This is a genomic window from Levilactobacillus yonginensis (genome assembly GCF_003946265.1).
GTDB lineage: Bacteria > Bacillota > Bacilli > Lactobacillales > Lactobacillaceae > Levilactobacillus > Levilactobacillus yonginensis.
The window spans coordinates 1-46,276 of record NZ_RHNO01000019.1 but is presented as its reverse complement, the minus strand read 5'-3'; the positions used below and the strand labels follow the sequence as shown (position 1 = coordinate 46,276).

45 protein-coding genes and 1 tRNA gene are annotated in these 46,276 nt (G+C 48.6%); 41 read left to right on the top strand and 5 right to left on the bottom strand.

Annotated elements, in window-relative coordinates; genetic code table 11:
• Positions 1–155: 155 nt before the first annotated feature.
• From EKM87_RS09755 to EKM87_RS09710, 9 genes are all read left to right on the top strand, one after another.
• Positions 156–228 (top strand) — tRNA-Thr (locus EKM87_RS09755).
• A 306-nt stretch (positions 229–534) separates the two neighbouring features.
• Positions 535–1,089 carry a hypothetical protein gene (locus EKM87_RS09750; RefSeq protein ID WP_125684247.1) on the top strand — a complete coding sequence of 185 codons (555 nt, stop codon included), beginning with the start codon at positions 535–537 and terminating at the stop codon, positions 1,087–1,089.
• Positions 1,090–1,310: 221 nt separating this feature from the next.
• A complete protein-coding gene (locus tag EKM87_RS09745) occupies positions 1,311–2,150 on the top strand; it encodes a CAP domain-containing protein (protein ID WP_125684245.1) in 840 nt (279 codons plus the stop codon).
• Positions 2,151–2,169: 19 nt separating this feature from the next.
• On the top strand, positions 2,170–2,964 hold the full coding sequence (locus tag EKM87_RS09740; RefSeq protein ID WP_125684243.1) for a hypothetical protein: 795 nt from the start codon (positions 2,170–2,172) through the stop codon (positions 2,962–2,964).
• 15 nt (positions 2,965–2,979) lie between these two features.
• Positions 2,980–3,879, top strand: coding sequence for a C39 family peptidase (locus EKM87_RS09735; RefSeq protein WP_125684241.1), 900 nt, complete (start codon positions 2,980–2,982; stop codon positions 3,877–3,879).
• Positions 3,880–3,892: 13 nt separating this feature from the next.
• A complete protein-coding gene (locus EKM87_RS09730; protein ID WP_164506476.1) occupies positions 3,893–4,738 on the top strand; it encodes a C39 family peptidase in 846 nt (281 codons plus the stop codon).
• A gap of 142 nt (positions 4,739–4,880) precedes the next feature.
• Positions 4,881–7,721, top strand: coding sequence for a beta strand repeat-containing protein (locus tag EKM87_RS12675; RefSeq protein ID WP_318530977.1), 2,841 nt, complete (start codon positions 4,881–4,883; stop codon positions 7,719–7,721).
• Positions 7,722–8,354: 633 nt separating this feature from the next.
• On the top strand, positions 8,355–8,744 hold the full coding sequence (locus EKM87_RS09715; RefSeq protein ID WP_125684237.1) for a hypothetical protein: 390 nt from the start codon (positions 8,355–8,357) through the stop codon (positions 8,742–8,744).
• A gap of 179 nt (positions 8,745–8,923) precedes the next feature.
• Entirely contained in the window at positions 8,924–9,808 is an 885-nt protein-coding gene (locus EKM87_RS09710; RefSeq protein WP_125684234.1) for a MucBP domain-containing protein, read from the top strand.
• An 81-nt stretch (positions 9,809–9,889) separates the two neighbouring features.
• On the opposite strand, the gene EKM87_RS09705 is transcribed toward EKM87_RS09710, so the two are convergent.
• Genes EKM87_RS09705 through EKM87_RS09695 form a run of 3 tightly spaced genes read right to left on the bottom strand, consistent with a single transcriptional unit; the run spans position 9,890 to position 11,516 of the window.
• Entirely contained in the window at positions 9,890–10,411 is a 522-nt protein-coding gene (locus EKM87_RS09705) for an NUDIX hydrolase (protein ID WP_125684232.1), read from the bottom strand.
• 16 nt (positions 10,412–10,427) lie between these two features.
• Positions 10,428–11,066, bottom strand: a complete 639-nt coding sequence (locus tag EKM87_RS09700) for a DUF421 domain-containing protein (protein ID WP_125684230.1) — start codon at positions 11,064–11,066, stop codon at positions 10,428–10,430.
• Positions 11,067–11,069: 3 nt separating this feature from the next.
• Positions 11,070–11,516, bottom strand: coding sequence for a DUF3290 domain-containing protein (locus EKM87_RS09695; protein WP_125684229.1), 447 nt, complete (start codon positions 11,514–11,516; stop codon positions 11,070–11,072).
• A 162-nt stretch (positions 11,517–11,678) separates the two neighbouring features.
• On the opposite strand from EKM87_RS09695, the gene EKM87_RS09690 reads away from it, so the two are divergent.
• The 8 genes from EKM87_RS09690 (at position 11,679) to EKM87_RS09655 (ending at position 19,526) form a co-directional block, all read left to right on the top strand.
• Positions 11,679–13,013 (top strand): dihydrolipoyl dehydrogenase family protein, encoded by a 1,335-nt coding sequence (locus EKM87_RS09690; protein WP_125684227.1) that lies wholly within the window; start codon positions 11,679–11,681, stop codon positions 13,011–13,013.
• Positions 13,014–13,316: 303 nt separating this feature from the next.
• The gene (locus tag EKM87_RS09685; protein ID WP_125684225.1) at positions 13,317–14,108 is read left to right on the top strand and encodes a hypothetical protein; all 792 of its coding nucleotides are present in this window, start codon (positions 13,317–13,319) and stop codon (positions 14,106–14,108) included.
• A 319-nt stretch (positions 14,109–14,427) separates the two neighbouring features.
• Positions 14,428–14,757 (top strand): hypothetical protein, encoded by a 330-nt coding sequence (locus EKM87_RS09680; protein WP_125684223.1) that lies wholly within the window; start codon positions 14,428–14,430, stop codon positions 14,755–14,757.
• A 20-nt stretch (positions 14,758–14,777) separates the two neighbouring features.
• The gene (locus tag EKM87_RS09675) at positions 14,778–15,410 is read left to right on the top strand and encodes an ATP-binding cassette domain-containing protein (protein ID WP_125684221.1); all 633 of its coding nucleotides are present in this window, start codon (positions 14,778–14,780) and stop codon (positions 15,408–15,410) included.
• Positions 15,400–15,921 carry a hypothetical protein gene (locus tag EKM87_RS09670; protein WP_125684219.1) on the top strand — a complete coding sequence of 174 codons (522 nt, stop codon included), beginning with the start codon at positions 15,400–15,402 and terminating at the stop codon, positions 15,919–15,921. Before EKM87_RS09675 ends, EKM87_RS09670 begins: the two co-directional genes overlap by 11 nt.
• A 133-nt stretch (positions 15,922–16,054) precedes the next feature.
• Positions 16,055–17,242 (top strand): cation:proton antiporter, encoded by a 1,188-nt coding sequence (locus EKM87_RS09665; protein WP_125684217.1) that lies wholly within the window; start codon positions 16,055–16,057, stop codon positions 17,240–17,242.
• A gap of 302 nt (positions 17,243–17,544) precedes the next feature.
• The gene (locus EKM87_RS09660; protein WP_164506475.1) at positions 17,545–18,864 is read left to right on the top strand and encodes a tyrosine-protein phosphatase; all 1,320 of its coding nucleotides are present in this window, start codon (positions 17,545–17,547) and stop codon (positions 18,862–18,864) included.
• 200 nt (positions 18,865–19,064) lie between these two features.
• The gene (locus EKM87_RS09655; protein ID WP_225428430.1) at positions 19,065–19,526 is read left to right on the top strand and encodes a hypothetical protein; all 462 of its coding nucleotides are present in this window, start codon (positions 19,065–19,067) and stop codon (positions 19,524–19,526) included.
• A gap of 227 nt (positions 19,527–19,753) precedes the next feature.
• Here EKM87_RS09655 and EKM87_RS09650 read toward each other — a convergent pair whose 3' ends face one another.
• Together EKM87_RS09650 and helD are read right to left on the bottom strand one after the other, a co-directional pair.
• A complete protein-coding gene (locus EKM87_RS09650) occupies positions 19,754–20,077 on the bottom strand; it encodes a hypothetical protein (protein ID WP_125684213.1) in 324 nt (107 codons plus the stop codon).
• A 151-nt stretch (positions 20,078–20,228) separates the two neighbouring features.
• Positions 20,229–22,535, bottom strand: coding sequence for an RNA polymerase recycling motor HelD (gene helD / locus EKM87_RS09645; RefSeq protein ID WP_125684211.1), 2,307 nt, complete (start codon positions 22,533–22,535; stop codon positions 20,229–20,231).
• 655 nt (positions 22,536–23,190) lie between these two features.
• Here helD and trpS point away from each other — a divergent pair.
• The 24 genes from trpS (at position 23,191) to EKM87_RS09530 (ending at position 46,160) form a co-directional block, all read left to right on the top strand.
• A complete protein-coding gene (gene trpS / locus EKM87_RS09640; RefSeq protein WP_125684209.1) occupies positions 23,191–24,210 on the top strand; it encodes a tryptophan--tRNA ligase in 1,020 nt (339 codons plus the stop codon).
• A 20-nt stretch (positions 24,211–24,230) separates the two neighbouring features.
• Entirely contained in the window at positions 24,231–25,151 is a 921-nt protein-coding gene (locus EKM87_RS09635; protein WP_125684207.1) for a Ppx/GppA family phosphatase, read from the top strand.
• A gap of 12 nt (positions 25,152–25,163) precedes the next feature.
• On the top strand, positions 25,164–26,426 hold the full coding sequence (locus EKM87_RS09630; RefSeq protein WP_125684205.1) for a hydroxymethylglutaryl-CoA reductase, degradative: 1,263 nt from the start codon (positions 25,164–25,166) through the stop codon (positions 26,424–26,426).
• Between the two features lie 14 nt (positions 26,427–26,440).
• Positions 26,441–27,406: an IpaB/EvcA family protein gene (locus EKM87_RS09625; RefSeq protein ID WP_125684203.1), complete on the top strand. Its 966-nt coding sequence runs from the start codon at positions 26,441–26,443 to the stop codon at positions 27,404–27,406.
• A gap of 25 nt (positions 27,407–27,431) precedes the next feature.
• Positions 27,432–28,130: an NAD-dependent protein deacylase gene (locus EKM87_RS09620; protein ID WP_125684202.1), complete on the top strand. Its 699-nt coding sequence runs from the start codon at positions 27,432–27,434 to the stop codon at positions 28,128–28,130.
• 10 nt (positions 28,131–28,140) lie between these two features.
• Positions 28,141–28,467: a hypothetical protein gene (locus EKM87_RS09615; protein ID WP_125684200.1), complete on the top strand. Its 327-nt coding sequence runs from the start codon at positions 28,141–28,143 to the stop codon at positions 28,465–28,467.
• Between the two features lie 12 nt (positions 28,468–28,479).
• Positions 28,480–29,328 carry a DUF72 domain-containing protein gene (locus tag EKM87_RS09610; RefSeq protein WP_125684197.1) on the top strand — a complete coding sequence of 283 codons (849 nt, stop codon included), beginning with the start codon at positions 28,480–28,482 and terminating at the stop codon, positions 29,326–29,328.
• A 217-nt stretch (positions 29,329–29,545) separates the two neighbouring features.
• A complete protein-coding gene (gene metG, locus EKM87_RS09605; RefSeq protein ID WP_125684195.1) occupies positions 29,546–31,585 on the top strand; it encodes a methionine--tRNA ligase in 2,040 nt (679 codons plus the stop codon).
• A gap of 742 nt (positions 31,586–32,327) precedes the next feature.
• Positions 32,328–33,107, top strand: a complete 780-nt coding sequence (locus EKM87_RS09600) for a TatD family hydrolase (protein ID WP_125684193.1) — start codon at positions 32,328–32,330, stop codon at positions 33,105–33,107.
• Positions 33,094–33,666, top strand: a complete 573-nt coding sequence (gene rnmV, locus EKM87_RS09595) for a ribonuclease M5 (protein ID WP_125684191.1) — start codon at positions 33,094–33,096, stop codon at positions 33,664–33,666. Before EKM87_RS09600 ends, rnmV begins: the two co-directional genes overlap by 14 nt.
• A complete protein-coding gene (gene rsmA, locus EKM87_RS09590) occupies positions 33,656–34,546 on the top strand; it encodes a 16S rRNA (adenine(1518)-N(6)/adenine(1519)-N(6))-dimethyltransferase RsmA (protein ID WP_125684189.1) in 891 nt (296 codons plus the stop codon). Before rnmV ends, rsmA begins: the two co-directional genes overlap by 11 nt.
• A 99-nt stretch (positions 34,547–34,645) precedes the next feature.
• Entirely contained in the window at positions 34,646–34,882 is a 237-nt protein-coding gene (locus tag EKM87_RS09585) for a Veg family protein (RefSeq protein ID WP_061777444.1), read from the top strand.
• A 294-nt stretch (positions 34,883–35,176) separates the two neighbouring features.
• Positions 35,177–36,031, top strand: a complete 855-nt coding sequence (gene ispE, locus EKM87_RS09580) for a 4-(cytidine 5'-diphospho)-2-C-methyl-D-erythritol kinase (RefSeq protein WP_125684188.1) — start codon at positions 35,177–35,179, stop codon at positions 36,029–36,031.
• Between the two features lie 17 nt (positions 36,032–36,048).
• Positions 36,049–36,630: a uracil-DNA glycosylase family protein gene (locus EKM87_RS09575; RefSeq protein WP_125684250.1), complete on the top strand. Its 582-nt coding sequence runs from the start codon at positions 36,049–36,051 to the stop codon at positions 36,628–36,630.
• A 175-nt stretch (positions 36,631–36,805) separates the two neighbouring features.
• Positions 36,806–36,955 carry a hypothetical protein gene (locus EKM87_RS12400; protein WP_164506474.1) on the top strand — a complete coding sequence of 50 codons (150 nt, stop codon included), beginning with the start codon at positions 36,806–36,808 and terminating at the stop codon, positions 36,953–36,955.
• A 303-nt stretch (positions 36,956–37,258) separates the two neighbouring features.
• Positions 37,259–38,194, top strand: coding sequence for an alpha/beta hydrolase (locus EKM87_RS09570; RefSeq protein ID WP_225428429.1), 936 nt, complete (start codon positions 37,259–37,261; stop codon positions 38,192–38,194).
• A 115-nt stretch (positions 38,195–38,309) separates the two neighbouring features.
• Positions 38,310–39,209: a metal ABC transporter solute-binding protein, Zn/Mn family gene (locus EKM87_RS09565; RefSeq protein WP_125684186.1), complete on the top strand. Its 900-nt coding sequence runs from the start codon at positions 38,310–38,312 to the stop codon at positions 39,207–39,209.
• Entirely contained in the window at positions 39,206–39,904 is a 699-nt protein-coding gene (locus EKM87_RS09560) for a metal ABC transporter ATP-binding protein (RefSeq protein ID WP_125684183.1), read from the top strand. The genes EKM87_RS09565 and EKM87_RS09560 overlap by 4 nt, the downstream gene beginning before the upstream one ends.
• Complete coding sequence (locus EKM87_RS09555) at positions 39,897–40,694, top strand: metal ABC transporter permease (RefSeq protein ID WP_125684181.1); 798 nt, start codon at positions 39,897–39,899, stop codon at positions 40,692–40,694. Before EKM87_RS09560 ends, EKM87_RS09555 begins: the two co-directional genes overlap by 8 nt.
• Positions 40,695–41,211: 517 nt before the next feature.
• Positions 41,212–42,051 (top strand): pur operon repressor, encoded by an 840-nt coding sequence (gene purR / locus EKM87_RS09550; protein ID WP_125684179.1) that lies wholly within the window; start codon positions 41,212–41,214, stop codon positions 42,049–42,051.
• An 11-nt stretch (positions 42,052–42,062) separates the two neighbouring features.
• On the top strand, positions 42,063–43,442 hold the full coding sequence (gene glmU / locus EKM87_RS09545; RefSeq protein WP_125684177.1) for a bifunctional UDP-N-acetylglucosamine diphosphorylase/glucosamine-1-phosphate N-acetyltransferase GlmU: 1,380 nt from the start codon (positions 42,063–42,065) through the stop codon (positions 43,440–43,442).
• 83 nt (positions 43,443–43,525) lie between these two features.
• Complete coding sequence (locus EKM87_RS09540; RefSeq protein ID WP_125684175.1) at positions 43,526–44,506, top strand: ribose-phosphate diphosphokinase; 981 nt, start codon at positions 43,526–43,528, stop codon at positions 44,504–44,506.
• 241 nt (positions 44,507–44,747) lie between these two features.
• Positions 44,748–45,095: a DUF3899 domain-containing protein gene (locus EKM87_RS09535; RefSeq protein ID WP_125684173.1), complete on the top strand. Its 348-nt coding sequence runs from the start codon at positions 44,748–44,750 to the stop codon at positions 45,093–45,095.
• 195 nt (positions 45,096–45,290) lie between these two features.
• Positions 45,291–46,160, top strand: coding sequence for a hypothetical protein (locus EKM87_RS09530; protein WP_125684171.1), 870 nt, complete (start codon positions 45,291–45,293; stop codon positions 46,158–46,160).
• Positions 46,161–46,276 lie beyond the last annotated feature (116 nt).

Here is a 46,276-nt window from a genome sequence, read left to right as displayed (position 1 = left end):
CGAACACGGAAGTTAAGCTTCAGCACGCTGATAGTAGTTGGGGGATCGCCCCCTGCGAGGATAGGACGTCGCTACGCAAACAGTAAGGAACCCAGAAATGGGTTCCTTTTTTTATTGCTATTATGCTAAATTTCGTCCATAATAGAAGATGTTATGCCGCTTTAGCTCAGTAGGTAGAGCGTTTCCATGGTAAGGAAGAGGTCGTTGGTTCAAATCCAATAAGCGGCTTAAATTAAATCGACAATATTTCTAGGCTACTGACTTGTACAGTGCTGGGAGTAGACCCGTAAGGTTGGACTAATCCGTCCATCTTATGGGTCTTTATTTGTGTAAACACATAGATGATCGTTCAAAGCTGGAAATGATTAGCAATCAGCTGCGGGAATTTTTCCACCTAAGGGCAGTTTGAAATCAGCAGGTACAGTAAGGGATTAAATGCATTGCGAAAAATTTGCCAATAATTTATATTGATAAATAAATTATTTAAAGTTAAAATCAAGATGTACCTTAACTAATGGAAAGAAGTTGTTCTTAATGAAGGCAAAACAAAAATTGATTATGTCTGCCGCCTTGTTGGTTGGTTTGACCGTCGGCGGTGTCACTGTTTCAACTAGTACAACTGCTTCAGCATCTTCGGGTTATCCAACTTGGCCGAAGGTTCATAAGGTTCCGAGTGCGTTGAAAGGTAACTGGTACGCGTATAACAAAACTGCTAAAAAGTATCAACACGTTAAAATTTCAAAATCAACTTATCAATTTTCCGCTGACAAGGTCGGTAAATTAGAATACTATGGTTTTCCATACCTACATAAAGGATTCAAGCAGACCCAAGTCTTTAAGATCAAGGGCAACTACGAAAAAGCTTTCAGTATGTCTAAGATGAAGAATGGTTGGACGTCATTTGTTACGGCAAGATACTTGACCGCATCCGACTACAAGGTTAAAACCATGAAGTTTAATGGCAAGAAGCAGAAGGTTCTCCTACAATACACGAAGGTACCAACTAGTAGCAAGACGGCCTTGGTTTACAGTCATCACAAGACTCACGTTCGTAAGACCATCAAGGTTAAACCATCAAGTATCTATTAATGTTGAAATATGAAGCATTTAGTTGTCGGTAAACCCAACCGTAAACTAAATGCTTTTTTGATTATCACCAGTCCTCAAAGTCCCATTGTCTCACGACCATGACTAGCGGTATACTTAAGTTATTGACTTAATAGAACATATGCTGGATTCATTTTAGACAGCATCAGCTCGATTGAAGTGAGTCATATAACGCCCTATATCAGGAAAGCAGGGGACAATTGATGAATCAGTTTCACAAGCTTATGACCATCATCGCGGTGTTTAGCGGTGGCGTGATTGGTCTAAGCAGTTTAGCTTCAGCACAAGCCAGTACATACAGTGCAAAACGTAATCGAAGTGTGCAGGTAGTTTGGCGCAAATCAATGAAGCGACACGCTTATCATGGCACTGCCGGATACTTGTATAGTCAGCACCTTGGCAAACGTTACCAGGCACTCAAGAAGGTTCCGCACACGACGTGGTATACCACGAAACATGAAAAGCTACTCGTCAAGAAAACGCGTAAAACGCGGATCTATTACCAAGTGAAAAGTGCTAACGGTAAACACACAGGATGGGTCCTACGCCGAGACTTGAAGAAGGGACCTGCTAAACGTACTAGTCAGGGCAGTTCTCAAGTCGATGGCAAGCAATCATTTAATGCGGCGACCGTGAATCAAGATTTCATTGCCCAGTTAAATCGTGCGCGGACTGCTAAGGGGCTTACTGCTTTACAAGTGAATCAGCAGATTCAAACGCAAGTCTCAAATGTCCGGATTACGCAAATTACGACCAATTTCAGCCACTTTGACGGTGCGGGTCACGTGATTCAACAAGGTTTGTTTAAGACTGCCGGGTTAGAACACGCTTCTCACGGTGAGGTGCTGGACATGAATGGCGTGGGGAATACGAATGCCGCCACTGCCAAGAGCATTGCCTACGATTATCAACATGGCAATGACCAGGGCGCTCACTGGCAATTGTTGCTGGAATCCCAATTTGTCTATTACGGGATTGCCACCAAGGTTACGACCAATGGTACAGTCTACAACGTTATGAATGTGATGAGTCAGCCATTTTAAAATTGAAAGGAATCTAATTATGAAAATAACATCTAAATGGACACTATTACTCTTACCCCTAGTGGGATTGGGCTTTCCAGTCGTTGCGAACGCTGCGACGACACAACAACCCGCTAAGCAGATGGTTGTCCACTATCAATCGACCACTGGCCAAAAATTGAAAGCTAACAAAACTTTTACCAGCACTGGTGCCAGTGTTAAGGGTTATGGGAGTCAGTTTAGCCCACAAGGAAATGGCGATGCTTGGAGTACCAGCAAGGGGTATGTCACCAAGATTAAGGGGTACGTGCCATTTTCCCTCAAAAAAACGTACAGTTATAGCAAATTGCCGGCCAAAGTTACCGTTAAATACGTTAAGGAATCAGTCCTGAATAAAAAAGTTGGGACGAGTTATCTGAAACAGTTCAATGCCTACCGGAAGCAACAGGGACGCAGCACCTTGAAGCATCGGAAGAGCTTATTGAAGAAGGTCAACGTCCGGGCGCATGAATTGTGGATTCGTGACGATCACATTCGCCCAAATGGCCAGTCCTATAATGCCAAGATGAGTGGCTATGCCGAAACGATGGCGGAACTCCCCGCTTACTACTTACCAGCCGGTTACATGGCGAGCGGTCTGGGTGCTACGCTGGTATATAATGTGAACGGCAATATCACTTATAAGGGAACGGCGAAGACCGCGGTCAATGAGTTAATGACCTGTGATAAATTACACCGTGATACCGAGCTGAATACTTGGGCCCACTACAGTGAAGTTGGGTTTAGCTTTGCTGCTGACGGATCTGGTATGATGGCCCAACTTTTTCAATATTAGAAAAGAGTCGCGCATATGAAAAGATTATTAATGGTGGGAATCGTCCTGCTAACAACCTGGTTGGGCGTTACGACTGCTCAGGCCGCAACGACTTCACAAATTTTGTCACAGAAGAATGTGACACCGTTTGGCAAAGTTACTGGTAATACTAAGGGAAAGTTGGTGGCGTTTAAAAATGATGGCACCGGCCTCACCTTGGTGCCTACCCATCAGCTGAAGAGTTTTCCCAAAACAGCTTGGATCGTCAGCAAGTCGTCCCTGATCCAAAAGGCCAATAGTAAGAATTACCGGTATTACTACGTGACCTCTACCAGCGCCAAGTCTAAGAAAATGTATGCCGGTTGGGTCTGGCGTGGCGATTTGAAGACACCGACAACGGTGAATTTAGGTGCTCCCTACGTAAGTCAGCAGGCGGTTAAGGCCTGGATGGGGTGTGAATCTGCTAGTTTGCTAGAAGGACTGCACTACAAAGGTGTTTTAAAGTCGACTGGTTTAGTAGCCTTCATGAAGAAATTGCCTCGTAGTAAGACCAATAATCCGAACACTGGTTTTGCTGGCAGTCCTTACAAGGTCACACCGGGCGTCTTCCAGTCGATTTTCCCTAAGCCACTGGCTAAATGGGGGAATCGGTATCACAAAGTTAAAAACATTAGCGGTGCTAACTTGAGTAAGCTGCGGTCGCAGTTACGCCTGCATAATCCGGTAGTAGTGTACGTGACGTTACACTTTGCCAAGGCCCAGTATGGTCACTATTTCTGGGGTACGGGAATTAATAATAGTCACGTCATGCTCCTAGACGGGTATAAGCAGGGTGCGTACCATGTGGCTGATCCGAACCAGGGGAAGTACTGGGTCAGTGCGAAGAAATTTGCACGGAGCTATCAATACAAGCATTATGCCGTGGCAATTCAATAGAGGAGGATTTACTGTGAAAAAATGGACGAAGTTATTTATTGGGGCAGCAGTTGCCTTAGGAATATTTAGCGTAAACTCGGTTGCTAGCGCAAGTTCAGTGACAACGCGGTCAGCGCGAACTTACAATTCACGGGTGGTGAAGAGTAAGGGATGGCGGCTTTGGAGTAGTCCCGCAACTACAAAAGCGCTCAGAAAGACGGGCAGCTTGAGTGGAAAATTGGTTCAGCTAGACCGTGTGGCCAAGACAGGGAAGACAACCTATTTCCAGATTAGTCGGCGGGGTCACAACTATGGTTGGCTTAACGCCCAGGCGCTGAAGACGACCACGACGTACCGGTTACCATATACGTATACCAGTCAGCTTTACCCACTGTATGCGCCTAACGCATGTGAAGCGGCTAGTCTTAAAATGGCCCTGTCTGTTAAAGGGGTAGCGACCAAGACCAGTCTGAAGACGGTAATCAATCGGATGCCTAAGGCTAAGATGCCGAATAAAGGGTTTACTGGGAATCCTTACACGGAGAGTCGTCCTGGTGAAACACGGACAATATATCCTGCACCACTGACTGCCTACGCCCAGACTTATGATAAGCAAGCGGCTAATATTTCCGGGGCCTCCAAAACGCAGCTGATGCGTGAGGTTAAACGGGGAAATGCAATCGTCTTTTCTGGTGGTTGGCACATGGAAAAGTCACGACCATATCATGTGTTAGCTTTAGTTGGCTATAAGCACGGTAAATTTTTAATTGCAGATCCATATATGCAAAAGGGCTGGCCCAACAAGGTATTTTGGACCAGTACCAATAACTTCATGAAAGTCTATCACAGCCGGAATTCACGGGCAGTTGTGATTCGCTGATCGTTAAAATGGAATCATGGCCAGAAGGCTGTGGTTCCATTTTTGATTAGGGGTAGTGGTTCTTGTTTTCTTCTCGTTGTGAACCTGATAACATGTTGTTTACTGAGAAACAGACTAAGGTCAATTGAGAAGGAGAAAATACATGTCACAAAATTTAAGAACGAGTTTATGGCTCACAGCAGCTGCCGCTTTGGTTGGTACGGGAATGATGGCTACTGATGACCAGCGTAAGGCCCGTGCAGCGACGGTGACAATTTCCCAACAGGCACTTCAGTCGAATGCCACCCCTGCTGAGGGGGCTAGTCAAGCTGGCCTTAGTCAAACGGAAAATTCTGCTGAGGCAGTTCAGACACCGGCGGCAACACCAGCGCCAGCGACGCCATCACCTAATGATGGCAACGAAACGGCAGCTGGGAACACTACAGGAAGTACCGTAACGACTGATCCAACTGAGGGGACGTCTGGTGCCACGGATACTGGCCAGACTGAAGCGCCTGATGTGAGTGTAAATCAGGGGGAAGAATCGAATGCTACTGGTAATGAATCAAGTGATTCTAATGCTGGTAATAGCGGGAACGAAAATAATACTAGTAATGAAATTTCGAATGGCACCGAGGCAACTGTACCAAGTGATAGCGGCAACGGTGATGCCACGACGACTGGTGTGACGGACCCTGGGTCAGAATCTGGGAATACTGCAGATAATTCTGACAATTCAACGCAAGGAACAGACGGCGACACCAGTGACCAGAATACCGGGGATGAAACGGCAGATGGTAATGAAAATACGTCTGATGGTGGTACTGGTACAGACGTCGATGCAGGTACAGATACTGATGATACGAACGGTAGTGCAAATGCAGGTGACACCTCGGACACAGACGGTGATGGCTCATCTGAACCAGGAGACAATGCTGATTCAGGCAATGATGCGGGTACTGGGAATGGGTCAAATACTGACAACAATTCTGAAGGCAATACTGGGGATGAAAACACCAATCAGGGAAATGAGTCTGATTCAGACGCAGGTGTAGATGGAAATGACTCGGAGGCTGGAGGCAATTCAGGCCAAGACAGTGATTCAGAAGGTAGTTCGCAACCAGGGAGTGACTCGGATTCAGACAGTAATTCGGACTCAGAGAGCGATGCGACGCCTGGCAATGGGTTAGATTCAGACTCTGATAGCGACTCAGATTCCGACAGCGACTCAGATTCGGACAGCGACTCAGACTCCGACAGTGACTCAGACTCTGATAGCGATTCAGATTCGGACAGCGACTCAGACTCGGATAGCGATTCAGATTCGGATAGCGATTCAGATTCCGATAGTGACTCAGATTCCGATAGCGACTCAGATTCTGATAGTGATTCGGATTCCGACAGTGATTCGGACTCGGACAGTGACTCAGATTCGGATAGCGATTCGGATTCCGACAGTGATTCGGACTCAGATAGTGATTCAGACTCGGATAGTGACTCAGATTCCGATAACGACTCAGACTCGGATAGTGATTCAGACTCGGATAGCGATTCGGACTCAGATAGCGATTCGGACTCGGACAGCGATTCAGACTCAGATAGCGATTCGGACTCGGACAGTGACTCCGATTCAGATAGCGATTCGGATTCGGACAGCGATTCAGATTCCGATAGTGACTCAGACTCGGATAGTGACTCAGATTCTGATAGTGACTCAGATTCAGATAGCGATTCAGATTCCGATAGTGACTCAGACTCGGATAGTGACTCAGATTCTGATAGTGACTCAGATTCAGATAGCGATTCAGATTCCGATAGTGACTCAGACTCGGATAGTGATTCGGACTCGGATAGCGATTCGGACTCGGATAGCGATTCGGACTCGGACAGCGACTCGGACTCGGACAGTGACTCAGACTCGGATAGCGATTCGGACTCGGATAGCGATTCGGACTCGGACAGCGACTCGGACTCGGACAGTGACTCAGACTCGGATAGCGATTCGGACTCGGATAGTGATTCAGACTCCGATAGTGACTCAGATTCAGATAGCGATTCAGATTCGGACAGCGACTCAGATTCCGATAGTGATTCAGACTCGGATAGTGATTCAGACTCGGATAGTGATTCGGACTCCCACAGTGATTCGGACTCGGACAGTGATTCGGACTCAGATAGCGACTCAGACTCAGATAGCGATTCAGATTCGGATAGTGACTCAGATTCGGATAGTGATTCAGACTCGGACAGCGATTCAGACTCGGACAGCGACTCAGATTCAGATAGCGATTCGGATTCGGATAGTGACTCAGACTCGGATAGTGATTCAGATTCCGACAGCGATTCAGACTCGGACAGTGACTCAGACTCGGATAGCGATTCGGACTCGGATAGTGATTCAGACTCAAACAGCGACTCTGAGTCTGACAGTAATTCAGATTCTGAAAGTGATTCCGAATCTGGCCATGATTCCGATAGCAATTCAGGTTCTGACCAGGATTCTGATTCCGAAAATGATACGGGTAATGGTTCAGATGCTGGCAATAACGTTGGCCCAGGTAGTGGACCTAATACGGGTAACGAAACCAGTTCTGGCAGTCATGAAACTGATGAAGGGCAAGCTGGCGATAACGGGGTTACTAGCCCAGGAAGTACCGGCAGTAACGGTGCTGGTAGCGAGGGAGAAACTGCTAGTTCTGGCGACCAAACGCCTGACGGTTCTAATTCTCAAACTGGTTCAACTGGGAGTGAAAGCAATAATGATCAGATTCTCGAGGGGTCCTTTGATGATGTTGGTGGTGCAGCCGATGAGATTGCTGGCATCACAACGATGCCGCTCTCATTGACAGCGGGGACTGACAATAATCAATTAGGCAATACAACACAAGCTGACGGTCAGTTACCTCAGACGAATGAAGCTGGCAGTAAGCTCGGCTGGTTGGGTGCTTTACTGGGAATCATGACGTTAGGTCTTAGTCGAGTTTTCCGCCGTAAGCAAGCCTAGCTAAAGAGTTTTATCTATTAAAATGACATAAAATGATGCTTACGATGCACGTCACATTTGATGTGTATCGTAGGCATTTTTTATAGCATTTAAGTACTAAGGGATGAAATTATGAGGTTGGTTACGGGCAGACATGATGGTGGTCAGCACTTATGGCCCGTAATAAATTACCGACTGGTTCAGGGAAGTTCCCTTAGGTGAACAAATATACATGGTCAATCCTTGACGAACCGGTATTCTAAATTAGGGATATCTAAAAATTCACAAAGTAAAAATCACTAACAGAAGAAACCGGTTTCATTTCTGACAGGGATGCAGACTTGGTATTTTCTTTAGGTTGGGCAACTGTTAGCATGTGATTATCGGCATGACATCAAGGGGTAAGCGGAAAGGGGAATTTCACAGTCGTAAACTTTATAGGCAATTATTTAGAAAATTTAGGCCCAGCCAACGGGGCCAATAGCCATTAATTAAGGTTACGGTGCTAAAGAAATTAATGATTGGATTTAAGAGATTAGTAGGTCTCAATCGGTGGAGTAGATGTTTTTTGAGATATCAAGATATGCAATTATTAATGAATAGACGAGGGAAACCTGCTATAAGCGGGAAAATCAACGGGGAGCGATAGTTAGTATGCGAGGAAAACAGTACCGGTTCACTGTGGTCGGGTCAATGATGATAACAGCGATTGTGGGGATGATTTTGTTGGGTGGAACGGTGACTGCGGATGCAGCGGTAAGCCAACCAGAACAAGAATCAGTCGATTTTGTGGTCCAGAAGGGCTCGGCATCCGTTCGGACGACACCGATTGACGAGGAGTTTGAGCAACCACGAGAACTTCACCACACCGACGTTGAAAGCCGTCGGCCAAGAAAAAATGGGATACAGCCATTATTAAAGCTCAGCTGGTTTGGTGTGCTCTTGGCCCTCTTCACGGTCAGTGGGTGGCAGATCAGTCGAGAGCGGCGGCAACAGAAGGCACGCTTAGCGGAGCAAACAACTCAACTCCAATCACGAACATAGTTTTTTGCCAAGGTTTGATGCGATGATTAAGTCAATTATGAAAGGGGAATCATAGTTAGATAACTATGATTCCTTTTTTGATTGTGCAGGCGTCATTCAATTTTATTCGGATGCCGAACCTGCTATGATATGGCATATCTTATCTGTTCAAAAAGGCACAATCCGCGGGGGAGAGAGACATGTCATTGCATTTAAAGAAGTGGGTCTGGCTGACAACATTGCTGATTCTGTTAGGCACATCTGGTGGAAGGGTCGTTGTGAATGCGGCCGAAACCAGTATCGGGGCAGCAACGGCAGCTCCAACAACGGCAGTAGTTCCGACCGAAGCCGCTAATGCTTCGCCACAATTGCCGGTTGTGGATAATTCAGACTGTGCAGCGGAGGTGACCGTTCACTATCAGGATGTGGCTGGTGCTTCTCTAGCGGCCGATGAGGTGCTGCTAGGGAAGGTAGGAACACACTACAAGGCACAGCCGGTCACCATTACGGGGTACCGGCTTGAGCGGGTGACTGGCCCTGCCACTGGGGAGTTCACGACTTTTCCGCAAGAAATTACGTACGCTTATCGACTAGAAACAACTGCTCAGGTGAAGGTCCGACATTTAGACCAACGGGGGAATCGGGTCACGGCAGATCAGCTGGTAACGGGAAAATGGGGCCGCGACTATGTGACGGCACCAGTTAAAATGGCCGGCTATGTGATTACCAAGGTCCCCAAAAATCAGCGGGGAAAGTTTCAAGTGAACCAACAGACCGTGACTTATCGCTATTCTCCGGCAGCTTCACCAGCGCGTAAAGCTCAGCAACGTGAGGTGGTCGTACAAAAACCTGACGCAGCGTCATCCCCGGTGATCCAGGATAAATTCACTGGGTATGCAGGTGGAGAAGGTCCCCAGCCGGTCAAAATATTACGTACCCCGACCCGAACGGTCAATGCAGCCGCCGCAGACCACGTGGTAACATCCCAGCCCAAGCAGAAAAAAACGCATGCGGTTGTTTGGCTAAGCGTAACGTTGGTAGGAGCGATTCTTTTGAGTTGGTTGTTAGGGCGAAAGAAAAAATAGGTCTCAAACAAAGGACCTTCCACTGACTGGAAGGTCCTTTATCAATAATGTTGTGTTACTAAAACTCATAAATTGGCGATATTACTGAGCATGCTCTAAAATATGGGCCCAAGCCCGCTGCATCTCCATGGTGTACGGGTTGAAGCCGACTTGATGAAGGTGCCGTTGCGCCGTGGCTTGGTCAAAGAAGGCGACCCGCTGAAGTTCTTCGTGTTGGATGTCCAGGTGGGCGGCGGGTTCAGTCGTTTGAAACGCGAACCACGCTTCGATCCAGCGGGTGTGGGGGGCAATCAGGAAGTTGTCAGCCGCTGTGACCGGGATAATCAGTCCTAGTTCCTCAGCCATTTCACGGTGCATGGCCGCTTCGATGCTTTCACCGGCCACGGCTGAGCCGCCCACGGAACAATCCCAGTAACTGGGAAAGTGAATCTTATCGGGCGCACGTTGCTGGAGTAACACCTGTCCGTGTGCATTGAAAATGAACGCGTCGACCACTAGGTGATATTCCCCAGGTTGGAGGGCTTCGCGCCGTTGACGGCGACCGGTGATTTGTAAGTCGCGGTTGTAGATATCCCAGTACTCATTCAAACGGTCTGCGGCCATGTGGTTACCTCCTAATTTAAGCTTCATCATAACGGGTAATTTCAAATTGGTGATTTTCATATTTAGCCATGTAGACGTCCCGGACGTTGGTCACGCCGAGTTCTTTCAACTGTGCGAGTAACCAAGTCTCGTCGTGATTCATGAGCTCAAGCACGTCTTGATCAATTTGTCCGTCCACAATAATTGGATAGCGAATGGAACCGTCGCCCTGGCGTAGCACAGTTAAGCTTCCATTTTGCTCAACGATGGCCCGTTTTACCTCGTTAATTTGGTAAACACCAGCCGTGCGGAGTTTGAAGTCGATTTCTTTGGCAGAAAGGTTGGCCTTTAGACAGTTGTGGACGAGCAACTGGCCATTTCGAATGACAGTGATGGGGCCACCATCGATGAATTTGCCAATAGTGCGGACGTGAATCTTCAGGTAGCGGGTCACTAGAATCAAGAGGGACCAGATCAATAGAACAATGATAAATTGTAATAAGGTGACTGCGGAATTATAAATAACGCCACCGACGATTCCCCCCAAGACGTAGTTCTGAACTTGGTCAATGGCGGACGTTGGTGCTAGGTTTCCCTTACCGGAAAAATTAATGAGCAACGTCATAAAAATAAAACCGACGACTAATTTGATAAAAACGTCTGAATAAACGAACATGGGCTACTCCTTTACCAGTGTGATTTTCGGATTTTCTAGCGTAATTTTTTCTAAGACGAAGGCGGACCCGTCTGAATTGTAGTCGAGCCGGTAATAGCCTTGAGGTGCCTTGACCAAAAGGTCGTTCCCCGTAGAGGTCGTGTTGATGCTCAGCTGAGTTGGCCGAACTTTGAGCTGTTTAGCAACTTGTTGCACCGTAGCGGTAATTTCGCCCGTTTGTTTGGTGGCAGACTGTAAAGAAACCAGACTATTGACCTGAAATCCCAGCACGAGTAGAAGCAGCGTCCCCGTGATGATGGTCAGGTCTTTATATTTTACGTTCCATCGGTTACGGAGGTAGTGAATGAACAAGCCAATGAAGATGGCGAGTAGCGCAATCAATAAGGCGATGCGGGCATATTGCCAAGTATTATGATGGGTTGTTAGATAGCCATAAGTATAAAATGTCATCATGTTCCCCCTAAAATAATTTCTACTATATAGTTTATCACGATAATTTTTAGAAGGGGCGAATGGGGAACCTTAGTTTTACGACTAGGCCAAAATACTGGTGAATAGGGGGTAGCGTGCTAGAATCAGAGTTAAGGGTTCAAGAAGGGAAGGTTCAAGCAGATGCAAGAATTTGATATCGTTGTGATTGGTGGCGGCCCTGGTGGTTTAGCGGCAGCCTATGGCTTACATGCCCGGGGGATGAACGTGGCGGTTGTGGAAAAGGACCTGTGGGGCGGTACTTGTCCCAATCGCGGGTGTGATCCAAAAAAAATCCTGATGGCCGCTGTGGAGACACAGGGCCGCAGTGAGGCCTTGCGGGGACACGGCCTAAGCGGTGTTCCACAGCTGGATTGGCCGGCTCTGATGGCAGCTAAGCGGGCATATACGGAGAAAATTCCGGATGGTACGCACAGCGGGTTGCAAGCGGCTGGTATAACGACCTTTCATGGAGAAGCCAGCTTTAACGCTGATGGCACTTTGACCGTTGGTGATAATCAGTTGAACGCAGCCAATTGGATTATTGCGACTGGGCAGGAACCCCGTCTGCCACAGATCGACGGGCAGGAATGGCTGCGAACCAGTAACGAGTTCCTAGACTTAGACAACTTACCCGAAGATATTACGTTGATGGGCGCCGGGTACGTGGGCGTTGAATTGGCCGCCATTGCTAACGCTGCGGGGTCTCAGGTTCACTTGATCCATCACAGTGACCGTCCGTTACGTGCCTTTGATGGCGACCTGGTCAGTGACCTCCTGGACCGTTTGAAGGCCAACGGCATTGATGTGCAGCTCAACACGGAAATCACCCAAGTAGCACCGGCCGATGATCAGTATCGTGTGACCACGGCCAATGGTCAGAGTTGGACGACCGGAATGGTCTTTGCCACGGCAGGTCGGATGCCAGTGACTGCTGGTCTCCAGTTAGACCGGGTGGACGTTGCTACGACGGCTCATGGCATTAAAGTTGACGGTACACTGCGGACCACCAATCCCCACATCTTCGCATTAGGGGATGTTGTTGATCGGCCGCAGCCTAAATTAACCCCGGTTGCGGGTTTCGAAGGACGTTATTTGACGGAGACGTTAACGACTTGCGACGCGCCAGCCATCAAATATCCGGTCATTCCGTCGGTCGTGTATGGCAAGACACAGTTGGCGCAATTGGGTGTCACTACAGCGCAGGCGCTGGCTGAGCCAGAAAAGTATCGGGTCAGTGACCTGGATTTGACGCATTGGTACAGTTACCAACGAATTCAGGACCCTCAGGCGCGGATCAAGGTTGTGATTGATAAATCGACTGCCCACATTGTGGGGGCGGCTGTGCTGAGTAGCGAGGCGGAGCAGGTAATCAATTACTTGGACTTTGTGATTCAGAATCATATGGGACCGGCGGATATCAGTCAAACGATTATGGCCTACCCGACCTTGGCATCAGACCTGACGTACTTTAACTAGTGACTAATCTGTTTGAAAATTAAAAAATCGAGATAAAGGAGCCAAGGCAGTAGCCGTGGCTCCTTTTTGACGGTGGAATCGGTTTCACTGGGTATGATTAAATAAATATTGAGTGGCGGTGAATTTTGAAATTCAAACGCTATTTTAGGGCAGTTTCCCTTGGGAGTGGGCCTCAAATTGCAGGTAGAAGTGACTGGGGAAATTAGTAGTTTAATATCGACCGGCAACCGGTTGTGACGGGCTATTGGCATCCCGCCCCTACTCCTGTATAGTGACGAAAACGGGAGCGAAGGGGAGAAAACGATGGGGGTAGTTTGGCAGCGGCTTAACAAACGAACGTTAATTTTGGCCTTCAGTGTGTCTTTGATGTTAGCAATGATTCAGTTTTATCCAACGTTGCGACTCATTGGCGACCAGTCTGACTATTTTGACTCAGCGTATACCAAGTGGTTGGGTGTGGATACCTTTCAATCAATTAGCCAGGTTTATTACTTAGTCCTACCATTGCTGGCGGCGTTGCCCGTGGGCAGCGTGTTAAACCAGGATCACGTGACCGGCTTTTTAACGCAGTTGCGGATGAAAGTTCCGACAAAGGTTTTGTTCCGAGGCTATTTTGGGTGGTCGTTCTTACTGGGCGGCCTGGTCACGGCATTACCATTACTGGTCAACCTATGGGGCCATTTATTGGTGCTTCCCAGCTATCGACCGGACAATCTCTTACATAGCAACATATTGGTAATCAGTTTTAATACCCTGAGCGTGGGTATGTACTACGCTCACCCCCTCCTACACGCTGCTTTGGCTATTGGTCGGACATTTGTTTGGGGTGGGCTCCTTTCTTTGTTTGTGACGGGGGTGGGGCTGTACACTCGTCAGCGTTTCATGGGTATCGGACTGGTTGTCCTGACACAACTTGGGCTAATTTTAGTGCAACCGTTGGGGGTAACGTCTCATAGTTTCGCGCCGGCGGACTTTCTCCGTGAAACGGCCAATGCCAACGTCAGCTGGCCGGCAGCATTGGGAGTAACGGCCGTGTTTAGTGGGGTCACCTTGTACTTGGCAATTAGGGGGTGGCAGCGACTTGTTCACGCGTAGGCTCTGGCGGCAACAGTGTAGCCAATTGACCCGTTATCGATGGCTTTTGCTTATAGGTCTCTTCGCTACGGTTATTTCTGGATTACGGTCCTGGTCCCAATCCCCTAATTTATCACCCTTAGTGCTCTATAAAACCCTATTTGAGATTGGCGGATTTAGTTGGGGTTACTTGCCGATCGGTTTAATTGTTGGACTGAGTGTGATTTCGCCCCGATTAAATGACTATGGCGCGACTGGGTCTCGGTCGATTTGGATATGTCAGCTAGGCGTACAAAGTTTTTTACTGCAAGGAACGTTATGGCTAGTATGGACTGGAATTATGGCTGCCCGATTCTCTGAACTGGTAGGGTGGCCGGCTAGCTGGATTGTGGTATGGGGCTGTGTACAAGTTGGTATCAATCAAGTCTTTTTTGTCAGTGTGGCACTGGCGGTCTACATCGCAACCCAGCAGAAACTGATTGCTGTTATGGGTACCTGGCTTGGTGAGATGCTGCTTGCAGACCTATTGGCTAGGCCACAGTCGCCATTCTTACGCTTTCAGTCACCGTCGACCCCGGAGATGACCTGGGTCGCAACAGGCTTGCTGATTGGTGGGATGGGGTTACTGTGGGGACTAATGGTGATGATCATCAATCGTCGAGACTTGTGATGAGATAGGGGAATATGGCAATGACGTTGATTCAGTTGAGTACGATTTCTAAAACAATTCGGCGACAACCCGTGTTACGGGATGTTTCCTTTACCGTGGAGCAGCAAACGATTACCACTTTGGAAGGGATTAATGGTTCGGGGAAAACGTTAATTTTGAAGGCCATGTTGGGGTTGATCAAGACCCGGGGGCGTGTGACCGTCAATGATATCCCCCTTCAGACTGGCCGGCGATATCCGGTTCAAGCAGGAATTTTGATTGAAATGCCGGGCCTCATTGAGGAGTTCTCAGCATATAAAAACCTGAAATTGCTCGCAAATCTGATGCCAGGGGTCACCAACCAGGACATTGTGCAGTTGCTCCATCAGTTTCAGTTACCTCGGGAGAATGGCGCGAAGGTTAAGCACTTTTCACTAGGGATGAAGCAGAAATTGGGGATTGCCCAGGCGACTTTAGGTCAGAGCGAGTTGATTGTGTTGGATGAACCGACTAACGCACTTGATACTGAAAGTATTGCAGCACTGATTACCTATCTGCAATCTTTGAAGGCGGCTGGTAGCACATTGGTGGTGGCTTCTCACGACCACGAGTTTGTGTCTGCCATCTCGGATAAACGAATCTTAGTGGAGGCGGGGACAGCTTATGAAGTTTAAAACGTTGCTGATTATCCTCGCGCTATTATTTTTGAGTATTGGCAGTGCTTGGCAGTATCAGCGTGTCAATCAAAAAGTGAAGCAACCGCTGGTGGTCGAAAAGATTTTCCATCAGGGTGAGTGGGTGACAGATCAAAATGTCCGATTCAAGGTCACGCAAGTTGAACATCAGTCGGCAACTACCGAGAAGCGGGTCAAGGTTCACCTGCAGATTCAACAACTGGGCGCGTATCGCTATGGGCTTAAGTCAGGGAATGCTAACCTGGCAGAGAATATGTGGTTAAATATTCCGTATGCAATCAGCAATCAATCGCGAGGGCTAACGCATCCTTCAGGCCAGTTGTTTACTGATCAGGAGCTCCATAGTCCAGGGCTAAAGTCCGGCTTTCTGGCGTTTACAGTACCTGATGAAAGCTATCGGGCACGGCTACAGGAGGCGCGTTTTAGTTTCCTTCTGTCGCAGTCATCGGGTCAGTTCTTTAAATATTCACTATTACTCCATTTGACTTAAATCTGCTTAGATTAAGCGTCGTCACTAGGAACCTTTAGTCGGTCGTGTTAGAAAATTCCGGCTGACGGGTTTTGTGTGGCGGCGTTTTGGCGTATGATAGTTTTATTATAAAATTATTAAAGGAGGGGTCCGCGTGGCATTTCTAGGAACTTTGTGTTTGATCCTGGTATTGACGACGTTAGCGGGTAACTTGTCGAACCGGCTGGGTGTTCCAGCTGTAATCGGTGAGTTGCTGGTCGGTATTTTAATCGGCCCAGCAGTTTTAAACTGGGTCCAATTAAATAATTTGGTCAGCTTGTTTGCTGACATCGGTGTGGTTATTTTGATGTTTCTCGGGGGGCTGGAGAGTAATCTGCAGTTACTGATGAAATATCTGCGCCCGGCCATCGTTGTGGCAACCTCTGGGGTAATTTTCCCGATCGTTTTAATGGGGTTAGCTTCCTGGTGGTGGGGATTTACGGTACTGGAATCACTGTTTATCGGTGTCATTTTCTCAGCCACGTCCGTTTCTATCTCGGTGGCCGTGCTTAAGGAGTACCACGCCCTGTCTACGCGTGAAGGCGCAACTATTCTGGGAGCGGCCGTAGCGGATGATATTATTGGGGTCGTGTTACTGTCTCTGATGATCAGTCTATTGGCTAGCCAGGGAATTCAGACGGCGGGGAGTCAACCGGCGTTAGCCTTGGTTCTGGTTGAACAGGTAGCCTTCTTCGGGGGGACCTACGTATTGGTCAAGTGGATTGCGCCGTACCTAATGCACCTGAGCGAACGGTTAGTCATGGCTTCTAGTGTGACCATCATGTCGATGGTCATCTGTATGGCGATGGCCTGGCTCGCGGACATTGTGGGCTTGAGCGGAGCTATTGGCGCCTTCTTTGCCGGCATTGCCGTCGCACACACACCTTACCGAGCTGTTTTGGCAGATCACGTTGAACCACTAGGCAACGCCATCTTTATTCCGGTGTTCTTCGTGAGTGTGGGGCTGAACATGACCTTTGACCACTTCCTACATAATTTGGGAATCATCGTAATTTTGACGGTATTAGCTTGCCTGGCCAAACTGTTAGGCTGCGGTTTGGGCGCACGTCTCAGCGGGTTTGACGGAACGAGTAGCGCTGTGATTGGCACGGGGATGATTGCTCGTGGCGAAATGGGCTTGATCACTGCTCAGATTGGCCACCAAGCCGGGTTGATGAGTGAGAGTGACTACTCAGCAATGATTCTGGTAATTATTTTGGCAACTATCGTGGCCCCATTATTATTGAAACAGACTCTGAAGCGGATGCCTAAGTCTAAGGCCGTCACGGAAGAACCGGCTTAATTGGCTACTAACGGCTGCACTAGTAAACGAAGATATTGATAATTATGAATTGAATTTGTTAAACAGATGGTCTTATTTTTGGGAGAAACTCTCAGAAATAAGGCTTTATTTAGTTGCTTGATAATCGATGAATCCCCGTGACGACATGGATGTTCACTCTTTTAACCTATCCGTACGAAAGACTGAATCTCAACCCACCTTTACCTAGTCTGTACATTACCTTTACGAACAATCTACATTGGATTGATATTCTTATATCTGTTATCAAAAACAAAATAAAACGGTCCAATCAGGAGGATTACATGCAACGTTCAGCTATCGTTAAATCTTTGAGTCTCGCTTCGGTGGTTCTGTCACTTATGGGAATTGGGGCGCCTAGTGCGTTAGCCGCAACGACCACACCAGCGGTCAACCAAACAGCTTCAACGGCGCCAGTTAAACCGACAACGCCCCCAGCCGATTACGGCGATATTCATAAGACGCTAGTTCCTTTAGCAGGGACGGTGAATACCCGAGACTTAGGTGGGTATACAACGGCAGATGGCAAATGGCAGGTTCGCTCTCACAGCTTGTTGCGTTCGGATCAACTCGTTGGACTGACCACGGAAGATATTCAAAAATTAACGACAGATTTTAAAATTACTTCTGTTATTGATTTACGGACGCCTGGTCAAGTGAAGGGGAAGCCAGACAAAGCCTTACCTGGGGCCAAGAACACGAATATTTCAGTGCTCGGGCCGCACGCCTACACAGATTCAGGTAGTGATGGTGAATTTTACAATCAACGATTAGCGTTTGGTCACCCGGCCGTTGTCGGCTACCATAAATTCTTGAACATGGTCTTGGCGAACCCGCAGGCCACACTCTATCACTGTACGTCTGGTAAAGACCGCACGGGGATTGCGACCGTCCTGTTGCTTTCCATCATGGGTGTTAGCCGTAACACAATCATTGCCGATTACATGCAATCAAACCAGGTTGGCAAGAAAGTTGAACGGGCCTGGCTGATGGAATACTACAAGGAAGTTCTGCAAAATTACGGTTCGATGGAAGCCTACATCACGGAATGCTTAGAATTCAGTCCAGCTCAGCAGGAACAGTTGCGGGCTAAACTCCTGGTCTCCACGGATGGTAAAAACACCCCGTATCCGGCAGCTCAGAAACCAGTCGTACCTGGAAACAACACGGGCAATTCTGGAAATGGTGGCGCGGGTAACGTGACGAATGATAATCACCAAAACGATAGCAGTGCCAATCAAACGGGTGTGACCAACCCACCAAACAATGTGACCTCTAATGGTCAGGTCGTCCAGCCAAGTAAACCAACGAACTCGACTAGTGGGACCCATAAACCAGGGAAGAAGAAAGTGGTCAAAATCGTGTCGACTAAGAAGATGCGTACGACCTATAAGTACCAATTGAAGGGCAATAAGGTGTGGTTCAAGGATGCTCACCTGCAAAAGACTAAGGGGCACACGCCAAAACACAGTAAGAAGAAGTGGCAATTGGTTAAGCAAGAAAAGGTTAAGATCAATGGAAAAGCGGCCACTTACTTTCAGGTAAAGGACCGAGCTGGTCACAGGGCATGGCTTGTAAAGAGTGCCATTCTTAACTTTAAGTAGGATGAGGACCGCGTTTGAAATCCCCCTGCCGTTGATTGGTAGGGGGATTTATTAGTAAGAGGTATGATTGAGATATGACCGCCAAGTATTTAGAGCAAAGACAATCAGAGTGTTGGCCCAATCTGTGCTTGTATTTCCTGGCCGTAACGTGTACCCTCAAGAAAGCACAATGACTCAGACAATTTAGGGGAGGAACCATCATGATGCATAAATCAGTCTTTTTGATTGGCTTGGCCGTTGCCACTATGGGGTTGGCGATGGTTGATGTTTCATCAGCAGACGCCGCAACCTGGCACGCCGGGACACCCAAGGTTCTACGCCACACTTGGTATTACAACGGCAAGGATGGCAATAAGGCCTACATTACGTACGCCAAGTTCAAAAGCACGGGGAATGTTTTTGAACAGGATGCTGCTAGCCACCGCTTCTATCGGTTACCCGGTTATGGCTTGAAAAAGTTAAAGTACCAGTCCTTAGGCAAGCACGTTTACCGGTTATCTGGTATTCAGTATTCGCCCAAGGGGTCTCAGGTTCAGTTCGACGGCCAACGCTTGACTTATAAGGTTAAGGTTACCAAAAAACATGTGCACTTTTACAAGGGGTACCAGACTTACGATCGTCAGGCAAAGTTTAAGACGATGAAGAGTCCCGTGAACGCCTAAGCGTGAAATAATAGGACACATAAAGGGTTTGGGATAAAAGTCTCAAACCCTTTTTGTGTTTGAACGTATATGGTCGAAACGTGCGACAACAGGCAGTCAACTCCGCTTAACCCCGATAGACAAACAATCCAAGACCGTGATTATTCGTCTATCGACGTTAATGCTCATTGACTAACCGCCTTTGGTCCCACTCTCTATTTGAGTTAATCAGGTTGCCGCTATCATCTTTACTTAAGTGGCAAGTTCTGATTGAGGACAACCCACGTAATCGTACCAATCAATAGGGCCAGAATGTACAGGCCGGTGAGTATTTTTGAGCTTGTTGGCAAATTTTGCCACCGGTAATAGTACCAACGCCAGCCAAAGACAATGGTACCTACCAGACCAACGAGGCTTAGGAGTAATAATCCTAACAGGATGAACGTGTCAGGGTGGTTCAAGTTGCCCGCAGCAAATTCAAGACTGCCATCAATAATTAAGAATAGTGGGAAGCCCAAGACGATACAACCGATGAAGGCTTCCGATAGCTGTTGTCCCTTAGATAAATGCATAATAACGTCATCCCCTTAACTTTTAGTATAGCGGTTTCGTTGAGGTAACGGAAGATGGTTGTGGAGACAAAAAACGGACCGTAGCCAACGCTACGATCCGCTTTGAATTGACCGGCGGTGTTTCACGTAACTACCCCGTGAAAGTATCGCGTTAGTTTTGTAATTCATGTTCGATTTGCAGGTCCGCCTGTGGAATGTTGCCAGAAGCAATCAGTGGGGAAGCGGGACCAATGCACAGGAGAGTCAGGTGATGCATGGCACGCGAGGCAATGGTGTAAAGGGTCCCAGTCAATTGGTCATTCGGATAATTTTCCGCAGAGACGTTGTAAGCAATGACACTGTCGAATTCCAATCCCTTGGCCAGATAAATTGGCAGAACGACTACCCCCTTGGGTAGTGAACGGTCGGTATCCGTTAGGCGGGTCAGGTCAAAGTCTCGGTGAAGTTCTTGGTAAACGTACTTGGCCTCAGCGGTACTCTTGGTCAAGATTGCTACGGTGCCGCTGGTGGCCAACTCTAATTTGAGTTCATGGGCTAGCGCTTTGAACGCTGCGGCGTCATCGTAACGCAGCACAACTTTCGGCAAATCACCCGGACGGTTGAAGGCTTCAATCTTATCACCGTCAGGCAAGAGGGCCTTGGCGAAGGTCGTGATGGGTAGCGTGGAACGGTAGGACCGGCGCAGCGTAATCAAGCGGGACCGCTTGACGTTTAGGGCGCTATCCAGTTTCTTTAGAATTTCTTCGGGGGCTTCAACGGCCTTGAAGAGGGCTTGTTCACTGTCACCTAGGAGGGTGAGCTTAGCCCGTGGAAAGGCGTGTTGTAGATAAATCAATTGGGCCATTGAATAGTCCTGCATCTCATCCACAAAGAGGTGCTGCATGCGGTGATTGGCACCACCACCTGCAAGAATGTCCCGCAGGTAAAGGAGTGGGGCGGCATCCGTCAGCGCCAACTTGTGGAACTCAATATCGTGTTGGTAAGTGGCGATGACTTGTTGCCAGTCAGCTGGTGCAACGCTCTTTGGTAGCGGACACTGCTCGAGAAAAGCCGTGTACTGACTGTAAGTGTCTAGGAAATAGCCGTTGTAAATCGCGTCGTCGACTGGTCGTAAACGTTTCCGAACAATCTGGCGGGCAATAAAGTCAATTTCATCGTCGAGCTGTTCAAACTTACCCAGGTGTTTTTCGCCCAAGAGGTTGTGATAATCTTCGTCGCTCAGTTGGTCGATCTCATCGCGGACCCAGTCCTCCTTAGCCTCTTCGGCAATTCGGTGCTTGAGGCGTTTCTCCAACGCATTTTTAGTACGAAGTAGTCGGTCGGCCGGCGCCGTAGCGTCTGGGAATTGTGCGTAAATCTCCCGAATTTCCTCGCGGTCGAAGAAGATTCGACTCTTGAAACGAATATCGGTGAATTTTAGCTCGGCGGGAGTGACCTGGTAACAGTAGTTTTTGACGGCTGTCATCATATCGGCACTCTCCCGAAAGTTCCGTAGCGGAAGGTTTACGGGCTGTTGTTGGTCAGCTTCGTAGCGTTCAAACTGAGTTTGTACGTTAAGTCCCTGGAACCGTTGTGTTAAAAATTCAGCCAGTGTGACTTGACGCATATTCCGTTCACCCAGGCTAGGTAAGACGTCACTGATGTAGTGACTGAATAAGCGATTGGGGGAGAAGAGGACGATTTGATCAGCCTCTAAGTCCCGGCGACTGTGGTAAAGCAAGAAGGCGATTCGCTGTAAAATGGCGGACGTTTTGCCAGATCCCGCGACCCCTTGAACCACCAGCAGGTCGCTGCGGGTATCTCGGATAATGTCGTTTTGCTCTCGTTGAATGGTGGCCACGATGTTTTGCATAGTGGCGTCGTTTTGTTCACCTAGTACGTGCTGCAACATCTCGTCACCAACAGTTTCGTTGGTATCAAACATACTTTCAATTTTACCGTTTTGAATCAGAAATTGGCGCTTCTTCAGGAGCTCCGTCTGCTGGTCGCCAGCGGGCGTACTGTAGGCGACTTTTCCCAATACTCCGTTGTAATAGATACTAGAGATGGGGGCGCGCCAATCGTAGACCAAAAAGTTTTGGTCATCGTCCACGAAAGAGGCGGTGCCGATGTAGAGGGATTCAGGCGCCTTTTCTTCTGGGTCCTGAATATCAATGCGCCCAAAGTACGGGGACTTTTGGAGCTCCTTAAAGGTATCGAGTTGATCTTGAATAATGTTCTGGTTTTCAGTTAGCCGGGAGACCAACGCCCGTTGCTGTTGTAGCTCGGCACTGGTTTCGATTCGGTCATCGACTTCAAACCAGTTGACCGAGGTGTTTTCACTGTAGTTCTTCAGCACGTTCCGCAGTTCTTGATGGGCGGCATTGTAATCCGCCGTCGTCTTATCAATGCGGTTACCGATTTGCTGGGCCACGTGGTCAACACGCTGTTGTTCCTGTGTTTGTTCGCTGGTGGTCAAAATGACCGCCTCCTTTGGATAGGCTAAATTGCCTAACAAGTTTAGTCATTATTCGGGGCTGTGTCAATCAAACACACCGCTTTGGGCCAACTTATTGTGAATAGCCACTGCTGACGGTTTCAACCTGACCAGGCAAAGGCTCCCACGGTGGAAAATAAGTTGATTTGGCGGTATGTCGAGTAGATTGTTTCTATAAATAGGTATTCCTTTCAATCACTCGCCAGCTAATTAGTCGTTAAGTTCGGTGAATTAATCAGTGAAACGATAGTTGGGCCTGTACCACCGAATTTGATTGACCTCGACCGCCAGATAGGCGATGATTAAAGAAAGACGTGGCCGTTTTCAGACGATGCTGGGTGGGACGGAAATTTTGCAAGTTCCTGACAGTTTACATTCTGCGCCAAAACCACTAAAATATAGGGATAGTTACTTGAGAGTAGTAGACCAATACTAGAGAGAAATCGGCCTTGCTGAAACGATTTTATGGTTGAAATGGACTCAAGTTACGTGTTATTAAAACCGATAATTAAATTATCGCGGTGTCCCGTTAACGACAAAAGTGGTGGTCAAATTGGCCACAAATTAGGTGGTACCGCGCATGAGCGTCCTATTGGCATTAGTCAGTAGGGCGCTTTTTCAGAAAGGATGAACATTTATGAGCAAGAAACACGTTATTTTAACTGGGGACCGACCAACTGGTAAATTACACATCGGCCATTACGTTGGGTCACTTAAGAACCGGGTCGCATTACAAAACACTGGTGATTATGAAACCTACATCATGATTGCTGATATGCAGGCCCTGACCGACAACGCCCGTGATCCCGAAAAGATTCGGCACAGCCTCTTACAAGTGGCCTTGGATTACTTAGCCGTGGGTATCGATCCCGCTAAGTCCACGATTCTGGTGCAGTCACAAATTCCGGCCCTAAATGAATTAACGATGGCTTATTTAAACCTCGTTTCCGTTTCCCGCTTAAACCGGAACCCAACGGTTAAGTCCGAAATCAAACAAAAAGCATTTGGTGAAAGTGTCCCAGCAGGCTTCTTTATCTACCCAGTTAGCCAAGCTGCCGATATCACCGCATTTAAGGCCGACACGGTCCCCGTAGGTGAAGACCAAGAGCCAATGCTGGAACAGACCCGTGAAATTGTGCGGAGCTTTAACAGTATCTATCAGCAAGAAATTCTGGTGGAACCCGAAGGCTACTTCCCACCAAAGGGCCAAGGCCGGATTCCTGGACTCGATGGGAACGCTAAGATGAGCAAGTCCCTCGATAATGCCATTTACCTGGGCGATAGTGCCGACGAGATTCAAAAGAAGATCATGTCCATGTACACTGATCCTGAACACATTCACATTGAAGATCCTGGTCACGTGGAAGGCAACACGGTCTTCACTTACCTGGATATTTTCGCAGACGACCAGGAACACGTTGAAGAATTGAAAGCACAATACCAGCACGGTGGTCTCGGCGATGTTAAGATTAAGCGGTACTTAAACGACGTTTTACAGGCGAAGTTACAACCAATCCGTGAACGTCGTGAAGCCTTCGCTGCTGATGAGGGTGCCGTTTACGATATCCTCAAGCAGGGGAGCGAAAAGGCCAACCAAGTGGCTGCCCAAACGCTTCACGAAGTCCGTCACGCCATTGGTATCGATTACTTCGGCTAAAGCGAAACGGGGGATGAACAATGCAAAACCTAGCCATTGTTGATTTAGGCTCTAATTCGGTCCGCATGGCCGTTAACGAACTACATGATGACGGTTCTTACCGTGAAGTCAATCGGGTAAAGGTCGACAGTCGTCTGTCCGAGGGCATGGGTCCCGAGAAAATCCTGCAGCCAAAGGCGATGGATCGGACCGTTGCAGCCTTGAAATCCTTCAGGCCCTATTATGAACACCTCCCCAACCTGATTGTCCGGGGAATCGCGACGGCGGCGGTTCGGCAGGCTCGCAACCGGGATGAATTTTTGACCCGGGTCGCTGCCGCTACTGGGATTCAGATTGAAGTCCTGTCTGGTGACCAGGAAGCCTACTATGATTATCTAGGTGCCGTAAATCGGCTAAAGGTCAAGGATTGCTTGTTGCTCGACACGGGTGGGGCCAGTTGTGAACTGGTCCACGTGCGAGATGGCAAGGACGCCAGTCTGATCAGTGTGCCGTTCGGTGCGGTCAACTTGTCAGAACAGTTCCACCTGGATGACTTGGTAACGGCCGTCGATCTTTTTTCAGCACAGGTCTTTTTGCGGGAACGCCTCCGGGATATTTGGTGGCTAAACGACGCCAAGCAATTACCACTCGTCTTGTTGGGTGGCGCTAACCGAACGCTGGCCCGCATGAATCGTCAGCAACAAAAGATTCTACACGTGGAAAACATCCACGGGTACCGACTGACGACGGGACAAGTGATGCAGACGTTTGAACGGTTACTCCGTGTGCCGTTGATAGAACGGAAACGGATTTCCGGTTTGGAAGCAGAACGGGCCGACATTATTGTTGGCGGGATGCTACCACTGGTTACGTTACTACAGATGTTGGATTCTGACCGGGTCATTTTCTCAGAAAGTGGCGTACGAGAAGGGATCATTTCTGAGTACGTGAGTCAACACTAGGAGGTGTTTGCGATGGGCAATCGTCCATTCTACAAGTTACCTTATGGGGCTCGGCGAGATCAGCTGGCTGCGCAGAGTCACTTAACGGTGGCTCAGTTAGGCACGTTAGCCGCTCACCGGCAAGCAACCGATGAGAATCTCATTGAGAACTACCTGACAACCTATGGTTTGCCGGAAGGCGTCGCAGTTAATCTGCGTGTCGATGGGCAAACGATTGCCGTGCCAATGGTGACTGAGGAACCTTCCGTGATTGCTGCAGCAAGCAACGGTGGTCGGTTACTGACCAGTGATGTTGGCATCACGACGCAGGTCAGCCAACGTGAATTGATGGGACAGATTGTCTTCAGTCACGTGGCTGATCAGGAAAAGCTGGCAGCGTGGTTGACGCACGAGTCATCTCGCCTCTTAAAGGTGGCTGACGCGGCTCACCCATCGTTACTAACGCATGGTGGAGGGGCGCGCTCGATTCGGGTTCGTTGCCTGGCACCAGATTGGGTCTCGTTAGACCTGTTCATTGACGTCGGTGAAGCCATGGGGGCTAACTTGGTCAACACGCTGACTGAGGCCGTTGCGGCGGATATTAAGGCACACTGTGACGTAGACATTTTAATGAGCATTCTAAGTAATTACGCCACGCACAGTTTGGCGACTGCCTCCTGTGTGGTTCCCGTTGATCAACTGCGAACGAAAACCATGTCCGGTGCCACAGTTGCGCAACGATTAGTGGCAGCCAGTGAGTACGCGCAAGTTGATCCGTACCGGGCAGTAACCCATAACAAAGGGATTATGAACGGTATTGATGCGGTCGTCTTAGCAATGGGTAATGACTGGCGGGCCGTCGAAAGCGGCGTTCACGCCTATGCCAGCCGTTCGGGTCAGTACCGCGGACTCAGTCGTTGGTGGCTCACGGCTGGTGAGCTTCACGGCGAACTAACGGTGCCACTGGCGTTGGGATTTGTTGGGGGCGCTACTAAGGTATTTCCCCTCGTGGCCATCAACCAGCAGGTCGCGCACTTGACGAGTGCGCGGCAGTTGATGGGGGTGACGGCGGCGGTTGGACTGGCCCAAAATGTGGCCGCCTTACGGGCACTCGTGACCGATGGCATTCAACGGGGGCATATGGCCTTACAACGAAAGTCATTGGCCTTGTCCGTCGGGGCCACACCAGCTGAATTGCCAGCAGTCGTGGCACAATTACAAGCGATTAAACAACCGACGACGGCTCAAGCCCAAGCAGCATTGGCGGCTGTTCGTCAAGCAAATTTAAAGAAATAGGTGGATTGAAACGCATGAAAGCACAAGATATTCAACTGAACGATGAAGTTCAAGGCTTATTGGACCAGGTAAATGCCCTTTACCCTGGGAAGGTTGAAGTCCAATTTATTGGTGAACTGCAAGCCGGTTTCGTCCGACACGACCAAGCCCAACAGATGCAAATGGGCAAGGACATTGCCATTCAGGTGGCTGACCTGACGGCACCAAACTACACGGCTTCCCACGAACTACTGCATCTTTTGATGATCTTATCTGGCTTCCCTCAGGTCTTCTTCTCATTGACGACCGGTCAAGACCAGTTGGATGAGCAACTGATGATCATGGGGACTGAGCTCTACGATATTGTCAGTCACATTGTGGTGGTCAGTGAACAAAAGAAGCATCACTTGATCGATGATCATATCAAGGACTTATACTTAAACGGGGTCACGGCCACAATCAAGCCGGAACCAACACCAGTGGATGACGAAATGACGTTGCGGACTTTGACGTTGTTGGACGCCTTGGTCTTCTTCGGCACGGATGACGACCAGTTGATGGCTCAGTTCAAGCGGGACTACCCAATCAGTTTTGAGGCAGCGCAAAAGCTGTACGCCATTATTACCGCCAAGCCAATCGATTCGCCATTTACGTTACGTCGGAACGTGGTCAAGTTATTCAAGGCCTTTGATGAACAATTAGAGGCCTGGCATTTACCAGCGCTGCACAACACGGAGTTTACGACGCTGACGAGTGTTCTATCCAAACGGCAACTTAGCTTGACCGTAAAGCAAATCTTTGAATTATATCATTCTGATATGCACGAGAAGACGACCCAACGGCGGGGGTACGTCGGGTTTAACCGCGCAGATAATCAAAATGCGTTCGTTCTGCCCGCACCAGCGCCAAAGAACGATACACCGGAGTACTTCACGAAGATTTACAGCATGACGGTTGAAGAACTTTTCAAGGAATTGAAGATGCCTTATATTTTACGTTAGGGCTTTTTAAGAAAGGATGATGGGGATGGAAGCGCGCTTACAAGCAACCTTTGATGACGCTAAGCACATCGTATTCTTAACGGGTGCGGGCGTGTCGACGCCGTCTGGTATCCCGGATTATCGGTCGAAAAATGGCTTGTACACCGGACACCGTAACGCCGAGTATTATTTGAGTCACACCTGTTTAGTCCAGGAACCACAAGTTTTTTACGACTATGTGAAGCAAAACCTGTACTATCCAGATGCCAAACCCAACGTCATTCACCAGAAGCAAGCGGCATTGACCCAGCAAGACCGGGCCACCGTGATTACGCAAAATATTGATAACTTGTACAATGTAGCAAAAACGAAGCACCTGGTTGAGTTTCACGGTAACCTGTACAAGGTCTACTGCCAGGTCTGTGGTGCCACGGTCGATTGGCAGGATTACCTGAAATCGCCGTATCATACGGACGATGGCGGCTGGCTCCGGCCAGACGTGGTGCTCTACGACGAAGGGTTGAACACACTGAACGTTCAACGGGCCGTGGCCGCCATGGGTCAAGCCGACCTGGTCGTGATTGTGGGGACCTCCATGCGAGTTTACCCATTTGCTGGGTTGCTAGATTATCGTAGTGACGGCGCCCAGGTCGTCGTGGTCAACCAGGAAAAACTAGATTTAGGATTCGATTACCAAATGGTTCAAGCTGATGCCACTGAATTTTTCAACGACTTACAAGTGTGAGGTCCTGCCAATGAGCCATGAAGAAGTGATCAATCAACTGCGGCACCTAGTGAGGCGTCTGCGGTGGTTAAATGTGATTCAGCTGATTCCAGATACACTCGTGATCTACGGGATTCTGCAGTTAGCATTCAGTAGTCAGTTAGTGACCCTGTTTAATGCGAGCTTCGCGCGGCGGCAAGCGGTGATGGTAACCGTCATGTTTGCCCTGATCGACCTCTGTGTGACGGGGATTCGCTATAATGATCGACTGGCTGGTAAGCGTTTGATCAGTCAGCTTAGTGGGCGATTGACGACCCCAGAAGCTGAACTGATCAAGCAGTTTGAACGTTTCAAATAAGAAGGTGACAACGTGATAACGATTGGGTTGACGACGTGGACGGAACATCCAGCACTAATTGGTGGGGAAGACCGTCCGGTAACGTTGCCTGAATACGCCGGTAACTTTCCGGTGGTGGAGCTCGATACGCCCTTCTATGGAATTCCCCGGGAGAGTACGGTTGCAAAGTGGCAGGCGGCCGTTCCCGATGGATTTCAGTACATTTTAAAGGCCAATCAGGTCATGACGCACCACGACGACCGCAAGGAACCGGTGGACGAGATTGCGCGGAACATGGCGTTTGATGAGTTCCGGCAGGCAATTCGGCCGTTGGTACGAGCTAAGCAGTTACAAACGGTGTTGTTTCAGTTTCCGCCGTACTTTAATCGCACGACGGCTAACATTCAGTATTTGCGTGATGTGCGGGTGCTGATGGGAAATCTCCCAGTGGCCGTTGAGTTCCGCAGCCCCAGTTGGTTTGAGACACCAGAAATGACGGCTGACGTTATGCAATACCTGCAGTCGTTACGATTTACCAACGTGATTACGGACGAGCCGCACAACTTGAATAATGGGATTCCGCTGGTGGAAACTGTGACCACACCGGACTTAGCGGTGGTGCGGCTCCATGGTCGTAACGCTGAGGGGTGGTTCAATCAAGGCCAAAACTGGCGCAAGACGCGGACGCTTTACCATTACCAGGAAGCCGAGCTCCAGGAGTTGGCGGACTTGACTAACCGGTTAGCGACATCGGCGAAGAGTGTTTGCGTGATTTTTAACAACAACTCTGGTCGGGACGCTGCGCCCAATGCACAACGGCTTCAGGAAATTTTAGGCCTGCACTGGCAAAATTTGGCGCCGCAACAACTGGATCTCTTTTAAGGGGAGCATGGGAAGTACCTATCTGTTCGTGATGGACGGGGTGCTTTTTTTCATTTCACCGGTAAAATGGTCGAGGTTTCATCAAAATTTAACGATGAAAAACCCCAAGTGAACGCTATGGCTCACCAGGGGTTTATGCTATACTGGATTAGAATTTACATTAAAATTTAACCCGAAAATAACGGAAAAAATTAGAGCGAGGGAAGGCATTTTCTTTATGGCTGAAAAACCAACTTTTTACATTACGACGCCGATTTACTACCCATCAGGGCGGTTACACATCGGTAACTCCTACACGACGATTGCTTGTGACACGGTTGCCCGTTACAAACGCAGCAATGGGTACGACGTTTTCTTCTTAACCGGGACTGACGAACACGGTTTGAAGATTGAAGACAAGGCCCAATCACAGGGCCAAACACCCCAAAAATACGTGGACGGCATGGCTGAAGGTATCAAGAAGCTGTGGCAGACGTTGGAAATTTCTAACGACAAGTTCATTCGGACGACCGACCAGGAACACGTGGCTGCCGTTCAAGAGATCTTTGAACGCCTGTTAAAGCAGGGTGACATTTACCTGGGTGAATACGAAGGTTGGTATTCCGAAGATGATGAGGAATACTTCACTGAAACACAACTCGCTGAAGTTTACCATGATGACAATGGTAAAGTGATCGGTGGGAAAGCCCCTTCCGGCCACGAAGTTTCGCTGGTCAAGGAACAGTCCTACTTCTTCAAGATGAGTAAGTATGCCGATTGGCTGTTAGACTTCTATCACAGTCACCCACACTTCATCCAACCAGAATCACGGATGACCGAAATGATCAACAACTTCATCAAGCCCGGACTGGAAGACCTCGCCGTTTCCCGGACCACTTTTACTTGGGGGGTTCCCGTCAAGAGTAACCCGAAGCACGTGGTTTATGTGTGGATCGATGCCCTCTTGAACTATATCACCGCACTGGGCTACACCAGTGACGATGAAGGCCTCTTCAAGAAATACTGGCCAGCCAACGTCCAAATGGTTGGTAAGGAAATCGTGCGTTTCCATTCCATCTACTGGCCAATCGTGTTGCACGCGCTGGGTGTTGAAGCACCAGACGAACTATTTGCCCATGGCTGGTTGTTGATGAAGGACGGTAAGATGTCCAAATCTAAAGGGAACGTCATTTATCCTGAAACGTTGGTTGACCGTTACGGGTTGGACGCTTTGCGTTACTACCTGATGCGGGCCATGCCTTACGGGAACGACGGGACGTTCACCCCTGAAGACTTCGTTGACCGGTTGAACTACGACTTGGCCAATGACCTTGGGAACTTATTGAACCGGACCGTGGCCATGATCAACAAGTACGAAGGTGGTAAGCTGCCCGAATACCACGCTGGTGTTACCGAGTTCGATGCTGAATTGGAACAGACGGCCGTGGACGTCATTGCCAACTACCACGACTTGATGGATAAGATGCACTTCGCTGACGCACTGTCAGAAATCTGGAAACTGGTTTCTCGCAGCAACAAGTACATTGATGAAACGGAACCTTGGAAGTTAGCCAAGGACGATAGTCAAAGCGATGCGTTAGCCGCAGTGATGGCACATTTGGCTGCTAGTTTACGGGTCATTGCCACGTTGATCAGTCCCGTTATGACGCACGCACCAAAGGAAATCTTTGACCAATTAGGGTTAGATCCTGCTACCATGACGATGAGTGACCTAGCATTGGCTGACCTGCCAGCTGGCAAGCAAGTCGTTGCGAAGGGGACGCCAATCTTCCCACGGATCGACGTGCAAGAAGAGGTCGACTTTATTCAAGGTCAAATGACCAAGTCTGAAAAGACGAAGGGTCGGGCCGCTATGGCTGCCAAGGCTCAGGCACAGCAAGAAGCTGCTAAGAGCGAGGCTGAGGATACGGAATTAACTTTGGAAAAGCCAGAAATTCGTTTCGATAAGTTTGAAAAGGTCGAACTCCGAGTGGCCCAAATCAAAGCGGTCGACCACGTTGCGGGTGCCGACAAACTGTTGAAGTTCCAGCTTGATGCTGGGGACCAAGGCAACCGGCAGATTCTTTCTGGAATCGCTGAATGGTATCCAGAACCAGAAGCACTGGTCGGTAAAAAAGTGGTCATCGTGGCCAACTTGAAGCCACGGAAGATGCGTGGCGAAGTGAGTCAGGGGATGTTGTTGTCCGCTGAACACGATGGCAAGGTTCAATTACTGACGTTGCCAGACAGCTTGGTCAACGGGTCATCCGTTAGCTAGACTGACTTAGACGATAATTAAAAATTGAAGCGTGGGCGGCGGGCCATTATGGAGACGCTTGCCCGCGCTTTTCTTTGTTTTTAGAAGTTCTTTGTTGATTGGCTGCTTGCGGCCGCCAGGGACGGGGACCGCTGTGGGGACCGGAACAAGCCGAAGAGCGGTCTTGTTCCTCGACTGGAAGCCCAGCCCAAAAACGGCCGGCCTCCCAGCTCGCCCCGCGCTGTAGCTTGGCCAAAAACGCCAAGCAATACCGCTGTCACTGCGGCCCTGTCCCTGGCGTCCGCCGGCTAAGATTGTCGCCAATTTTCCAAAACAAATAGCGTGGATGGTATTATTTGTTTATAGTGGTTGTTATAATCAATAGAGAGCGTCGGCTGCAGTGGTGGACAACGTGGTTGAACCAGGTTATTCTCGTACAGGGCTGATGAACGTTAGAATTGAGCATGTATTGTGGCGATTTTTTAGGTGCATGGTGGTTCTGGTTGAGCAACTACCTGTTAATGTTCACTAGACTAGAGCCGAAGGCAGTCAGGGCCCGCGCGGTGTCGATGGTCTTAGCGGTTTACCGCTTAGAGCATGGGACGACCTTGGAAACTCACGGATTTTGTGAGGTTTCAAGGCGCCCTGGAGACTCGTGATTTGAGGCTACCAGGGTTGCCCCACGGCGCGGCCCCTGACTGCCGTAGGCGGCACAGCAAAAAAACTAATTTAAAACAAACAAATAATTCAAGGAGGGACCAAGATGAAAATATTTGATTCACATACGCACCTAAACAGTGAAGAATTCATCAACGACGTACCCCGCTACCTTAAACAAGCGGCGGACCTGGGAGTCGTTAAGCTGACGAACATTGGCTCCAACACACAGTTGAACGCCGATGCTATCAAGCTGGCTCACCAGTATCCACAAATGTACGCGGCAGTCGGTTGGCACCCTGAAGACTCGAAAAATTACGATGCAGCGGCTGAAAAACTGTTGGAAGAACAGTTGGCTGATGAACGGGTGGTGGCCTTAGGTGAAATTGGCCTGGACTACCACTGGGATAGTTCACCACAGGACGTACAACGCAAGGTGTTTGCCCGGCAAATCGCGATTGCCAAAGAGGTCGGCAAGCCCATTGCGGTGCACAACCGAGATGCGTTCGAAGATACCTATCAAATTATTAAAGATGCCGATATCAGTAAAATTAGTGGGGTCATGCACAGTTTTAACGGTGATCCAGAATGGTTGAAGAAGTTCCTCGACTTGGGGATGCATATTTCTTATTCTGGCGTGGCCAGCTTTAAGAACGCCCATGAGGTTCACGATTCCGTACGAGCTACGCCACTTGATGTCATGATGGTGGAGACTGATGCACCGTACCTGACGCCAGAACCACACCGTGGCGAACAGAATGAACCAGGATTTACCCGTTACACGGTTGAGGCGATTGCCAAGGAACGTGAGACGACACCAGAAGAAATTGCCGCAGCCACGTTTAAAAACGCAGAGGAGTTTTACAAAACGAATGAAAAAGATTAAAGAAGTCCTCGTGGTTGAGGGCAAGGATGATACCAAGCAAATTAATCGGGCGGTTAACGCCGATACCATCGAGACACGGGGTTCCGCCATTGATGACGATACACTGGCCCTAATTGCGAAGTTAGCGGATCAGCGGGGCGTCATCATTTTCACCGACCCTGATTTTTCAGGAGAAAAGATTCGAAAAATTGTGGCGGAAGCAGTTCCGAACGCCAAGCACGCTTTTCTGCCCAAGGCTGAGGGTCGCCCAGATAAGGCCGGTGGGTCTTTAGGGGTTGAGCACGCTAGTCCGGCAGCTATCCGCGCGGCTCTAGACCACGTTTACACTGAGACTACGGCGGCGCCTACGTTGATTACCCACGAGGATTTGATGGCGGCGGGGCTGATTGGTGGTGCCGGCGCCAAAGAACGCCGGGAACAATTAGGAGAGATTCTACAAATCGGTTACGTTAACGGGAAGCAATTGGAGAAGCGACTCCGAATGTTTGGTATTCAACCCGAGGACTTCGCGACTGCTTTAAAGCAGGTTCGCGCAAAGGAGGACAAGCATGAAGAATAGTGTACCTGAGATTGGTTCACCGGCCCGGACAAAGGCCATCTTGACGCGCTACCACTTGGTAGCTAAGAAGAGTCTGGGACAAAACTTCCTGTCGGATTTAAACATTTTACGAAACATCGTGGCAGCGGGTGACGTCTCAAAGCAAGACAACGTCATTGAAATCGGCCCCGGAATTGGTGCGCTGACGGAGCAAATCGCCAAGCAAGCCAAAAAGGTCGTGGCGTTTGAAATCGATGAAAACCTGTTACCCGTCCTGGATGATACCTTGATGGATTACGATAACGTTAAAATCATCAATCAGGATATCCTGAAGGCCAACTTACCAGAGGTAGTCCAGGCTGAGTTTGAGCCAGGCCATCCTTTGAAATTGGTGGCCAACCTACCATACTACATCACGACACCCATCTTAATGGGGGTTCTGCAGAGTACAGTGTCGTTTGACGCTATCGTGGTCATGATGCAGGCGGAAGTAGCTGATCGCTTAGTTGCCGAACCGGGGACCAAGGCCTATGGGTCATTGTCCGTTGTTATGCAGTACCGCGCTCACGTTGAAGTGGCATTCCCGGTTCCGCGAACGGCCTTCATTCCACAACCGAACGTTGATTCCGCGATTATTCGTTTGACACCACGGGAAGCTTTGCCGGTTGAACCGTACGAAGATAGTGCGCTGTTCAAGTTTGTTAAGGGTTGCTTTGCTCATCGGCGGAAATCGTTGTGGAACAATCTTCAGGGCATCTTTGGGAAGCAACCAGAGGTTCGCGAACGGATTGAAAAGGTTCTGAATGAAGTCGGAATCTCGCGGCAACTACGGCCAGAACGGCTGACACTGATTAATTTCATTGAATTAACCAATGCTTTCCACAATGATGGATTGATGTAACCCTTACCAACTGCTGATTCTTGCGGTTTGTAAGTGGTTGTGGTATAATTTGCAATTTCTGTGAAACCCTGGTATAATTGTTTCACAGAGGTGAAATGCATGCCAACAAGTTTAGCGAACATTAAGAACAAACTGGACGATCGCATTGGCGAAAAGCTGATGGTTATCGCGCAGGCAGGGCGTAAGAAGACGACAGAGCGGCATGGAATTCTTCGGGAAACCTATCCAGCTGTCTTCGTTGTGGATTTAGACCAAAACGAAAACTCTTTTGAACGGGTTTCATATAGTTACACTGATATCTTAACTAAAAACATCGAAGTAGACTTTGATGAATAAATAATTGGGCCGGATGGCCTTTTTATTTTACCCAAAATTCCGCAATGGTAGCTGCCAGTTTTCGGCTACCTTGAGGAAGGATGCCTAGTTGTTTCCTCTGTACTAAAATTCAGTTTAGAGCGTTTCAAATCACATAAATGCGACGAATTAGCCGTTCAACTCACCAACAAATTTAGGCCGACTTACCCGGTAAATCGGAGAATCCTTTTTATTTTATGGGTAAGCATAGTATAATAAGCTTAATTAAATTCACGAGAAGGTAGACGCGGGTCTATCTGGAATTCAGGTGAGCTCATGCAACTGATTGAAAAGGCGCCAGCCAAGATCAACCTCGGCCTCGACACTCCCTTTCATCACCAGGATGGGGCGGAAGAGTGGAACATGGTCATGACGTCCGTGGACTTGGCGGACTACGTAGAAATCCAAACGTTAACGAAACATCGACGCATTCGAGTGGCCTCGGATAGTGGCTTTTTGCCGAATGATCAACGTAACTTGGCCTTTCAAGCGGCGCATTTACTACAGACTAAATTTAATATCGCAGAGGGCGTTAATATCCGGATTACCAAGAACATCCCTGTGGCCGCCGGACTAGGTGGTGGCTCTTCGGATGCGGCCGCTGTTTTACGCGGACTCAACGAGTTGTGGCAGCTGAATCTAAGCTGGCAAGAATTGGCCGAACTAGGCCTGCAGATTGATTCGGACGTGCCCTACTGTGTGTACGGTCGAACGGCACACGTTCGTGGTCGGGGAGAGCGGATTACACCGCTTTCTAAATTGCCAGCGTCCTGGGTCGTTTTAGCCAAACCCAAGGTTAGTGTTTCAACGCCTAGTATTCTCCAACAGATTCGCTATGATCGATTGGAACATCCGGACATTGAGGGCCTGTTACGAGCTGTGCGGGACCAAGATATCAATGCCATGTGTGATCGGATGGGTAACGCGCTGGAGCCATTGACGGCTCATCGTTATCCCGAGATTACGCAGCTGAAGCAACAGATGTTAAAGTTTGGGGCCGACGCCGCGCAAATGAGTGGGACGGGTCCCACGGTCTTTGGCCTGTGTAGTAAGCAATCGCGGGCGCAGCGAGTCTTTAACGGCATGAAGGGGTTCTGTCGGGAAGTTTACCTCGTTCGACCGTTACCTTAGGAAAGTAGGTGGCCGCTATCCAGTCTGCTGATGATATTTTTCAAGCGATTCAGGCAGATTCAATGAACCAGTCGTTCACGGCGCAGGGAATCTTGCCGCTGTACCACGTTGATTCGCACGCAGAGATTTTGTTGGTTAGCCAAGCACCCAGTCGACAAGCTCAGGCGTCCATGACCTTTTGGGATGATGCCAGTGGGAATCGTTTGCGAGACTGGATGGGCGTCACGAAGGATGAATTCTACAATTCAGGAAAGGTGGCTGTGTTGCCGCTGGACTTTTATTATCCGGGGAAACACGCGCACGGTGGGGATTTACCGCCACGCAAAGGGTTCGCAGAGAAGTGGCATGCCCCGTTACTGGCGTTAATGCCGAACATCAAGTTGACTTTGTTGATTGGGCAGTACGCGCAGAAAGCGTATTTACCTAAACGGGAGAAGACGTTGACAGCAACTGTGGCCCACTACCAGGACTACCTGCCAGCGTATTTCCCATTGGTCCATCCTTCGCCCTTAAATTACGGGTGGATGCACCAACATCCGTGGTTTGTTGACGACGTGGTGCCGGAGCTCCAAGCACAGGTTCGCACGATTATGGATTAGACGAACAGTTAGGCCGCTCAGTTGATGAGTGGCTTTTTTAGTGTCCCTTTTTTATAAGACTTGTGATATCGGAAGCGTTGATATATCAGCACTTTGAACATGATTTAATTTGTAAGACGTTATGGTTGCGTCAACCTCAATAAACCGGCATTCTAGAGCTTACGAGGTGAGAAAATTGGGAGAAAAGATGCAACGGGTAGCCGTGGATCCTAAGCTGGTAGCAGAAGCGCGAGAAGTGCTCCGTCACGCAGAACTTAGTCAGAGTGAATTGATTCAGCTGTTGTACCAGGCTGCCAAGAATCATGAAAGAGTCGAATTGGATTAGAAAATTACAAGTAACAGTCAAACGGACTAAGGACGGTCGGACATTCCGGTGGAGTGGCCGGCTTTTATGCTGGCATTTGCCCCAGATAACGCGCTGACGGGCTGAAAGACGGGCGGATTACCACCAGGAAAGACCAGGAAAGAAATGCATCAGAAGAGCCTGTAGGGTGCATTTAAATGGCTTAGAATGCTAGGGCCATTTTAATCAGATTTTCAAGACTTCTAAGAATATTTTTGGAAATGGTGGTAACGCTTACGTTTTTTGGGTACAGTGAAGGTAACTAGAAATGAAATGGGGTAGTGAATGATGAAGACTTGGCAAAAATTCGCGACTGGCGCTGGGGTGCTGGTAGCTGCTGGCGCTGTCGGTGTATTGGGTGGTGCTGCTGTCGTGTACCAGATGGCGACAAAGTCCTTTTCACGTGGGCGGTTAAAGGCGAAAGAACGGGCAATTGCCGAAAACTCCGCGGCGGATAATGCTTGGTACTTGCGCCAACATCCAATTGAATGGACGCAAACGAGTCTGGATGGTCTCCTCTTACGGGGGAGCTTTATTGAAGCCAATGAGCCAACGACTAAAGTTGCGATTCTCGCTCATGGATTAGGCCACGCACGTGAGCAAATGATTCCCTACGCCCGCGTCTTTCACGAATGGGGGTATGCAGTCTTAATGCCCGATGCGCGTGCGCATGGTGACAGTGAGGGGAACACAATTGGTTATGGTTGGCCGGATCGAATCGACTATCAGGGCTGGATTCAAAAGATTCTGACGCAGTGCGGCCAGGATTCCCAAATCGTCTTGATGGGAATCTCGATGGGGGCCGCTACTGTCATGGCGACGGCTGGCGAAGACTTGCCTAACAACGTTAAGGCAATCATCGCAGACTCTGGTTATGCATCTGTTATGGCCGAAGCCCGGTTCCGGTTACATCATAAATATCATTTGCCAGCAACGCCAACGTTGCCATTGGCTGATCAATATTCCCGGTTTGCTGACTATCGGTTGGCGGACGGCGATATTGCGGGTCAGTTGAAGAAGAGTACTTTGCCAATCTTACTGATTCAGGGGGCCAATGATCAGACGGTGCCAGTTGAAAACCTCAACATCTTGTATCAAGCAGCAGCTGGGCCTAAGCAGAAGTACCGGGACCCCGTGGCGGCCCACATTGCGACCCGCGGTCAGGACCCCGTATTATATGATCAAATGGTGGCAGATTTTCTAAAACCTTACGTTGATTAAGAAATGCACAAGGCCTGTTGACAAGTTTTCAATCTCTGGTAAAATAACTAAACGGTAATCATTACTGTTTACATAAATTTTAGATGAAGTGAGATGACGGACGTTGAGCAGGCAGATGAAGCAGTCTCGTTTTTTCACCGTAATTGGCTTGCTAGCGGTGATTCTAACGTTGGCGGGGTGTGCTAAGACCACCCAACCACGGCACACCAGTAAGATTCAGGTCGTTGCCACTCTGGGCTTTTACGGCGAAGCTGCTAAGGCTATCTTGGGTGACCGCGGGCAAGTGACCACCGTTATCAACAGTCCCAGCATCGATGCCGAGAGCTATCAACCTGACATTAGTACTGCTAAGAAGGTAGCCAAGGCCAATGTGGTGATTGAAAACGGCCTGGGCTACGACAGTTGGATGGATAAGGTCGTGGCAGCTAATCAGGACTCCGGAACCAAGACCCTCAATATTGGACAACTGATGGGCAAGAAGACTGGGGACAATCCACATTTGTGGACGGACCCGCAGACGATGCGGTTAGTGACTCGTCAGCTCGTTAAGCAATTCAGCAAATTGGATCCGCAGCACGCGAAGGCGTTTCAACAGCGGGGGCGGACTTATGAAAAGCAATTGGCAGTTCTGCCACAGGTCGCGCAAGAGATTGCGCACCGCTCAAAGGGGCGTCAGGTAGCTGTCAGTGAACCAGTTTTTGATTTGGCACTAAAGGCCATGGGGTATCAAGTCAGTGATAATCACTTTGCCCAGGCCATTGAAGAGGATAGCGATCCCACACCAGCAGATATTACCCAGTTGCAAAAGCAGATTAAACAGCGCGACATTGCCTTCTTTGTTGAGAATACGCAAAATTCAAGCAAGAACGTGACGGCGATGGTTAAACTGGCACAGAAGCACCATATCCCCGTGGTAAAGGTCACGGAAACCATGCCCACCAAGCAAACCTATCGCGCATGGATGTTACAACAGTATCGCCAAGTTCAACGGATTCAGGAGGAGAGCCACTCATGACGGAGACACCCATTTTAAAACTTGAACATCTCGGGGTGACCTTCCCCAACCATCCGGTTTTTACGGATCTGAACCTCACCATCAATCAAGGTGAGTTTTGGAGCATCGTTGGTAAAAATGGGGTTGGTAAAACGACACTGATGCGGACGATTCTGCATCAGTTACGGCCAACCCATGGGCGCGTGAGTTATTGGCCCAATGCTGGCAACGTTCGTATTGGCTACGTGCCCCAATTTCGGAACATTGATGCGGATTATCCGCTGACTATCCGAGATTTTGTGGGGTTAAACCTAACTGGCTGGAAGTGGCCATGGCTTTCTCGCAAGGAGAAGTCAGCGGTCCAACAAATTCTCGGCGAAACAGGCTTAGAGAAGATTGCCAACCGGCCAATTGGTCAGGCCTCCGGTGGTGAACGTCAGAAAGCTTATTTGGCGCAAGCTTTAGTTGAGGCGCCTAACTTATTGATCCTAGATGAATCAACGGCCAGTCTGGACCCCGTAACGAAGACCGAGTTGTTGGACTTGGTTCAGGAGCTGAACACGAAGCTGCAGTTGACGGTCCTGTTCGTGACCCATGATATTCCGATGGCCCGTAAGTACAGTTCACAGTACTTGATGTTGACGCCGGAAGGTACGGAGCAGGGGCAGATCGCTGGATTGACGCAACAGAAGGTTTGGGAGGGCGAAAATGTTTAGTTATGAATTTATGCGCAACGCCTTCGCGGCTGGAACCATTATTGCTATCATTTGTGGCATTATGGGTGTGTTTGTCATTGCCCGCAACATGTCGTTTTTGACGCATACGCTGTCTGAAATCGGATTTTCTGGCGCGGCGTTCGGGGTCTTTGCTGGTTGGGCACCCCTGAACGGGATGTTATTGTTTACAGTCGTCAGTTCGGTGATTGTCGGCCAATTAAGCGCCCGCAGTGAACGACGTGAAGCGGCCACGAGTGCTATCTCAGCGCTGTTCATTGGTCTGGGGATTCTGTTTCTTTCCTTGGCCAACAAGAATGCTAGTTATGCAACCAGCATTCTCTTTGGGAGTGTGATTGGCATTAGTGCCGGTGATGTCCAACAAATGTTGTGGCTGTCGTTATTAGTGTTATTGGTCATTTTTGTGATTTACCGGTTCCTGAAATTTGATTCGTTTGATCACACGGGCGCTCGGGTCAAGGGGTTGTGGACCAACGCTTTGTCGATCACCTTCTTGGTGCTGTTAGCGTTGAGTGTCAGTGTGGCGGCCCAAATCGTGGGTTCACTGTTAATTTTCATCCTATTGACCTTACCCGCAGCGACGGCCAAGTACTTTGCCCATACAGTGGGTGGGATGATGGTGCTGGCCATTGCACTGGCATTGGTCGGCGTCTGGGCCGGGTTGACCTTGAGCTATGTGACAAATTATCCCGTCTCGTTCTTTATTGCGGCCATTGAAGCTATTTTTTACTTCATCGCGTTGGGCTGGCAGAAGTTGCAGACGGCTGAGTAAGTTTAACTTAACGAATAGGTAGGCGGTGACTAGTCAGTTGAACTGACGGTTGCCGCTTTTTTTATTTGACGTGAAAAGGCCTGGACAACGGGTAAATTGCAGCGTATTCAATCAGATGAGTTTGTGAAATAATCAGTGTCGAAAGTTAGCGGTGGCAGTATATTCCGAACGGCGAGTTTAAACGGACCCTTGTGAATTTTGCTTATTTAATTTTAGCTTGTAGTTTTCAGTTGGCCAGTGGACTGATGTTCGGCGGGCGGTCAGCCTGGGGGGCTTCCTCACAAACTGAAAAAATAGGACTGTAAACGGTTCGCGTTTCCGTACCGTAAATCTTTCCAGAATAATTATATTTGTGAAAAGCAAGGGAATCAGCCGGTGTGACGCTTTTTACTTCGCATTGACTTTTTAATTTTCCGCAAGTTTTTTCAATTCTCACGGAAATGTAACGAAAAACCCGAACAATTATGCTAAAATTGGCCTTACGATTAACTCTAAAGAATATGTTGAGGTGAAGAAGTTGAAAGTCAGAAGAAGTGACCGGTTAGTTGACATGACCCGGTATTTATTGGAACGGCCGCATCAATTGGTTTCATTGACGTTCTTTGCAGCGCGCTATGAATCAGCCAAGTCTTCAATCAGTGAAGACTTGACCATTCTGAAGCGGACCTTCCAAGCTCGGGGAACTGGTTTGCTTGAGACGGTTCCTGGTGCTGCTGGTGGCGCACGGTTCATTCCGTACGTATTACGCGAAGAAGCACAGCAGTTCGTTGACGACATGATTTCTGAACTGTCCGAAGCGGACCGCTACCTACCAGGTGGCTACGTGTACATGTCCGACATTCTCGGTCGGCCCGCAGCATTGCGTCAGATTGGGCGGATTTTGGCCACCCAATACTTGAATCAAAACGTTGATGTGGTTGTGACCGTTGCGACTAAGGGGATTCCTTTGGCCCAAAGTGTGGCGAACTACTTGAACGTTCCGTTCGTGATTGTCCGGCATGATTCACAAATTACTGAAGGTTCAACCGTCAGTGTGAATTATGTTTCTGGCTCAACCAAGCGTATTGAACGCATGGCACTCTCTAAGCGGAGCGTGAAGCCAGGTTCACGAGTCTTAATCGTGGACGACTACATGAAGGGTGGCGGGACCGTTGGAGGGTTGCGTTCATTAGTTGATGAATTTGATTCCCAATTGGCTGGTGTTGCTGTGTTCGCTGAAGGTGACTTTGATGGTCAACGGACTGTCAGCAAGTACACGTCGCTCTTGAAGATTCAGACCAAGGACGAACAAATTCGCGTCTCTCCAGGTAATTACCTGACGCAGATTTTTGGCGACGAAAATAATCAATTAAACTAGGAGATATCGGAATGAGTACGAGAAATACCATTATCCTCGCTGCCGGTAAGGGCACCCGGATGAAGTCTAAGCTGTACAAAGTGTTACACCAGGTTTGTGGTAAGGCCATGGTCGACCACGTGTTGAGTCAGGTTGAACAGACCAAGATGGATAAGATTGTGACGGTCGTCGGTTACGGTGCTGAAGACGTGAAGTCAACGTTGGGTGGCCGGACACAGTACGCCTTACAAGCAAAACAACTGGGAACGGGCCACGCGGTCTTACAGACGGAACCCATGTTAAAGGACGAAGAGGGAACGACTCTGATCGTCAGTGGGGATACGCCATTATTCCGAGCTGAAACGTTTGAAGATTTATTTGCCTATCACGAAGCGAAGCACGCTGCAGCGACGATTTTGACGTCGATGGCACCAGATCCTACTGGTTACGGCCGAATCGTGCGGAACAACATTGGTATCGTAGAAAAGATTGTGGAACAAAAGGATGCCAGTTCCGAAGAACAAGAAATTCATGAAATCAACACTGGGGTTTACGTATTCGATAACCAAAAGTTGTTCAAGGCGTTGCACGAAACGTCCAACGACAACGCTCAGGGAGAATATTACCTGACCGATGTCATTGAAATCTTGAAGAGCAAAGGTGATATCGTTGCGGCTTATCAAATGGCCGACTTCGACGAATCCATGGGTGTTAACGACCGGGTCGCATTGTCCGCTGCTACGCGCATCATGCGTAACCGGATCAATGAACAACACATGCGTAACGGTGTGACGTTGGTTGATCCCGCCACGACTTACATTGAGGCGGATGTTAAGATTGGCTCTGACACCATCATCGAACCTGGCGTCCTGTTAAAGGGTGATACGGTTATTGGTGACGACTGTTATATTGGGTCTCATTCTGAGCTGCGAAATGCCAAATTGGCTGACCACGTCACGGTGACGTCTTCTCTATTGGAAGACTCTGATATGGCAAGTGGTAGTAACATTGGCCCTAACAGTCATTTACGTCCAGAATCACACATTGGCCCTAAGGTTCACCTTGGGAACTTTGTGGAAGTTAAGAAAGCCACGATTGGCGAAGGAACCAAGGTTGGGCATTTGACCTACGTTGGGAATGCCAAGTTGGGTAAAGACATCAACGTTGGGTGTGGTGTGGTCTTCGTCAATTACGACGGCAAGAACAAGCACGAAACGGTGGTGGGGGATGACGCCTTCATCGGCTCAAACTCTAACTTAGTGGCTCCACTGAACGTGGCAGACCACAGTTTTATCGCAGCGGGTTCAACGATTACTGATGCTGTTAATCAATATGACATGGCAATCGCGCGGGAACGCCAGACCAACAAGCCTAATTATTATCAGAAACTACCATATCGTGGTGAAGATTAAGGCTAAGGTCTTGTGTTTCGCGACCCGTTAGCATAAAATTGTTGTAGTAAATTCAGGCAGCTTACTTGCTATTGGAGGAAATTATGGCTACGCAATATTTTGACCCTAAATTAAAGATCTTTGCGTTGAATTCCAACAAACCGTTGGCGGAAAAAATCGCTAACGAAGTTGGGGTTGAATTAGGGAAAACTTCGGTGGACCGGTTTAGTGACGGTGAAATTCGGATTAACATTGAACAGAGTGTCCGGGGCAGTCACGTTTATGTCATTCAATCGACGTCGGCACCCGTCAACGACAATTTGATGGAACTGTTGATTATGATTGATGCCCTGCGGCGGGCAAGTGCGGCCACCATCAACGTGGTCATTCCGTACTACGGCTACGCACGGCAAGACCGGAAAGCTCGGTCCCGTGAACCGATTACGGCGAAGTTAGTCGCCAACATGTTACAAACAGCGGGTGTAACGCGGGTTTTGGCCCTCGACTTGCACGCTGCACAGATTCAAGGATTCTTCGATGTTCCCGTTGACCACTTGATGGGTGCGCCTTTGCTGGCGGACTACTTCTTGAGCAATGGTTTAGCAGAGGACGCTGTTGTTGTTTCACCCGACCATGGTGGGGTGACGCGGGCACGGGCCTTAGCTGAATTTTTGAAGGCCCCAATTGCCATTATCGATAAGCGCCGGCCAAGAGCCAACGTGGCGGAAATCATGAACATCATTGGGGATGTGAAGGGCAAACGTTGTATCATGATCGATGATATGATCGATACGGCCGGAACCATCACCTTAGGTTCCCGGGCGTTGATGGAAGCTGGCGCTACGGAAGTTTACGCTAGCTGTACCCACCCCGTGTTGTCTGGTCCCGCCATCGAACGAATCAAGGATTCACCAATTAAGAAATTAGTGGTGACTGATTCAATTCAACTGACGGCAGATAAGCAGATTGATAAGATCGAACAAATTTCAGTTGGTCCACTGATTGGTCAAGCCATCAAGCGGATTAACGAAAACCGGCCAGTCAGCCCGTTGTTCAAGAACCGTTTCCGGAGTCACGAACAATAAACGACAGAAAAAACTTGAGCAGCGCTGGGCGTTGACTTGAGTTTTTTTTATAAATTAAGAGTGTGGCCAAGGACGGTCAGACAATGAGCATTAGCGTCGTTAAGTAGACGACCCTGGGTTTGGGTCGGGTACTTAACGGGGCTAAGCGGAGTTGTCTGTCCTTGGCCACACGTTTCGGCAACGTAGCAAGTTAGTCATCAACAAGTTGCCCCAATGAGATTCTGCAAAGGACTGTGATTCAATGAAAAATTGGAAAAGAGCTACGACGGGGACCGTTGCGGCGGGACTATTAATTGCGTTGATTATGAAAGTTTTAGGTCAATCGTTTATGCTGATTGGCAACCTGCTTTTCATGGTGGGATTGGCTTTCTTGGTCTTCGGGGCTATCTGTGTGTTAGCGAAGGGTCACCTCTTTACAGGGTGGCGGCATCGTCGGAAAAAGGGCCAAGATCCGTTGCCCGGCGAAAAAATTGGTGTCCGGCATGTGGCTAGTGTAAAAAATTCCCCTATTGTCGTGAACACATTGGCCCGGTTTGGTTTAGTGACCGGCATTTGTTACATTATTTTAGGAATCGTATTTACAATTTAGACTTGCCTGAATCTAGCGATTGACCGTTGAAAAACGGCGTCGCTTTTTTATTTTGGAAAAATTTTAAATGAATGGCGTGAAGCCTGTCAGTTTTTACGTAGTTTACGGATTTGAATGGCCCGTCTTAGCCATCGAACATTGTTTTAAACCATCTCCAATTTGTGGTAGCCTTAAGTAAGAGGGGTGGATGTTATTATGAAATTAAAAAGTGGACTAGGTATTGTTTTGGGTGCAACCCTGGGCATTGCATTATGTCTTATATTTTTCCAATCAGCTCAAGCTGCAACAAAGTACACAGTAGTTTCAGAGAAGTGGCCCATTGCACAACCATCTTATCGGGCAAAATACCCCAATAAAAAGGTGGCTCTCTGGAATAAGAAGCACACTAAACGATACGGATATTTGACTGATCGTCCCAACACGACGTTTTCACGTACTTCAATTGCGGTTCTTAAACACGGCAATACAAAAGCCGTCTATTATTATGTAAATGCTGGCGGCACTAAAAAACATCCTAAGTCAACGCAAGGCTATATTTGGCGTGGATACTTGACCAAAGGATTAGCAATGGATGAGCTCAAGAGCCGTTATGTGCCAATAGCCAGTTTTTCTAACAACGCAGACTATGCAAATTACATTAAATACTCTAAATCACAAGAAATTACTAAGGCTTTAGTCAAAACATTGCCCAATATGCAGTTAAACTTAGATTTAACTAATATTGCTGCTCATAAATTTGCAGAAACTATGTCCGATGAAGATCCGTCTCTTCCCGATGTTAAAGCTAGTTCTCTAAAGACAAAAAACTACACCCATATTACGTATTTTCCTAAGGTTACTGCCTATTTAAAGAAGAGTAATAATGTCGCAACTACTACCCGAGTCAAGAAAGTTAAGCGTATTCTAGCAAAAGACTACGGATTAACATCCGCAAAATTAAAGCGCCTAAAGAACTATCAAATTGGGCTATATATTGCCGAAAACACAACTGGCAATAAAGTTAAAGATAATGCTCCCCTAACCATTAAGTTCTATGCTTTTGCTATTGCCCAGAAGGTAAAATAACTATCTAACGGTCATAGCCAGGAAATAAATAATTCATCAAAACATACTAAGATTAGCTCTGTAAAACCGATTTAGGTTTTGCAGAGCTTTTTGAATTACAGTAGGTATATGGAGCT

Excerpts from the sequence above, each read along its gene's own strand:
- EKM87_RS09540 (WP_125684175.1), top strand. The coding sequence starts at position 43,526 with ATGGCTACGCAATATTTTGACCCTAAATTAAAGATCTTTGCGTTGAAT.
- ispE (WP_125684188.1), top strand. The coding sequence starts at position 35,177 with ATGCAACTGATTGAAAAGGCGCCAGCCAAGATCAACCTCGGCCTCGAC.
- EKM87_RS09655 (WP_225428430.1), top strand. The coding sequence starts at position 19,065 with ATGATGCATAAATCAGTCTTTTTGATTGGCTTGGCCGTTGCCACTATG.
- EKM87_RS09685 (WP_125684225.1), top strand. The coding sequence starts at position 13,317 with ATGGGGGTAGTTTGGCAGCGGCTTAACAAACGAACGTTAATTTTGGCC.
- EKM87_RS09615 (WP_125684200.1), top strand. The coding sequence starts at position 28,141 with ATGAGCCATGAAGAAGTGATCAATCAACTGCGGCACCTAGTGAGGCGT.
- EKM87_RS09750 (WP_125684247.1), top strand. The coding sequence starts at position 535 with ATGAAGGCAAAACAAAAATTGATTATGTCTGCCGCCTTGTTGGTTGGT.
- EKM87_RS09705 (WP_125684232.1), bottom strand. The coding sequence starts at position 10,411 with ATGGCCGCAGACCGTTTGAATGAGTACTGGGATATCTACAACCGCGAC.
- EKM87_RS09620 (WP_125684202.1), top strand. The coding sequence starts at position 27,432 with ATGGAAGCGCGCTTACAAGCAACCTTTGATGACGCTAAGCACATCGTA.
- trpS (WP_125684209.1), top strand. The coding sequence starts at position 23,191 with ATGAGCAAGAAACACGTTATTTTAACTGGGGACCGACCAACTGGTAAA.
- EKM87_RS09600 (WP_125684193.1), top strand. The coding sequence starts at position 32,328 with ATGAAAATATTTGATTCACATACGCACCTAAACAGTGAAGAATTCATC.
- EKM87_RS09715 (WP_125684237.1), top strand. The coding sequence starts at position 8,355 with ATGCGAGGAAAACAGTACCGGTTCACTGTGGTCGGGTCAATGATGATA.
- EKM87_RS09690 (WP_125684227.1), top strand. The coding sequence starts at position 11,679 with ATGCAAGAATTTGATATCGTTGTGATTGGTGGCGGCCCTGGTGGTTTA.
- EKM87_RS09710 (WP_125684234.1), top strand. The coding sequence starts at position 8,924 with ATGTCATTGCATTTAAAGAAGTGGGTCTGGCTGACAACATTGCTGATT.
- rsmA (WP_125684189.1), top strand. The coding sequence starts at position 33,656 with ATGAAGAATAGTGTACCTGAGATTGGTTCACCGGCCCGGACAAAGGCC.
- EKM87_RS09660 (WP_164506475.1), top strand. The coding sequence starts at position 17,545 with ATGCAACGTTCAGCTATCGTTAAATCTTTGAGTCTCGCTTCGGTGGTT.
- EKM87_RS09675 (WP_125684221.1), top strand. The coding sequence starts at position 14,778 with ATGACGTTGATTCAGTTGAGTACGATTTCTAAAACAATTCGGCGACAA.
- metG (WP_125684195.1), top strand. The coding sequence starts at position 29,546 with ATGGCTGAAAAACCAACTTTTTACATTACGACGCCGATTTACTACCCA.
- EKM87_RS09700 (WP_125684230.1), bottom strand. The coding sequence starts at position 11,066 with ATGTTCGTTTATTCAGACGTTTTTATCAAATTAGTCGTCGGTTTTATT.
- EKM87_RS09695 (WP_125684229.1), bottom strand. The coding sequence starts at position 11,516 with ATGACATTTTATACTTATGGCTATCTAACAACCCATCATAATACTTGG.
- EKM87_RS09535 (WP_125684173.1), top strand. The coding sequence starts at position 44,748 with ATGAAAAATTGGAAAAGAGCTACGACGGGGACCGTTGCGGCGGGACTA.
- EKM87_RS09570 (WP_225428429.1), top strand. The coding sequence starts at position 37,259 with ATGATGAAGACTTGGCAAAAATTCGCGACTGGCGCTGGGGTGCTGGTA.
- EKM87_RS09565 (WP_125684186.1), top strand. The coding sequence starts at position 38,310 with ATGAAGCAGTCTCGTTTTTTCACCGTAATTGGCTTGCTAGCGGTGATT.
- EKM87_RS09735 (WP_125684241.1), top strand. The coding sequence starts at position 2,980 with ATGAAAAGATTATTAATGGTGGGAATCGTCCTGCTAACAACCTGGTTG.
- EKM87_RS09650 (WP_125684213.1), bottom strand. The coding sequence starts at position 20,077 with ATGCATTTATCTAAGGGACAACAGCTATCGGAAGCCTTCATCGGTTGT.
- EKM87_RS12675 (WP_318530977.1), top strand. The coding sequence starts at position 4,881 with ATGTCACAAAATTTAAGAACGAGTTTATGGCTCACAGCAGCTGCCGCT.
- EKM87_RS09740 (WP_125684243.1), top strand. The coding sequence starts at position 2,170 with ATGAAAATAACATCTAAATGGACACTATTACTCTTACCCCTAGTGGGA.
- EKM87_RS09585 (WP_061777444.1), top strand. The coding sequence starts at position 34,646 with ATGCCAACAAGTTTAGCGAACATTAAGAACAAACTGGACGATCGCATT.
- EKM87_RS09670 (WP_125684219.1), top strand. The coding sequence starts at position 15,400 with ATGAAGTTTAAAACGTTGCTGATTATCCTCGCGCTATTATTTTTGAGT.
- glmU (WP_125684177.1), top strand. The coding sequence starts at position 42,063 with ATGAGTACGAGAAATACCATTATCCTCGCTGCCGGTAAGGGCACCCGG.
- EKM87_RS09635 (WP_125684207.1), top strand. The coding sequence starts at position 24,231 with ATGCAAAACCTAGCCATTGTTGATTTAGGCTCTAATTCGGTCCGCATG.
- EKM87_RS09625 (WP_125684203.1), top strand. The coding sequence starts at position 26,441 with ATGAAAGCACAAGATATTCAACTGAACGATGAAGTTCAAGGCTTATTG.
- EKM87_RS09560 (WP_125684183.1), top strand. The coding sequence starts at position 39,206 with ATGACGGAGACACCCATTTTAAAACTTGAACATCTCGGGGTGACCTTC.
- EKM87_RS09630 (WP_125684205.1), top strand. The coding sequence starts at position 25,164 with ATGGGCAATCGTCCATTCTACAAGTTACCTTATGGGGCTCGGCGAGAT.
- EKM87_RS09555 (WP_125684181.1), top strand. The coding sequence starts at position 39,897 with ATGTTTAGTTATGAATTTATGCGCAACGCCTTCGCGGCTGGAACCATT.
- EKM87_RS09530 (WP_125684171.1), top strand. The coding sequence starts at position 45,291 with ATGAAATTAAAAAGTGGACTAGGTATTGTTTTGGGTGCAACCCTGGGC.
- EKM87_RS09745 (WP_125684245.1), top strand. The coding sequence starts at position 1,311 with ATGAATCAGTTTCACAAGCTTATGACCATCATCGCGGTGTTTAGCGGT.
- rnmV (WP_125684191.1), top strand. The coding sequence starts at position 33,094 with ATGAAAAAGATTAAAGAAGTCCTCGTGGTTGAGGGCAAGGATGATACC.
- EKM87_RS09680 (WP_125684223.1), top strand. The coding sequence starts at position 14,428 with ATGGCTGCCCGATTCTCTGAACTGGTAGGGTGGCCGGCTAGCTGGATT.